This is a genomic window from Paracoccus sp. SCN 68-21 (genome assembly GCF_001724535.1).
In the GTDB taxonomy this organism is placed as follows: domain Bacteria; phylum Pseudomonadota; class Alphaproteobacteria; order Rhodobacterales; family Rhodobacteraceae; genus Paracoccus; species Paracoccus hibiscisoli.
Map to the genome: position 1 here is coordinate 1 of NZ_MEES01000066.1, position 54,708 is coordinate 54,708.

At 69.5% G+C, this 54,708-nt stretch carries 58 protein-coding genes (1 of these 58 only partly in view); 14 read left to right on the forward strand and 44 right to left on the reverse strand.

The window, feature by feature from the left end; all coding sequences use genetic code 11:
* Positions 1 to 214: 214 nt before the first annotated feature.
* Complete coding sequence (bla, locus tag ABS73_RS14430; RefSeq protein WP_277021755.1) at positions 215 to 1,066, reverse strand: class A beta-lactamase; 852 nt, start codon at positions 1,064 to 1,066, stop codon at positions 215 to 217.
* A gap of 177 nt (positions 1,067 to 1,243) precedes the next feature.
* Here bla and ABS73_RS14435 point away from each other — a divergent pair, with 177 nt between their 5' ends.
* Positions 1,244 to 2,119, forward strand: coding sequence for a LysR family transcriptional regulator (locus tag ABS73_RS14435; protein ID WP_277021759.1), 876 nt, complete (start codon positions 1,244 to 1,246; stop codon positions 2,117 to 2,119).
* Here the strand turns inward: ABS73_RS14435 and ABS73_RS14440 are convergent.
* Entirely contained in the window at positions 2,029 to 2,781 is a 753-nt protein-coding gene (locus tag ABS73_RS14440; RefSeq protein ID WP_277021762.1) for an NADPH-dependent FMN reductase, read from the reverse strand. The genes ABS73_RS14435 and ABS73_RS14440 overlap by 91 nt on opposite strands.
* Before the next feature lie 62 nt (positions 2,782 to 2,843).
* Between ABS73_RS14440 and ABS73_RS14445 the strand changes: the two genes are divergently transcribed.
* From ABS73_RS14445 to arsH, 3 genes are read left to right on the forward strand one after another with little or no spacing between them, the layout of a single operon-like run.
* On the forward strand, positions 2,844 to 3,197 hold the full coding sequence (locus ABS73_RS14445) for an ArsR/SmtB family transcription factor (protein ID WP_277021765.1): 354 nt from the start codon (positions 2,844 to 2,846) through the stop codon (positions 3,195 to 3,197).
* Positions 3,194 to 4,246, forward strand: coding sequence for an ACR3 family arsenite efflux transporter (arsB, locus tag ABS73_RS14450; protein ID WP_277021769.1), 1,053 nt, complete (start codon positions 3,194 to 3,196; stop codon positions 4,244 to 4,246). Before ABS73_RS14445 ends, arsB begins: the two co-directional genes overlap by 4 nt.
* Positions 4,246 to 4,950, forward strand: a complete 705-nt coding sequence (gene arsH, locus ABS73_RS14455) for an arsenical resistance protein ArsH (RefSeq protein WP_277021772.1) — start codon at positions 4,246 to 4,248, stop codon at positions 4,948 to 4,950. The genes arsB and arsH overlap by 1 nt, the downstream gene beginning before the upstream one ends.
* Before the next feature lie 7 nt (positions 4,951 to 4,957).
* On the opposite strand, the gene ABS73_RS14460 is transcribed toward arsH, so the two are convergent.
* A complete protein-coding gene (locus ABS73_RS14460; RefSeq protein ID WP_277021775.1) occupies positions 4,958 to 6,097 on the reverse strand; it encodes an alpha-D-ribose 1-methylphosphonate 5-triphosphate diphosphatase in 1,140 nt (379 codons plus the stop codon).
* A gap of 92 nt (positions 6,098 to 6,189) precedes the next feature.
* Here ABS73_RS14460 and ABS73_RS14465 point away from each other — a divergent pair, with 92 nt between their 5' ends.
* Positions 6,190 to 6,873, forward strand: a complete 684-nt coding sequence (locus ABS73_RS14465; protein ID WP_277021777.1) for a DUF1045 domain-containing protein — start codon at positions 6,190 to 6,192, stop codon at positions 6,871 to 6,873.
* On the opposite strand, the gene phnN is transcribed toward ABS73_RS14465, so the two are convergent.
* The 8 genes from phnN to phnG are packed head-to-tail and all read right to left on the reverse strand — an operon-like array spanning position 6,849 to position 12,351.
* Entirely contained in the window at positions 6,849 to 7,379 is a 531-nt protein-coding gene (gene phnN, locus ABS73_RS14470) for a phosphonate metabolism protein/1,5-bisphosphokinase (PRPP-forming) PhnN (RefSeq protein WP_277021780.1), read from the reverse strand. The genes ABS73_RS14465 and phnN overlap by 25 nt on opposite strands.
* Positions 7,376 to 8,059, reverse strand: a complete 684-nt coding sequence (gene phnL / locus ABS73_RS14475; protein ID WP_277021783.1) for a phosphonate C-P lyase system protein PhnL — start codon at positions 8,057 to 8,059, stop codon at positions 7,376 to 7,378. The genes phnN and phnL overlap by 4 nt, the downstream gene beginning before the upstream one ends.
* 4 nt (positions 8,060 to 8,063) lie before the next feature.
* A complete protein-coding gene (phnK, locus tag ABS73_RS14480) occupies positions 8,064 to 8,819 on the reverse strand; it encodes a phosphonate C-P lyase system protein PhnK (protein ID WP_277021785.1) in 756 nt (251 codons plus the stop codon).
* Entirely contained in the window at positions 8,816 to 9,676 is an 861-nt protein-coding gene (locus tag ABS73_RS14485) for an alpha-D-ribose 1-methylphosphonate 5-phosphate C-P-lyase PhnJ (protein WP_277021787.1), read from the reverse strand. The genes phnK and ABS73_RS14485 overlap by 4 nt, the downstream gene beginning before the upstream one ends.
* Positions 9,673 to 10,269 carry an HAD-IA family hydrolase gene (locus ABS73_RS14490; protein WP_277021790.1) on the reverse strand — a complete coding sequence of 199 codons (597 nt, stop codon included), beginning with the start codon at positions 10,267 to 10,269 and terminating at the stop codon, positions 9,673 to 9,675. The genes ABS73_RS14485 and ABS73_RS14490 overlap by 4 nt, the downstream gene beginning before the upstream one ends.
* The gene (locus ABS73_RS14495; protein ID WP_277021793.1) at positions 10,266 to 11,333 is read right to left on the reverse strand and encodes a carbon-phosphorus lyase complex subunit; all 1,068 of its coding nucleotides are present in this window, start codon (positions 11,331 to 11,333) and stop codon (positions 10,266 to 10,268) included. Before ABS73_RS14495 ends, ABS73_RS14490 begins: the two co-directional genes overlap by 4 nt.
* The gene (gene phnH / locus ABS73_RS14500) at positions 11,333 to 11,890 is read right to left on the reverse strand and encodes a phosphonate C-P lyase system protein PhnH (RefSeq protein WP_277021796.1); all 558 of its coding nucleotides are present in this window, start codon (positions 11,888 to 11,890) and stop codon (positions 11,333 to 11,335) included. Before phnH ends, ABS73_RS14495 begins: the two co-directional genes overlap by 1 nt.
* Positions 11,887 to 12,351, reverse strand: coding sequence for a phosphonate C-P lyase system protein PhnG (phnG, locus tag ABS73_RS14505; RefSeq protein WP_286693533.1), 465 nt, complete (start codon positions 12,349 to 12,351; stop codon positions 11,887 to 11,889). The genes phnH and phnG overlap by 4 nt, the downstream gene beginning before the upstream one ends.
* A gap of 69 nt (positions 12,352 to 12,420) precedes the next feature.
* Here phnG and phnF point away from each other — a divergent pair, with 69 nt between their 5' ends.
* Positions 12,421 to 13,131, forward strand: a complete 711-nt coding sequence (phnF, locus tag ABS73_RS14510; RefSeq protein ID WP_277021801.1) for a phosphonate metabolism transcriptional regulator PhnF — start codon at positions 12,421 to 12,423, stop codon at positions 13,129 to 13,131.
* A 10-nt stretch (positions 13,132 to 13,141) separates the two neighbouring features.
* Here the strand turns inward: phnF and phnE (ABS73_RS14515) are convergent, their stop codons facing one another.
* The 7 genes from phnE (ABS73_RS14515) to ABS73_RS14545 form a co-directional block, all read right to left on the reverse strand.
* Positions 13,142 to 14,455 carry a phosphonate ABC transporter, permease protein PhnE gene (gene phnE, locus ABS73_RS14515; RefSeq protein ID WP_277021803.1) on the reverse strand — a complete coding sequence of 438 codons (1,314 nt, stop codon included), beginning with the start codon at positions 14,453 to 14,455 and terminating at the stop codon, positions 13,142 to 13,144.
* Between the two features lie 11 nt (positions 14,456 to 14,466).
* Positions 14,467 to 15,312, reverse strand: a complete 846-nt coding sequence (phnE, locus tag ABS73_RS14520; protein WP_277021806.1) for a phosphonate ABC transporter, permease protein PhnE — start codon at positions 15,310 to 15,312, stop codon at positions 14,467 to 14,469.
* A 63-nt stretch (positions 15,313 to 15,375) separates the two neighbouring features.
* Positions 15,376 to 16,275 carry a phosphonate ABC transporter substrate-binding protein gene (gene phnD, locus ABS73_RS14525; protein WP_277021809.1) on the reverse strand — a complete coding sequence of 300 codons (900 nt, stop codon included), beginning with the start codon at positions 16,273 to 16,275 and terminating at the stop codon, positions 15,376 to 15,378.
* Positions 16,276 to 16,297: 22 nt separating this feature from the next.
* Positions 16,298 to 17,116 (reverse strand): phosphonate ABC transporter ATP-binding protein, encoded by an 819-nt coding sequence (phnC, locus tag ABS73_RS14530; protein WP_277021812.1) that lies wholly within the window; start codon positions 17,114 to 17,116, stop codon positions 16,298 to 16,300.
* Between the two features lie 100 nt (positions 17,117 to 17,216).
* On the reverse strand, positions 17,217 to 18,143 hold the full coding sequence (locus ABS73_RS14535; RefSeq protein WP_277021814.1) for a Brp/Blh family beta-carotene 15,15'-dioxygenase: 927 nt from the start codon (positions 18,141 to 18,143) through the stop codon (positions 17,217 to 17,219).
* Entirely contained in the window at positions 18,140 to 18,937 is a 798-nt protein-coding gene (locus tag ABS73_RS14540) for a bacteriorhodopsin-like (RefSeq protein ID WP_277021817.1), read from the reverse strand. The genes ABS73_RS14535 and ABS73_RS14540 overlap by 4 nt, the downstream gene beginning before the upstream one ends.
* Positions 18,938 to 19,367: 430 nt before the next feature.
* On the reverse strand, positions 19,368 to 20,036 hold the full coding sequence (locus ABS73_RS14545) for a GntR family transcriptional regulator (RefSeq protein ID WP_277021820.1): 669 nt from the start codon (positions 20,034 to 20,036) through the stop codon (positions 19,368 to 19,370).
* A gap of 205 nt (positions 20,037 to 20,241) precedes the next feature.
* Between ABS73_RS14545 and ABS73_RS14550 the strand changes: the two genes are divergently transcribed.
* From ABS73_RS14550 to ABS73_RS14580, 7 genes are all read left to right on the forward strand, one after another.
* Positions 20,242 to 21,468, forward strand: coding sequence for an NRAMP family divalent metal transporter (locus ABS73_RS14550; RefSeq protein ID WP_136856448.1), 1,227 nt, complete (start codon positions 20,242 to 20,244; stop codon positions 21,466 to 21,468).
* 9 nt (positions 21,469 to 21,477) lie between these two features.
* A complete protein-coding gene (locus tag ABS73_RS14555; protein WP_277021824.1) occupies positions 21,478 to 22,245 on the forward strand; it encodes a LamB/YcsF family protein in 768 nt (255 codons plus the stop codon).
* Positions 22,242 to 23,012, forward strand: a complete 771-nt coding sequence (locus ABS73_RS14560; RefSeq protein ID WP_277021826.1) for a putative hydro-lyase — start codon at positions 22,242 to 22,244, stop codon at positions 23,010 to 23,012. The genes ABS73_RS14555 and ABS73_RS14560 overlap by 4 nt, the downstream gene beginning before the upstream one ends.
* Positions 23,009 to 24,562, forward strand: coding sequence for a 5-oxoprolinase subunit B/C family protein (locus ABS73_RS14565; RefSeq protein WP_277021829.1), 1,554 nt, complete (start codon positions 23,009 to 23,011; stop codon positions 24,560 to 24,562). Before ABS73_RS14560 ends, ABS73_RS14565 begins: the two co-directional genes overlap by 4 nt.
* Positions 24,552 to 26,300: an acetyl/propionyl/methylcrotonyl-CoA carboxylase subunit alpha gene (locus ABS73_RS14570; RefSeq protein WP_286693534.1), complete on the forward strand. Its 1,749-nt coding sequence runs from the start codon at positions 24,552 to 24,554 to the stop codon at positions 26,298 to 26,300. Before ABS73_RS14565 ends, ABS73_RS14570 begins: the two co-directional genes overlap by 11 nt.
* A gap of 343 nt (positions 26,301 to 26,643) precedes the next feature.
* Positions 26,644 to 28,005: an NAD-dependent succinate-semialdehyde dehydrogenase gene (locus ABS73_RS14575; RefSeq protein WP_277021835.1), complete on the forward strand. Its 1,362-nt coding sequence runs from the start codon at positions 26,644 to 26,646 to the stop codon at positions 28,003 to 28,005.
* Positions 28,006 to 28,078: 73 nt separating this feature from the next.
* Entirely contained in the window at positions 28,079 to 28,675 is a 597-nt protein-coding gene (locus tag ABS73_RS14580; protein WP_277021838.1) for an SDR family oxidoreductase, read from the forward strand.
* A gap of 14 nt (positions 28,676 to 28,689) precedes the next feature.
* On the opposite strand, the gene ABS73_RS14585 is transcribed toward ABS73_RS14580, so the two are convergent.
* From ABS73_RS14585 to pcaD, 15 genes are all read right to left on the reverse strand, one after another.
* Positions 28,690 to 29,676: a methylenetetrahydrofolate reductase gene (locus tag ABS73_RS14585; RefSeq protein ID WP_277021841.1), complete on the reverse strand. Its 987-nt coding sequence runs from the start codon at positions 29,674 to 29,676 to the stop codon at positions 28,690 to 28,692.
* Positions 29,673 to 30,251, reverse strand: coding sequence for a methylenetetrahydrofolate reductase C-terminal domain-containing protein (locus ABS73_RS14590; RefSeq protein WP_277021844.1), 579 nt, complete (start codon positions 30,249 to 30,251; stop codon positions 29,673 to 29,675). The genes ABS73_RS14585 and ABS73_RS14590 overlap by 4 nt, the downstream gene beginning before the upstream one ends.
* A gap of 3 nt (positions 30,252 to 30,254) precedes the next feature.
* Positions 30,255 to 31,925, reverse strand: coding sequence for an acyl-CoA synthetase (locus tag ABS73_RS14595; RefSeq protein WP_277021846.1), 1,671 nt, complete (start codon positions 31,923 to 31,925; stop codon positions 30,255 to 30,257).
* A 4-nt stretch (positions 31,926 to 31,929) separates the two neighbouring features.
* Positions 31,930 to 32,736, reverse strand: coding sequence for an enoyl-CoA hydratase (locus ABS73_RS14600; RefSeq protein ID WP_277021848.1), 807 nt, complete (start codon positions 32,734 to 32,736; stop codon positions 31,930 to 31,932).
* A 29-nt stretch (positions 32,737 to 32,765) separates the two neighbouring features.
* The gene (locus tag ABS73_RS14605) at positions 32,766 to 33,908 is read right to left on the reverse strand and encodes a glycine cleavage T C-terminal barrel domain-containing protein (RefSeq protein WP_277021850.1); all 1,143 of its coding nucleotides are present in this window, start codon (positions 33,906 to 33,908) and stop codon (positions 32,766 to 32,768) included.
* A 199-nt stretch (positions 33,909 to 34,107) separates the two neighbouring features.
* Positions 34,108 to 34,599 (reverse strand): Lrp/AsnC family transcriptional regulator, encoded by a 492-nt coding sequence (locus tag ABS73_RS14610; protein WP_277021853.1) that lies wholly within the window; start codon positions 34,597 to 34,599, stop codon positions 34,108 to 34,110.
* Positions 34,600 to 34,714: 115 nt separating this feature from the next.
* Positions 34,715 to 36,436: a BCCT family transporter gene (locus ABS73_RS14615; RefSeq protein ID WP_277021854.1), complete on the reverse strand. Its 1,722-nt coding sequence runs from the start codon at positions 36,434 to 36,436 to the stop codon at positions 34,715 to 34,717.
* 292 nt (positions 36,437 to 36,728) lie between these two features.
* On the reverse strand, positions 36,729 to 37,103 hold the full coding sequence (locus ABS73_RS14620) for an NAD-binding protein (protein WP_277021857.1): 375 nt from the start codon (positions 37,101 to 37,103) through the stop codon (positions 36,729 to 36,731).
* A 3-nt stretch (positions 37,104 to 37,106) separates the two neighbouring features.
* Positions 37,107 to 38,426, reverse strand: a complete 1,320-nt coding sequence (locus ABS73_RS14625) for a cation:proton antiporter (RefSeq protein WP_277021860.1) — start codon at positions 38,424 to 38,426, stop codon at positions 37,107 to 37,109.
* A 54-nt stretch (positions 38,427 to 38,480) separates the two neighbouring features.
* Entirely contained in the window at positions 38,481 to 39,863 is a 1,383-nt protein-coding gene (locus ABS73_RS14630; RefSeq protein WP_277021862.1) for a lyase family protein, read from the reverse strand.
* A complete protein-coding gene (locus tag ABS73_RS14635; RefSeq protein ID WP_277021864.1) occupies positions 39,860 to 40,735 on the reverse strand; it encodes a 3-oxoadipate:acetyl-CoA acetyltransferase in 876 nt (291 codons plus the stop codon). Before ABS73_RS14635 ends, ABS73_RS14630 begins: the two co-directional genes overlap by 4 nt.
* The gene (gene pcaG, locus ABS73_RS14640; protein ID WP_277021867.1) at positions 40,728 to 41,336 is read right to left on the reverse strand and encodes a protocatechuate 3,4-dioxygenase subunit alpha; all 609 of its coding nucleotides are present in this window, start codon (positions 41,334 to 41,336) and stop codon (positions 40,728 to 40,730) included. Before pcaG ends, ABS73_RS14635 begins: the two co-directional genes overlap by 8 nt.
* Position 41,337: 1 nt before the next feature.
* A complete protein-coding gene (locus ABS73_RS14645) occupies positions 41,338 to 42,003 on the reverse strand; it encodes a dioxygenase family protein (RefSeq protein ID WP_277021870.1) in 666 nt (221 codons plus the stop codon).
* Entirely contained in the window at positions 42,000 to 42,395 is a 396-nt protein-coding gene (gene pcaC, locus ABS73_RS14650) for a 4-carboxymuconolactone decarboxylase (RefSeq protein WP_277021872.1), read from the reverse strand. The genes ABS73_RS14645 and pcaC overlap by 4 nt, the downstream gene beginning before the upstream one ends.
* Complete coding sequence (gene pcaD / locus ABS73_RS14655) at positions 42,388 to 43,173, reverse strand: 3-oxoadipate enol-lactonase (protein WP_277021874.1); 786 nt, start codon at positions 43,171 to 43,173, stop codon at positions 42,388 to 42,390. Before pcaD ends, pcaC begins: the two co-directional genes overlap by 8 nt.
* Before the next feature lie 83 nt (positions 43,174 to 43,256).
* Between pcaD and ABS73_RS14660 the strand changes: the two genes are divergently transcribed.
* The gene (locus ABS73_RS14660) at positions 43,257 to 44,153 is read left to right on the forward strand and encodes a LysR substrate-binding domain-containing protein (protein ID WP_277021876.1); all 897 of its coding nucleotides are present in this window, start codon (positions 43,257 to 43,259) and stop codon (positions 44,151 to 44,153) included.
* On the opposite strand, the gene ABS73_RS14665 is transcribed toward ABS73_RS14660, so the two are convergent.
* The 11 genes from ABS73_RS14665 to ABS73_RS14715 all read right to left on the reverse strand — a co-directional run.
* A complete protein-coding gene (locus tag ABS73_RS14665) occupies positions 44,150 to 46,027 on the reverse strand; it encodes a bifunctional sugar phosphate isomerase/epimerase/4-hydroxyphenylpyruvate dioxygenase family protein (protein ID WP_277021879.1) in 1,878 nt (625 codons plus the stop codon). The genes ABS73_RS14660 and ABS73_RS14665 overlap by 4 nt on opposite strands.
* On the reverse strand, positions 46,024 to 46,869 hold the full coding sequence (locus ABS73_RS14670; protein ID WP_277021882.1) for a shikimate dehydrogenase family protein: 846 nt from the start codon (positions 46,867 to 46,869) through the stop codon (positions 46,024 to 46,026). The genes ABS73_RS14665 and ABS73_RS14670 overlap by 4 nt, the downstream gene beginning before the upstream one ends.
* Before the next feature lie 11 nt (positions 46,870 to 46,880).
* The gene (locus tag ABS73_RS14675) at positions 46,881 to 48,380 is read right to left on the reverse strand and encodes a tripartite tricarboxylate transporter permease (RefSeq protein WP_277021884.1); all 1,500 of its coding nucleotides are present in this window, start codon (positions 48,378 to 48,380) and stop codon (positions 46,881 to 46,883) included.
* Positions 48,381 to 48,387: 7 nt separating this feature from the next.
* Positions 48,388 to 48,888, reverse strand: a complete 501-nt coding sequence (locus ABS73_RS14680; RefSeq protein ID WP_277021886.1) for a tripartite tricarboxylate transporter TctB family protein — start codon at positions 48,886 to 48,888, stop codon at positions 48,388 to 48,390.
* 88 nt (positions 48,889 to 48,976) lie between these two features.
* A complete protein-coding gene (locus ABS73_RS14685; protein ID WP_277021889.1) occupies positions 48,977 to 49,969 on the reverse strand; it encodes a tripartite tricarboxylate transporter substrate binding protein in 993 nt (330 codons plus the stop codon).
* Between the two features lie 108 nt (positions 49,970 to 50,077).
* Entirely contained in the window at positions 50,078 to 51,004 is a 927-nt protein-coding gene (locus ABS73_RS14690) for a LysR family transcriptional regulator (protein ID WP_277021891.1), read from the reverse strand.
* A 123-nt stretch (positions 51,005 to 51,127) separates the two neighbouring features.
* On the reverse strand, positions 51,128 to 51,697 hold the full coding sequence (locus ABS73_RS14695) for a type 1 glutamine amidotransferase domain-containing protein (RefSeq protein WP_277021893.1): 570 nt from the start codon (positions 51,695 to 51,697) through the stop codon (positions 51,128 to 51,130).
* A gap of 112 nt (positions 51,698 to 51,809) precedes the next feature.
* Positions 51,810 to 52,109: a hypothetical protein gene (locus ABS73_RS14700; protein WP_277021896.1), complete on the reverse strand. Its 300-nt coding sequence runs from the start codon at positions 52,107 to 52,109 to the stop codon at positions 51,810 to 51,812.
* Positions 52,106 to 53,113, reverse strand: coding sequence for a phosphotransferase family protein (locus tag ABS73_RS14705; RefSeq protein ID WP_277021898.1), 1,008 nt, complete (start codon positions 53,111 to 53,113; stop codon positions 52,106 to 52,108). Before ABS73_RS14705 ends, ABS73_RS14700 begins: the two co-directional genes overlap by 4 nt.
* The gene (locus ABS73_RS14710) at positions 53,110 to 54,321 is read right to left on the reverse strand and encodes an acyl-CoA dehydrogenase family protein (protein WP_277021901.1); all 1,212 of its coding nucleotides are present in this window, start codon (positions 54,319 to 54,321) and stop codon (positions 53,110 to 53,112) included. Before ABS73_RS14710 ends, ABS73_RS14705 begins: the two co-directional genes overlap by 4 nt.
* Before the next feature lie 116 nt (positions 54,322 to 54,437).
* Positions 54,438 to 54,708 carry the final stretch of a nitrate reductase gene (locus ABS73_RS14715; RefSeq protein ID WP_277021904.1) on the reverse strand. The gene runs 2,339 nt beyond the window's last position, so the window shows 271 of its 2,610 coding nt (coding positions 2,340-2,610); its start codon lies off the right edge, out of view; the stop codon is at positions 54,438 to 54,440.

Genomic DNA, 54,708 nt, shown 5'->3' on the forward strand with positions numbered 1-54,708 from the left:
CCGGTGGGGATTGTGTCGGTCATGGCAAACCTCTTGGTGCTTCGGCGGCCCCGTTCTTGCCCGTCCCGACCCCGGATGGAAGGGCCGATGGCGCAACGCACGGCTTATCCACAAATTCTGGGGATGGTTTAGGGGATAGGCGGGGCTTTGCAAGCAAGATCAACCCTCTGCGCGGGTTTGCAAGGCCCCTAGCGTCATCGGCGGGCCCTGGCGCCTATTCCCCGCCGATCTCGGACACGATGGCCGCGCCGATGCGGGCGATGGCGCGGTTGCGCGTGGGCATGTCGGCCTTGTTCCCGGTCAGATAGACGGCGGCCAGCCAGGGCCCGCCCTGCGGAGGCCGGATCACCGCCACGATCGAGCGCGACCCGAACCCGCCCGCGCCGGTCTTGTCGCCGATGATCCAGCCCTGCGGCAGGCTGGCGCGCAGCAGGTCGTCGGCCACCTGATCGGCCCGCATCCACGCCTCCAGCTGATCGCGCGACGCCGCGCTCAGGATCGGCCCGAACAGCAGGCGGTCCAGCGTCGCCGTCATCGCCGCCGGAGTCGAGCCGTCGCGCGGATCGCCCGGCGCTGCCTCGTTCAGGGCCGTCTCGCGCCGGTCCAGACGGGTCGTGTCATCGCCGATGGCGCGCAGATAGGCGGTGAAGTCCTCGGGCCCGCCCAACCGGTCCAAAAGCAGGTTGGCGGCGGTATTGTCGCTCAGCGTGATGGTCGCCTCGCACAGCGCGCCCACGGTCATCGCATTGTGCGTCGACGTGACGGGCGAATAGTCCACCAGATCGGCGGAGGTATAGCCGATGGGCCGGTCCAGCTGATCGGCCCCGGCATCGACCAGCGTCAGGATCGCCCCGCAAAGCGGCGCCTTGAACGTGCTGGACAGGGGGAAACGCTCATCGGGGCGGTGGCCGGTGACCTGGGCGTCGCCCTGGCGGCGCAGCGCCACGCCGACGCGGCCCCCCAGCTCGGTCTCGATGGCGCGGGCGGCCTGGGCGATGGTCTCGGCCTGGGCCGGGGCGGACAGGCAGGCCAGCAGCAGGGCGGCGGCGATGGTGGTTCGGTTCATGCAGATCTCCGGTCTGTCCCGGCAGGGGACGGCGGCCCCCCGTGGCGGGGGGCATCGGTTCGTGTTATGGGAACGGCCTGCGCCTGACGCGCCGATGCCGCAGAACCCCTATAAAACATGGGCCGACATGCGCCCAAACGACAAATCCTGACCCGGCGCATAACATGGTGTGATGACATGGACCGCCCGAACCTTCCGCTGAACGGGCTGCGCGCCTTTGTGGTCGCCGCCCGGCAGGGCAGCTTTACCCGCGCCGCGATCGAGCTGCGCGTGACCCAGGCCGCCGTCAGCCAGCAGATCCAGCGGCTGGAGGATCTGCTGGGCCACCGCTTGTTCACCCGCGCCTCGACCGGGTTGATCCTGACCGATATCGGGGCCGCGCTGCACCCGGTGCTGACGCGCAACTTTGACCAGATGGGCGAGGTGCTGGACCGGTTCCAGGGCGGCCGCTATCGCGAGACCCTGAACCTGGGGGTGGTCACGACCTTTGCGACGGGCTGGCTGATCCCGCGGCTGGCGGCGTTCGAGGCGGGCCATCCGGACATCAGCCTGCGCCTGTTCACCCACAACAACCGCATCGATATCGCGCGGGAGGGGCTGCACATGGCGATCCGGTTCGGCGACCGCACCGCCTGGCCCTGGCTGGAGGCCCGGCCCCTGATCGCGGCCCCGCTGACGCCCCTGTGCGCGCCCGACCTGCTGGACCGGCTGCGACGGCCGCATGATCTGGCCGGGCTGCGGCTGCTGCGGTCGTATCGCGCCGACGAATGGGCGGCCTGGTTCGCCGCCGCCGGTGCCGATTGCCCGCCGCTGGAGGGGCCGGTGCTGGACAGCTCGGTCGCGATGGCCGATCTGGCGGCGGCGGGTCACGGCGCAGCACTGCTGCCCGCCGCGATGTTTGCCCGCCAGCTGCAGGCCGGGACACTGGCCCGCCCCTTCGACACCCAGATCGAGGCCGGCCGCTATTGGCTGACCTGGCCGCGCGGCAAGCCGCAGACGGTGGCGATGGCGCATCTGGACGCCTGGCTGCGCGAGACCATCGCGGGCGGATAGGTCGGTTCAGGGCGCGTTGCGCTGCGCGGGGTCGCGGCGAAAGGCGCCGGGCCGGGCCGGGGCGCGCCCGCATCGCGGCGGTCGCGCGCGGCCTGGCCCCACCATTCCAGCTGCTGAAAGCTGCGGTCCAGATAGCCCTGCCAGCGGACGGCATCGACACCGTCCAGATAGGCCCCATCCGCATCCCAGACATCCTGCGCATGAGGCACATGGATCATCGCCGATACCGGCAGGCATCCCAACTCTGACAGGAACCCCCGCATCGTCATTGCGGCCCGCGTGCCGCCCCATTGCCCCGCCGAATAGGTTGCGATGACCGACGGCTTGTAGGAAAACAGCGAGCTGCCGAAGTGGTTGAGCAGATCCGCCAGCGCCGGGCTGAGCGAGTGGTTGTATTCCGGGCTGACCATGACATAGCCGTCCGCCGCCTCGATCCGCGCGGCCAGATCGTCAGGCGCCTTGGGGGCGCGGCCCTTGGCATGGGCGAAATGGGGCGTGAAGGCCGCGTCGCGCGGATAGTCCAGCGGGTCGATCAGGCTGGCCTGCAGGCCCAACGCGGTCAACCGGGCTGTGCAGGCGCGGGCGACCCGTTCTCCCAGACGGGCGGGTCTGGGGGGCGTGCTGGTCCTGACGGACCCCAGAAAGACCAGAATATCCAGCATCGCCACTCCTGCGGTTTGGATGCGCCTTGCATCGCCTGTCGTATCTCTATACTTCCAGAGACATGGAAATGAAAGATGCCATAGCGGCCCTGTCGGCCTTGGCGCAGGATACCCGCCTGTCGGTGTTCCGCCTGCTGGTCGTGGCCGGACCGGACGGCATGCCCGCCGGAGAGATCGCGACCGCCATGGCCGCGCCCGCCAACACCATCTCGACGCACCTGTCGATCCTGGCGGCGGCGGGCCTGGTCCGGTCGCAGCGCGAGGGACGCAGCATCCGCTATTTCGCGCGAATGGAGGGGATGACGGCCCTGCTGACCTTCCTGCTGCGCGATTGCTGCCGGGGCAATCCTGACCTGTGCCTGCCGCTGACCGATCACCTGAGCCAGGTCCTGTGCGGCCCCAAGGATACGCCATGACCGACCCCACCACAGACCGGGCCGGGGGCCTGGGGCCGTTCGAACGCTGGCTGACGCTGTGGGTCGCGCTGGCCATGCTGGCGGGGCTGGTGGTGGGCAACATCGCCCCCGGCCTGGTCAATGCCGTGGCCGCGGCCGAGGTCGCATCCATCAACCTGGTGGTCGCGGTGCTGATCTGGGCGATGGTCTATCCGATGATGATCGCCGTCGATCTGGGCGCCGTCAGCGGCGTCTGGAAACAGCCGCGCGGACTGATCATCACGCTGGCGGTCAACTGGCTGATCAAGCCCTTCACCATGGCCTTTCTGGCCGTGCTGTTCTTTGACCATGTCTTTGCCCCCTGGATCGACCCGCAGGATGCCCAGCAATACATCGCCGGCCTGATCCTGCTGGGGGCCGCGCCCTGCACGGCGATGGTGTTCGTCTGGTCGCAGCTGACGCGCGGGGACGCGACCTATACGCTGGTGCAGGTGTCGGTGAACGACCTGATCATGGTCGTGGCCTTCACCCCCATCGTGGCGCTGCTGCTGGGCGTCACGGACATCACCGTGCCGTGGCAGACGCTGATCATCGCCACGGTGCTTTATGTCGCGCTGCCGCTGGCGGCGGGGCTGCTGACGCGGCGGATGCTGGGGTCGCAGGCGGCCATCGACGCCTTTGGCCGGCGGGTCAAGCCGTGGTCCGTGATGGGGCTGATCGCCACGGTGGCGATCCTGTTCGGGCTGCAGGGGCGGGTCATCCTGGACCGTCCGCTGATCATCGCGCTGATCGCCGTGCCGATCATCATCCAAAGCTATGGCATCTTTGCGCTGGCCTATGGCGCGGCCTATCTGATGAAGGTCCCGCACCGCGTCGCCGCCCCCTGCGCGCTGATCGGCACGTCCAATTTCTTCGAACTGGCCGTCGCGGTGGCGATCAGCCTGTTCGGCCTGAATTCCGGCGCGGCGCTGGCCACGGTCGTGGGCGTGCTGGTCGAGGTGCCGGTGATGCTGACCCTGGTGGCGCTGGCCAACCGCACCCGCGCCCGCTTTCCCGAAAGGCCCGTCTGATGTCCGCCCTGCGCCCCGACCTGCTGCCCCCCATCGACCCCGCAAGCCTGCGCCCGGCGCAGCCCTCGACCCACAGGCCGCGTATCCTGATCCTGTACGGATCGCTGCGCGCGCGCAGCTTTTCCCGCCTGACCGCCGAGGAGGCCGCCCGCATCCTGGAGGCCCTGGGCGCCGAGGCGCGCCTGTTCGATCCGCGCGACCTGCCCTTGCCCGACGCGACCGATGCCGACCACCCCAAGGTCGCGGAACTGCGCGATCTGGTCGGCTGGTGCGAGGGGATGGTCTGGTCCAGTCCCGAACGCCACGGCGCGATGACCGGGGTGATGAAATCGCAGATCGACTGGATCCCGCTGTCCCTGGGGGGCGTGCGCCCCACGCAGGGCGAGACCTTGGCCGTGATGCAGGTCTGCGGCGGCAGCCAAAGCTTCAACACCGTGAACCAGCTGCGCATCCTGGGGCGCTGGATGCGGCTGCTGACAATCCCCAACCAATCCTCGGTCGCCAAGGCCTGGGACGAATTCGGCGATGACGACCGCATGAAGCCCTCGCCCTATTACGACCGCATCGTCGACGTGATGGAGGAGCTGGTCCGCTTCACCCTGCTGACGCGCGACATCCGCGACACGCTGGTCGACCGCTACTCCGAACGGGTCGAGGATCACGCCGCCCTGTCCGCGCGCGTGAACCAGTCCAGCGCGGTCTGAGCGGCCCCTACAGCCGCTGTCCCTGCACCCAGGTGCCGCGCAGCGCGCCCGCGGTTCCCACGCGGTGGATGCGGATCAGGTCGGCGCGCGCGTCCTCGGCGATGCGGCCCCGGTCCTTGAGGCCCACGGCGGCGGCGGGGGCTGCGGTCACCGTGGCCAACCCGCGCGCCATGTCGCCCCACAGATCGCCCAGCATCAGCGCGCCCGACAACAGCGAGGCGGGCACGTAATCCGACGACAGGATGTCCAGCAGCTCCGCCCGCGCCAGTTCCAGCGCCGAGACATTGCCGCTGTGAGAGCCGCCGCGGATCAGGTTCGGCGCGCCCATCATCACCCCGATCGCATGATCGCGACAGGCCTGCGCCGCCTCGACCGTGGTCGGGAATTCGGCAAAGTGACAGCCATGGCCCGCGCTGACGGCGACCTGGGGCGCGGTGGTGTCGTCATGGCTGGCCAGCACGGCGCCATAGCGGCGGGCATGCGCCACGGCTGCGGCCTCATGCGCGTCGCCCACCCGCGCGCGCAGCGCCTGCTGTTCGACAACATGGGCCTGGAACTGATCCTCGGACAGGCCCTTCTTGCCGATGACATAGTCGCGCAGCTTGCTGACATCGCGGAACTGGCGTTCGCCGGGGGTGTGGTCCATCAGGCTGACAATGCCGATGCGGTCAGCGGGGCCGAACTTCTCCAGCTCCTGGGTCAGGGTCTGGGAACAGATCTCGGCGCGCAGATGCAGGAAATGGCTGATCCGCAGCGCGCCCTGCGCGCGCAGCTCCAGGATCTCGTCGGCGACGGCGCGGGCGTATTCGTCATATCCCGCGTTGTTGTCGGTCACCACAGACCCCACGCGCAGCGCGTCAAAGACCGTGGTGATGCCCACGCTGGCCAGTTCGGCGTCATGCGCGATGATCGCCGCCGCATGGGGCCAGTCCACGCCGGGGCGCGGCTCCATGTGGCGTTCCAGGTTGTCGGTGTGCAATTCGATCAGACCGGGCGACAGCAGATCGCCGCCGCAATCGATGGCGCCCGACGGCACAGACCGACCCTGTCCGATCGCCGCGATGCGGCCGTCGCGCAGGACCAGATGGCCGGCCACGACCTCGTCGGGCAGAACCAGCATGGCGTTGGCAAGGATCGTCTCGGTCATCGGAAAGTCCTGTCTTGAAGCGCGGGGTCAAAGCGGGTGATGTGCCATCCGGGTGTCACAGCGGTGTGACAGTTTCCGGTTAGGCGGGTGGCATGGATCAGTTCAGCAGATATGCCGTCTATTACGTGCCGCAAGCGGGACCGTTCGCGGATGCGATGGCCGCATGGCTGGGCTGGGACGCGGCGCAGGGCGCAGGCGTCGCGCAGCCCGACCTGACCGGCCTGCCGCGCCCGGCGGCGGCCCTGACCACCAACCCGCGCGCCTATGGATTTCACGGCACGATCCGCGCGCCGTTCCGGCCTGCCGTCCCGGAGGCCGCGCTGATCGCCGCGCTGGACGACCTGGCCGCGCGGCTGGCCCCGGTGCGCTGCGCCGGGCTGGAGATTCGCGACCTGCACGGGTTCCTGGCGCTGATCCCCACGGGCTGCGACGCGGCGCTGTCGGCGCTGGCCCGGGGGGTGGTGCGGGGCACCGATCCGCTGCGCGCGGCCCTGACACCCGATGACATCGCCCGCCGCCGCCCCGAGACGCTGACCCCGCGCCAGCGCGCGCTGCTGGATCGGTGGGGCTATCCCTTTGTCATGGAGGAGTTCCGGTTCCACCTGACCCTGACCGACCGCCTGCCCCCGGCCGAGGCCCGCACCGTCGCCGCCGTCCTGCAGGATCATCTGGCGCCGGTGCTGCCCGCGCCCTTCGTGATCGCCGATCTGTGCCTGATGGCCGAGGACGCGCAGGGCCGGTTCCACCTGCGTCACCGCGCGACCCTGTCGGGCTGAAGCGCGGCCAGCAGGCGCGCGATGCCCGTGTCGGGCGTGCCGTCGTTCACAACCGTGACATGCGCGATGCCCGCGGGCATGGCCCGGTCGGCCCGCGCCAGCCGGGCCGTGATGTCGGCCTGCGCCTCGCGGCCCCGCGCGGCCAGGCGCCGCGCCAGCAGGGCCGCGGGCGCAGTCACCAGCACCACCCGCAGCCCCGGCAGCTGCGCCACAGCCTGCGGCAGGGCCGCGCGGCTGCCGTTGAAGAGGACCGGCCCCGGACCAGCCAGCTGGTCGCGCGGGATGCCATAGGACAGCCCATGCGCCTGCCAATGCAGGGCGAACCGCCCCTGATCGCGCATCCGGGCAAAGCCTGCGGGCGTGACGCCGTCGAAATCCTCGGCCCCCGCATTCGAGGGTCGGGTGATCACCCGCCGCGCCAGCCGCAGGTCGGGCCGCGCCGCCAGCGCCCCCGCGATCAGCAGATCCTTGCCCGCACCGGACGGGCCGACGATGGCCGCGATCATGATGCCCGCGCCGGGGTGAAACCCGTGACGTCGACCAGCCGGTCGCAGACCGCGTCGCGCGCCTCCGCGTCATGAAAGATGCCCAGGATCGCCGCGCCGCGGGCCTTGGCCTCGTGGATCAGGGACAGGACGACGGCGCGGTTCTGCGCATCCAGGCTGGCCGTCGGCTCGTCCAGCAGCAGGACCGGAAACGGGTGGACAAAGCCGCGGGCGATGTTGACGCGCTGCTGCTCTCCGCCCGAAAAGGTGGTGGGCGACAGCGACCACAGCCGGCGCGGGATGTTTAGCCGCCACAGCAGGCATTCGGCCCGCGCCTGCGCCGCGTCCTGCGCCACGCCCAGGGCACGCAGCGGCTCGGCCACGACCTGCACGGTGGGCACGCGCGGCAGCACGCGCAGGAACTGGCTGACATAGCCAAGCGTGTCGCGGCGCAGGGCCATGACAGCGCGCGGTTCCGCCCCGGCCAGCTCGACCCCCGCGATGCGGATCGAGCCGCCGCCGGCGCGGTAATTGCCGTGGATCATCCGCATCAGCGTCGATTTTCCCGACCCCGACTGGCCCGTCAGGCCGACGCATTCGCCAGGGTCCACATGCAGGGCGGCCCCGGCCATGACCGGGATCACCGCGCCGCCCTGATTGTGCAGCACGAAGGATTTCGACAGGTTTTCGACAGCGATCATGGGTTCAGACCTGCAGGACAGAGGATACTAGAAGCTGCGTATAGGCGTGCTGCGGATCGTCCAGCACCTGATCGGTCAGGCCCTGTTCGACCACCCGGCCGCCGGTCATCACCATCAGCCGGTCGGCCAGCAGCCGCACCACCGCCAGATCATGGGTGACGATGATCACCGACAGGCCCATGTCGCGCACCAGCCCGCGCAAGAGGTCCAGCAGGCGCGCCTGAACGCTGACATCCAGACCCCCGGTCGGCTCGTCCATGAAGACCAGCCGCGGCCCGGTGACCAGGTTGCGGGCAATCTGCAGCCGCTGCTGCATGCCGCCCGAAAAGGCCGAGGGGCGGTCGTCGATGCGGTCGCCCGCGATCTCGACCCGGCGCAGCCAGTCCAGTGCCGCGGCGCGGATGTCGCCGTAATGGCGGTGCCCGGTGGCCATAAGGCGTTCGCCCACATTGGCGCCCGCGCTGACCCCCATGCGCAGCCCGTCGCGGGCGTGCTGGTGGACATGCGCCCATTCGGTGCGCGCCAGCCGACGGCGGTCGGATTCCGCCATCGCCAGCACGTCGCGCCCGTCATAGGTGACGGTGCCCGCATCGGGCCGCTGCTGGCCCGCCAGACAGGACAGCAGCGTGGATTTGCCCGACCCGCTTTCGCCGACGATGCCCAGCACCTCTCCGGGCCACAGATCGAAACTGACGCCGGTGCAGCCGATGCGCGGGCCATAGCGACGCTCCAGGTCGCGGACGGACAGCAGGGGCGTCATGCCGCCACCTCGGCCAGGCGGCCCGCATGGCCCGCATCACGGCGGGTGGTGCAATGGTCGGTATCCGAACAGACGAACATGCGGCTGCCCGCGTTATCGGTCACGACCTCGTCCAGATAGCTGTCCCGCGCGCCGCACAGATCGCAGGCGTGATCGGCCTTGCTGGCGACAAAGGGGTGGTCGTCGAAATCCAGGCTGACGACCTGCGTCCAGGGCGGCAGCGCATAGATGCGCTGTTCGCGCCCCGCCCCGAACAGCTGGATCGCCGGGTTGTCCGACAGCTTGGGGTTGTCGAATTTCGGGATGGGCGAGGGGTCCATGACATAGCGCCCCTCGACCCGGACCGGATAGGCATAGGAGGTCGCGATCTGGCCGTGCCGGGCGATATCCTCATACAGCTTGACATGCATCAGGCCGTATTCCTCCAGCGCGTGCATGCGGCGTGTCTCGGTCTCTCGGGGTTCCAGAAAGCGCAGGGGTTCGGGGATGGGCACCTGATAGATCAGGATCTGACCGTCGGTCAGCGGGGTTTCTGGAATGCGGTGGCGGGTCTGGATCACGGTGGCCTGCGTGGTCGCGGTGGTCACGGCCACACCGGCGGTGCGCTGAAAGAACGCGCGGATGCTGACCGCGTTGGTGGTGTCGTCGGCGCCCTGGTCGATGACCTTCAGCCGGTCGTCGGGGGTCAGACAGGCGGCGGTCAGTTGCACCCCGCCGGTGCCCCAACCGTAAGGCATGGGCATTTCCCGGCTGGCGAAGGGCACCTGATATCCCGGGATTGCCAGTGCCTTGAGGATCGCGCGGCGGATCATCCGTTTGGTCTGTTCGTCCAGATAGGCAAAGTTGTAATCGCTCATATCAGCCCCCGCCCGGTCAGATCACGCTCCAGCGCTGCGGGATCGGTGAAATGGTGCGCGGCCATCCCCGCCGCCCGCGCGCCCGCGACGTTGGCCGCGCTGTCGTCGATGAACAGGCAGTCCTGCGGCAGGACGCCGGCCCGGTCGCACAGACGTGCGAACAGGCGCGGGTCGGGCTTGGTGATGCCCTCCTGGCCCGAAACGATGGTGACGCCAAAGGCGTGGGCCAGGCGCGGATGGGTGGCCAGACCGATGGACCAGGTCTCGGCCGACCAGTTGGTGATGGCGTGGACCGGGTGCCCGCGCGCGCGCAGGCGGTCCAGCAGCGCCCAGCTGCCCTCGATGGGGTCGGCGATCGAGGCGGCGTGCCCGGTCAGATAGGACAGGAACAGCGCCCGGTCGTCCGGATCAGCGATCAGGCGCGCCAGATCGGCAAAGCTCTCTCCGCCATCCGCGCGCAGGTTCAGCGCGGCGAAATCGATGCGCGCCAGAAAGGCGTCCACCGAGGCGCGGTCGCCAAGCGTGGGCAGAAAGGCCTGATGCGCGTCCCACCGGACCAGCACGTTGCCGATGTCAAAGACGATGGTGGTCATGATGCGCCCTCGGCTGCTTCCTGCCTCAGGCGGCGGACCAGTTCCAGCTCGGCCTGGAAATCCACGTAATGGGGCAGCTTGATATGCTCTAGGAACCCGGTGGCCTGGATGTTGTCGCAATGCGACAGCACGAATTCGGCGTCCTGCGCGGGGGCGCCGCTGTCATCCTCGCCCAGCTCCCGCCAGCGCAGGGCGCGGTCGACCAGCGACATCGCGATGGCCTTGCGTTCGGACTGGCCCAGGACCAGGCCATAACCGCGGGTGAATTGCGCCGGTTCGGTGCGCGAGCCCTTGAACTGGTTCACGGTCTCGCATTCGCTCAGCTCGATCTCTCCGATCTGGATGGCAAAACCCAGCTCGGGGATCTCCATTTCGACCGGGACGCGGCCGATGCGCAATTCGCCGACAAAGGCGTGGGTGCGCCCGTATCCGCGCTGCGTCGAATAGGCCAGCGACAGCAGGAACCCCTCATCCCCGCGTGCCAGGGCCTGCAGGCGCAGGGCGCGGGACGCGGGCAACTCCAACGGTTCGCGCGTCAGGTCGGGGGCGGGGGTGTCGTCCGGGGCCACAGGCTCGATCAGCCCGTCGCGGTCCAGGATGGCGGTGACATGGGGCACCCGCGCCGGGCCGGGCGTGCCCAGGGGCGCGGGGTCCACGGCGGCAGCCTCCGCGAAATCCAGCAGGCGGTGGGTGTAATCGAAGGTCGGCCCCAGCACCTGCCCCCCCGGCAGGTCCTTGAACGTGGCCGAGACGCGCCGGTCCACCGCCATCGCACCCGTATCGACCGGCACCGACGACCCAAGGCGCGGCAGCGTGGTGCGATAGGCGCGGATCAGGAACACCGCCTCGATCAGGTCGCCCCGCGCCTGCCTTATCGCCAGCGCCGCCAGATCGGGGTCGTAGAGCGACCCTTCGGCCATGACCCGGTTCACGGCCAGCGCCATCTGTTCGCGGATCTGCGCCACCGACATCAGCGGTTCCCTGGGATCGCCGCGCCGTTCCTCGGCCAGCCAGGTATGGGCATTGGCGATGGCGCGTTCGCCCCCCTTGACGGCAACATACATCAGGCGTCCTCCACGACGGTGCTGCGCGGCAGGCAGGCGGTGCGGTCGCCGCAGGTCAGGATGAAATCCAGCCCCATCGGGAACAGCGCCCGGTTGGCGCGGAACGGCGCGATGTCGGGCAGCGACAGGCGGGCCTGATCGCGGATGCCGGGACCGGTCAGGCGGGCGCCCTGCGCCTCCAGCCGGTCCACCTCGACGATCAGCGTGGCCGAGCGGTCGGGGTAATCCGGCAGCCCGATCGCAAATCGGTCCAGCGGCAGCAGGTCGTCCCACCGCCCCAAGGCCAGCGCCGCGCGATCGGGGGCGACCAGCGGACAACCCGCGTGAAACGCCAGCCAGTCGCGCATGGCATCGTGACCCTGCGCCAGATGCAACGGCGTGGTCGGGTCGGCCAGCAGCAAGGCCACCGTCCCCGCCGCCCGGCCCAAGGGCGCGGGCGGCACCGCCAACGCCAGGTCATGGATCGTGCCGGGCCGGGCCATCGCCTGCATCAGCACGCGGAACCCTTGCGCAGATTGGATGGCGGGGTCGGCAAAGCCTCCGGTCAGGGCGGTCATGCGTCCTCTCCGCGTTGCAGGGTAAAGAACTCGACCCGGGTGGCTGCGGCCTTGGCGGCGCGTTCCGCGGCGGCGGCCTGCGCCTCGGCCTGCATGGCGCGCAGCTGGGGGGTCAGCGTGGCTGCGGCCCCGGTCTGCATCAGCGCGTCGATCACTGCCGCGCGGCGGGCATGGCTGCGGGATCGGCCCTGCACATGGCCATGCCCCACCGTCCCGCAGGACAGCGCGACCGAACAGCGCGTCACCGTCATCTCGGCGATGTTGAAAGGCGCGCCGGTGGCGCTGACCCGGCCCTGCACCATCACGGTGCCGGTTTCCGGCGCGCGCAGCAGGTCGTGGTCGGGCAGGTCGGGCAGCACGCGCGCCAGTCGACCAGGGGCCGAGCGCGCCATCAGCGACAGCCAGTCGCGGCGTTCATTGGGGGGCGGGGCTTTGGCGGGCATCTTGCGGCGCGGGTCCATGTTCTATACAACTAGACAAGTGATAGGACGAACCCGTCCCCGGCTCAACAGAAACTGCGTGAATTTTCCATGACACACCCGCCCGCCGCCCTGTGGCAGGACATCGCCGCTACCCTGCGATCCGAGATCGGCGGCGGCCATTACGCCCCCGGTGACCGCCTGCCGTCAGAGGCGCAGCTGGCTGCGCGCTTTGGCGTGAACCGCCATACGGTGCGGCACGCGCTGGCCGATCTGGCGCAGGCGGGGCTGGTTCAGGCGCGGCGTGGCGCGGGGGTGTTCGTGACCGCGCGACCGGCCGATTACGCCCTGGGGCGGCGGGTGCGGTTCACCCAGAACCTGGCGGCGCAGGGGCGCCTTGGCTCGCACCGCTTCACCCGGCTGGAGACCCGCCCCTGCGACGCGGTCGAGGCCCGGGGGCTGTCCCTGCCCCCCGGCGATCCGGTCCATGTGATCGAAGGGGTGTCGCTGGCCGACGGGCAGCCGATGGCCCTGTTCCGGTCCGTCCTGCCGGGCTGGCTGGCCGGGTTGCCGGACCATGCGGCGGAACATCAGTCGATCACCGCCGCCCTGGCCGCCTGCGGCATCGCCGATTACACGCGCGGCAGCACCCGCATCACCGCGGTTCTGGCAAGCCCGGTGCAGGCCGCCACCCTGCGCATCGCGGCGGGCGCGCCGCTCTTGCGGTCGGACGCGCTGAACCACGCCCCCGACGGTCGCCCGGTCGAGATGGGGCGCACCTGGTTCGCGGGCGACCGGGTGGCGCTGGTTCTGGCGGATTAGGCGCCCCGGATCAGCCCCCCCGGATAAGCTTGCGGCGCAGCCAGCCCGACAGGCTGTCCATGGCAATCACCATCACGATGACCAGCAGGATGTAATAGGCCACCTTTTCCCAATCCTGCGTCGTCTGGATCGCCTGCGTCAGCAACAGCCCGATGCCGCCGCCGGTGATCGCGCCGATGATCGTGGCGCTGCGGGTGTTGCTCTCCAGGAAATACAGCATCTGCGACAGCAGGACCGGCAGCACCTGCGGGATCACCCCGAAGCGATACCGCTGCACCGCATTGGCCCCGGTCGAGCGGATGCCCTCGATGGGCTTGTCGTCGACGTTCTCCAGCGCCTCCGAGAACAGCTTGCCAAAGCTGCCGGTGTCGGTCAGCAGGATCGCCAGCGCCCCGGTCAACGGGCCGGGACCAAAGGCGCGCGACAGGATGATGGTAAAGATCAGCGCATCCACGCCGCGCACGAAATCGAACACACGCCGCACGGGGAAGCGCAGCCAGCGCGACGGAGTAAAGTTCTGCGCCGCTAGAAAGGCCAGCGGCAACGCGACAAAGGCCGCGCCGAACGTGCCCAGGAACGCCATCAGCACCGTCTCGAAGATGGCCCAGGCCACGGCGCCGTGCTGCCAGATGTCGTTCGTCCAGAACTCGGACAGGGCCAGGGACAGGTTGCTGACACCCTCGACCAGGGGCGCGCCGCCGATGACGGTGCCCAGCACCTGCCCCGCCGTCATGCCCGAGAACGGGCTGGAGAGGTCAAAGAAGAACATCTCCCACCCCCAGAAATAGCGCAGCGTCTCGGTCCGCGACGCGGTGGCGGTCACGCGGCCCTGATCGGTGGTGATGGTCGCGCGCGTCGGCGAGGCATTGATGAAATCGGGCAGCGTGCCGCCCGGCACCTGCACCGAGACGCCGTCCGACGTGTCCAGCGTGACCGGCCCATAGCCCGGAATGTCATAGACCACCCGCGGCCCGTCATAGGTGACGACATGCCCCGCCCCCAGGTCGATCCGTGCGCCGTCGCCCTGCGCCTGCACCCAGTCCGGGATCTGGCTTTCGGAAAAGACGGCGCGGTTCGACCCTTCGACGCTGACCTGCAGCGTTTCGCGGCGGTTGTCGCGGGTGACGTGGACCTTGTGGCTGACCGCATCGGCCAGCAAGATGGCGGCATTGTCCAGCCGCGCGCGCTGCGCCAGCCCGCCCAGATCAAAGGCCACCGCGACATAGGCCAGATAGACCAGGATCAGCGCAGGCACGGCCAGCGCGATGCGCCGCTTGCGGGTCATCAGGCGGATGGTGCTGTCGCGCAGATCGTCCGCAGGCATGGGAATGGCGGTCACAGGGGCGCTCCGTGCGTCAGGCGGTTGCGGGCCAGGCCCGAGATCTGGTCGACGACCACGATGGCGGCGAACAGCATCAGAAAGATCGCCGCAGCCTGGTCGAACTTGCCCTGTCCGAAGGTCATGGCGTTGCGCAATTCGTATCCGATGCCGCCCGCGCCGACGAAACCCAGGATCGCGGAGGCGCGGATGTTCACCTCCAGCCGCAGCAGGGCATAGGATAGATAGTTCGGCGCCACCTGCGGGATCACGCCCAGCCAGATGCGCTGCGACCAGGTGGCGCCCACGGAGGCCAGCCCGTCCAGGGGCTTCAGGTCGACATTCTCGTTCACTTCCGAGAACAGCTTGCCCATCGCGCCGGCGGTGTGGATGGCGATGGCGATGACCGCGGGCACCGGCCCGCCGCCCAGAATGAAGATCAGCACCAGGGCGATCACGATCTCGGGCACCGCACGGAACACGTCCGAGATGCGCCGCATCAGCGGCACCAGGCGCGGCCAGCGCGCCAGCCCCCGCGTGGCCCCCATCGCCAGCGCCGTGCCCGCCATGCAGCCCAGCAAGGTGGCGACCACGGCGATGTTCAGCGTCTCGACCACGGCGGGCAGGGCGCGGACCATGTGACCCGGCAGGTTGGCGAATTTTGCCACCGCCTCGGACACGACATCGGCGGGGAAATCGCCCACGCTGGACAGGCCGACCCAGAAACCGCCCGCATTGCGCGCATCGGCCACGCGAAAGCCGGACACCATCATCGCCACGAAGATCACGACCAGCAGGCCGCCATAGATCCGCTTGCGCCGCGTCTGCGCCAGATAGTCGTCGCGGATGTCGATCAGTGCCATCGCGGCCCCCCGGAAAATGCAAAGGCCGGACCCGCGCGGGGTCCGGCCATGGTTGGGAAAGGATCAGTTCATCTCGGCGCGGCGGATGTCGATGATGGTCTGATATTCCTCATGGGTGACGGGGGTGAAGCCCGCGGTCTCTCCGGCGGCGACGCCATAGGCGCAGGTCGGGTCAGAGTCGTGCAGGCCCGCGACCAGGTCGATCATCGTCTGCTTGACGTCATCGGGCAGGGCCTGACGCAGCACCACCGGACCCTCGGGGATGGGCGAGGATTTCCAGATCTCGACGATGTCGTTCATGTCGACGATGCCGCTGTCGGCGGCCTTGCGCAGCGCGCCCGAATTATAGCCGTCCTCCCACGCGCCCTGACCGTCCGCCCAGGTCACGCCCGCGTCGTAATCGCCGTTCACGACCGCGATGATCGACTGTTCATGGCCGCCCGAGAACCCGATGCGGCTGAGATATTCGCCCTCGGTCATCGAATAGCCCTCGGCGGGCAGCTCCACGTTCGGGATCAGGAACCCCGAGGTCGAGTTGGGGTCGGCAAAGGCAAAGCTCTTGCCCTCCATGTCGTCCAGCGAGGTGATGCCGCTGTCGGCGCGGGCAAAGCCGATCGAGTGATAGGTATAGCTGCCGTCCAGGTTGGTCTTGACCAGAACCGGCTCGATCTTGTCCTCATCGGCCACATAGACGGCGGCATAGGCAGACGCGCCCAGCCAGGCCATGTCCAGCGCGTCGCCCAGCAGGCCCTGGATCACGCCGTTGTAATCGGCGGGGGTGAACAGGCGGACGGGCACGCCCAGGGCCTCTTCGGCATAGGCGCGCAGGCATTCGTTCGACGCCATGCGGTCCTGGGCGTTCTCTCCGCCCAGCAGGCCGATGCGGAATTCGGTGATCTCCTGCGCATGCAGGGGGGTGGCCAGCGCGGCGGTGGTGGCCAGCAGGGTCATCAGTCGGGTCATGGATCTTCTCCGATGGGGTGGGTCAGGCCAGCATGCGGGCGGCGTATTCGGCATCCGCGCTGGTGTCGGTGGGAATGGCGGTCGAGGTCGCGCTTTCGTTGAAATCCGCGTCGGCGCCATAGATGTCGCGGGCCACGCCCGTGGTCAGCTGGGCGGGCACGCCGTCGAACACCACGCGCCCGTCGCGCATGCCGATCACCCGGTCGCAATAGCGCCGCGCGGTGTCCAGCGTGTGCAGGTTGGCGATGACCATGCGGCCATCCTCGACATTGATGCGTTTCAGCGTGTCCATCACGATCTGGGCGTTCATCGGGTCCAGGCTGGCGATGGGCTCATCCGCCAGGATGATGCGCGGGTCCTGCATCAGGGCCCGGGCGATGGCCACGCGCTGCTGCTGGCCGCCCGACAGGGCCTCGGCGCGTTTGGGGGCCTGTTCGGCGATGCCCAAGCGGTCCAGGATCTCCAGCGCGCGGATGATGTCGGCACGGGGCCACAGGTTCAGCACCGTCTGCCAGGTCACGCGGCGGTTCAGGATGCCGTGCAGCACGTTCGACACCACGTCCATGCGCGGCACCAGGTTGAACTGCTGAAAGATCATCGCGCATTGGCTTTGCCAGGCGCGCATCTCGGCGCCGCGCAGGGCCAGGATGTCGCGTCCGTCGACCAGGATCTGGCCGCCGCTGGCCGGGGTCAGCCCGTTCATCATCCGCAGAAAGGTCGACTTCCCGGCGCCGGACCGGCCGATGATGCCGACGAAGGCCGGGCCGTCCACGGTCATGCTGACATGATCAACGGCGGCCTTTTGGCCAAACAGCTTGGTGGCAGAGCGAACGTCCAGCATGGGGCCTCTCGGGTTGCTGAGGCCCCGGTTAACGATCTTGCGTGACGGTCCCCTGTCCCGCCGGTGACATGTCCGTGACAACGCCCGGCATGCGGGGCGCCTATCGCTCCGCCGGTCCGAACCCCTGCCGCTCCAGATAGGACGAGACGACCAGATGCGGAATCGTCAGCGCCGCCAGCAGCTGGAACGCCTGCGCGGTCACGTCGGGGGTGATCGCGCCGCCCGTGACGCGCGTGGCCGCCAGCCAGAGCGCCGCCGCCGCGACCGGCAGGGCGACCGCCGTCGCGGCCCGCCAGCGCCAGGGCAGGTCGCCCAGCCTCAGCTGCGCGCTGGCCAGGTGGCGCGGCGAATGCAGGCAGACGAAATACAGCGCAAACCCGATCACCGGCGGAAACAGCAGCAGCGCCCCCAGGGCCCCGGCCATGGCCAGCGCGGTCATGCGGCCCCCCTGCTGCCAGACGATCAGGCAGCAGACCGCGGTGACCACCAGCACCACCGGCGCGATCAGGAACAGCCCGGTCGCGACCGCCGCACCGCCCTGCCCCGCCGTCATGTCGGAAAAGATCGCCGCCACCTGATCCGGATGGGCCAGCGCGGGCGCCGCCGCCACCGAGGCGCCGCAGATCAGGCGCAGCAGCGGGTCGTCGATCCCCTCCCAGTCCTCACCGAAGTGATAGGCGGCGGCGATCAGGAAGAACACCAGCGTGGCCCCCGGCCACAGCCGCCAGGCGAGGACCATGGCGACCACGATGGCGATATAGATGGCGGTCGCGGCCACCAGCCGCGCCCGCCTGCCCCGCGACACCCGCCCCAGAAGGCTGATGTCATAGGCCCCATGCGGCAGCCCCCCTCCCAGCACGATGGCCGTGGCGGCCAGCGTGCCCAGCTGCCCATCCAGGTCCAGGCCCAGGGCCCTGGCCGCCATCAGCAACGGGATGGCGGCCCAGAAGACCGTCAGGGCGGCCCCTCCGGGATGGGCGCCGGGCAGATCGATGCGCGATGCGCCTGTCCCGGACGGGCGGGTCATGCCTTGGCGGTCTTTTGGGCTTGGTCCATCTCGATCCCCGATTTGCGGACCGCGATGATGTAGATCAGGATGCCCAGGCCGACCTTGGCCACCAGGTCTGCGACGGTATAGCCGATCTGGATGACGGTGTTGGCCGTCGGACCCTCCAGCCCGACAAAGGGCGCCATGTAGACGATGGGGTAAAAGCCCCAGGACGCAAAGGTCAGCAGCCGCGCCTGCTTGATCAGCGACCGCACCTGCGGCGGCTGCGTTTCGATGGCGCGACCCAGGCCGCTGAACAGCTCATAGACGATATAGGCGAAGGGGATCGTGGACAGGAAACCCCACAGCGCGCGGGTGCCGTTGCTCTCCGCGATCTCGCCGGGATAGCCCAGGATGACCATCAGCGCGGCGGCGACGCCCAGCCTGGTGGCCTTGCTGATCGTCTCGTCACACGACAGGCGCATGACCAGCACCAGCTCGATCAGCAGCAGCGGCACCGTCAGCAGCCAGTCGACATAGCGATAGGCGTCGTTGAAGGCGTATCCGGCGGCCGAGACGGTGCCGTTCTCGAACAGGAAGGCGGCCTCCCAGCTCTGGAAGATGCGAAAATAGTGATAGGCCGCGATGGCCGTCACCAACCCCGAGATGACCAGGGCGGTGCGATAGGCGGGGGCGACTTCGGACCGCCCGAACCACAGAAAGATCGTGGCCGCGGCCATGGCCGCGAATGTGAACGAGATCGAGTTGTAGACCAGCAGGTACTGAAAGGCGCTCATGGCCTCGGGTACCGATTCGACAGCGACAGCTTCCATCACGTTGTTCCTCCGATTGGGGCAGGCGGGCGCGGCGCGATGGCGACGGGCCCGACCGTGCGGCCCTCAGTTGCTGCCGATCAGGGCCGTGAAACAAATGATAACTTGCCGAAGGCTGACTGCGCGCGCATGCCGCATCCTGGGGCTGAACGCGCGGGTGAAACCGGCCCTGCGCAGGGCCGCGTGCCGCATGCGGCACGGCGCGCGCGATGTGTGATTTCACGGCATTCACACCGGTTCGTGACCCGAATCAGGCGGGCGGCAAGGCGGGCCGCGCTGTGACGATGCGTAGCATCACGAACCGCGCGCAGCTGCGACACAGCCCCTGTCGCGGTCCCTGTGGCATAGTGTCCATTGCGCCCCTGCAGGTACGGCGCGGGCCGTTCCGACACCGCCGGGATTGGGCATCGACGGTAGCGGGGCCCCGCCCCTAGCCCGGCGTGACGCCGTTCTCCAGCCGGGCAAAGGCCGACATCACGACCCGTTCCGACCGGTCCAGATAATCGGCCAGACGCGCCGCGGCCGCCGCCGTGTCCCCCGCCACCAGCAACTCCAGGATCGCACCGTTTTCCTGCAGGAACGGCGCGTGCAGCTGTTCGGGGCTGTCCAGCAGGCCAAAGGCCAGGCGCAGCTCTGCCATCGCCTGCGCAAAGAACGCCGTCAGGCGCGGGCTGTCGGTCAGCGCGACGATAGCCGCGTGAAAGCCCATATTGGCGCTGCCCACGCCGCGCCAGTCGCCCGCCTCGCGCGCCGCCCGGGCCTGGGCCACGCATTCGGCCATGCGCAGGGCCGCTGCGTGGCGGGGCCAGGCCTGGGCCAGGGCCTGAACCTCGATCAGGCGGCGCACACGATAGATGTCCAGCACCCCCGCCATCGACGGCACCGCCACCGACACGCCGCGATTGGGCGCGTGGGTCAGCAGCCCCTCGCGCGTCAGCAGGCGGAACACCTCGCGCAGCGTGTTGCGCGACACCGACAGATCGGCCGCCAGGCGCGTCTCGGACAGGCGCTGGCCGGGGCGCAGATGCCCCGCGATCACCTGCGTGCGCAGGCGGGCGGCGGTCTCTTCGGCCAGGCCGGCGGGATTCGGATCGGTCATGGGTCGTCCTGTGATGCAGGGTCGATCATGGCGGCAGGGCAGAGGCAGGGCAAGCAGGCTGTTGCCTTGATTCCGGGCAGATTGCCGCGCAGGTCATTCCCGATTGTTCAACAAAACTGTCACGACTGTCAGATAATCGTTGACGGATCACGGAATCGTGGCAGGCTGGTGACAATCAACAACAGTCCGACACGGGGAAACATCCATGACCACCGACCGCAGCGTTGCGGCCGCCAGCCTTCGCGGAGGCCTTCTGGCGGCGATTTTCCTGATGGCGACTTCGGCCATCGGGCCGGGCTTCATCACCCAGACCGCGACCTTCACCGCGCGGATGGGATCGGCCTTCGCTTTCGCGATCCTGGCGTCGATCCTGATCGATTTCGTGGTCCAGCTGAACATCTGGCGCATCACCGCCCTGACCGGCAAGCGCGCGTCGGAAACCGCGAACGCGGCCATTCCCGGCGCGGGCTATCTGCTGACGGCGCTGGTGGTGATCGGCGGGCTGGCCTTCAACGTGGGCAACATCGCGGGCGGCGGGTTGGGCCTGAACGCCATGCTGGGCCTGGACCCCAAGATCGGCGGCGCGATCACCGCGGTGCTGGCCATCGCGATCTTTCTGTCGCGGCAGGCCGGGCTGCTGCTGGACCGGGCGATCATCGGGCTGGGCATCGTGATGATCCTGCTGGTGCTGTTCGTGGCGGTGCAGTCCAACCCCCCGGTGGGCGAGGCGCTGCGCCAGACGATCTGGCCCGACACCATCGACTTCGCCACCATCACCACCATCGTGGGCGGCACGGTCGGCGGATACATCACCTATTCCGGCGCGCACCGTCTGCTGGACAAGGGCCTGACCGGCCCGCACAACCTGACCGCCGTCACCCGCGCGGCGCTGACCGGGATCGCGGTCACGGGCGTCATGCGCTTTGTGCTGTTCCTGGCGATCCTGGGCGTTGTCGCGTCGGGCGTGACGCTGGATCTGTCGTCGCAGGCGGCGAACCCGGCGGCGCAGGCCTTTCAGGCGGCGGCGGGCGATTGGGGGATGCGCGTCTTTGGCGTGGTGTTGTGGGCGGCGGCGCTGACCTCGGTCATCGGGGCGGCCTATACCTCGGTCAGCTTCCTCGACGTGGTGGGCGTACGCAGCGACGCGGCCCGGTCCAAGGCCACGGTGGGTTTCATCGCCTTTTCGCTGGCGGTGTATCTGGCGCTTGGGACGGCACCGGCGGCGATCCTGGTGTTTGTCGGCGGCTTCAACGGGTTGATCCTGCCCATCGGCCTGACGATCTTTACCTATATCGGCTATGCGCGGTCCGACCTGATGGGCGGGCACCGCTACAACCGGGTGCTGCTGGCGCTTGGGGCCATCGTCTGCGCGCTGACCTGGTACATGGGCGCGCGGTCGGTCACCACGATCTTCGCCTTTCTGGGCGTGTAAGGAGGAGCCATGCCAATCGACCTCAACAGCGACCTGGGCGAGGGCTACGGCCCCTGGCCGATGGGGGACGACGCCGCGATGCTGGACATCGTCAGTTCCGCCAACATCGCCTGCGGCTTTCACGCCGGCGACCCGGCGGGGCTGCTGGCGGTGCTGCGACAGGCGGCGGCGCGGGGCGTCGCGGTGGGGGCGCATGTCAGCTATCCCGACCGCGTAGGGTTCGGGCGGCGCACCATGGACGTGGCGCCGGACGACCTGACCGCCGACGTGATCTATCAGATCGGCGCGTTGCAGGGTCTGGCGCGGGCGGCGGGCACGCGGGTCACTTACGTGAAACCGCATGGAGCGCTGTACAACACCATCGCGGATGACGCGCGCCAGGCCGATGCGGTCATCGCGGGCGTCAAGGCGGTCGACCCGTCGCTGGTGCTGATGGGTCTGGCCGGGGCGCCCGTGCTGGACCGCGCGCGCGCCGCGGGCCTGTCGGTGGTGGCCGAGGCCTTCGCCGACCGCGCCTATACCGCCGCGGGCGCGCTGGTGTCGCGCAAGCATACGGGCGCGGTCCTGCATGACGCGGACCTGATCGCGGCCCGCATGCTGCGCCTGGCGACTGAGGGCGTGCTGGAGGCCGAGGATGGCAGCATCCTGCGCCTTGAGGCCGACAGCATCTGCGTGCATGGCGACAGCCCCGGCGCGGTGGCCATCGCCGCCCGGGTCCGCGACGCGCTGATCGCGGGCGGGGTCACCATCGCGCCCTTTGCCAGGGGTGGGGCATGACCCCGGCCGAGGCGCGGCTGGCCGCGCGGCATGGGCCCGCGCGCCCGACCTCGGGTCAGGCGCCGGGGTTTACCCAGTGCAACATGATCTCGCTGCCGCGTGATTGGGCGTGGGATTTCCTGCTGTTTGCGCAGAGGAACCCCAAGCCCTGCCCGGTGCTGGACGTGACCGATCCCGGCAGCCACCGTACCGTCATGGCGCCCGATGCCGACCTGCGCACCGACATTCCGCTGTACCGCATCTGGCGCGACGGCGTGCTGACCGAGGAGGTAACCGACGCCACATCCCACTGGGCCGAACATCCCGACCTGGTGACCTTTCTGATCGGCTGTTCCTTCACCTTCGAAGGGGCGCTGATGGCGGCGGGCATCCCGGTCGCGCATGTCGACCGGGGCTGCAACGTGCCGATGTTTCTGACCGACCGCGACTGTCGCCCCGCGGGGCGGATGTCGGGGCGGCTGGTCGTGTCGATGCGACCGATCCCGGCAGATCGGGTAGCCGAGGCCGCGATGATTTCGGGCCGCACCCCCGCCGTTCACGGCGCCCCGGTGCATGTGGGCCTGCCCGAGGCCCTTGGCATCGCCGACCTACAAAAGCCCGATTTCGGCGACCCGGTGCCGGTGGGTTCGGGTCAGGTGCCGGTCTTCTGGGCCTGCGGGGTGACGCCTCAGGCAGCGGTCATGGCGTCCAAGCCGCCTTTCGCCATCACCCATGCACCGGGGCACATGTTCGTCACGGATGTGCCGGAAACCCGGTGGCAGACATGACCCGCGTCCTGCCCATCGGCCCGCGCGCCTTTCTGGTCGAGTTGGCCGATCTGGACGCGACGCTGGCGCTGTTCGACGCGCTGGCGGCCGATCCGGTCGCGGGCGTGGCCGAGATCGTGCCCGCCGCCCGCACGCTGATGGTCACCACGGGTCCCGGCGTGGCCGCCGATGCCGCCCTGGCCCGCGCCGTGCTGGCCCGCCAGCCCGCCCCCGGCACCATGCCTGCGACGCGGGCAACCGAGACGGTCGAGATCCCCGTGACCTATGACGGCGAGGATCTGGCCGAGGTCGCATCCCTGATGCGCCTGACCACGGATGAGGTCATCGCCGCCCATCAGGCCGCGACCTGGCAGGTGGCCTTTTGCGGCTTTGCACCCGGGTTCGCCTACATGACCTGCGCCGATGCGCGGTTCGACCTGCCGCGCCGCTCCGCCCCGCGCACGAAGATCCCGGCGGGGTCGGTCGCGCTGGCGGGGCGGTTCTGTGGCATCTATCCGCAGGCCAGCCCCGGCGGCTGGCAGCTGATCGGCCGGACCGAGGTGCCGATGTTCGACCTGACCCGCGACGTCCCCGCCCTGCTGCGCCCCGGCGTCAGGGCGCGCTTTGTCACCGGCCATGCGCGCGTCCATGCCGTGACCGTCCCCGACCCCGCACCGGTGACCGGCCTGCGCGTGGTCCAGACCGCCTTTCCGATCCTGGTGCAGGATGCCGGGCGCATGGGTCAGGCGGGCCAGGGGGTCAGCGCATCCGGCGCGCTGGACTTGGCCGCACTGCGCCGCGCGAACCGTGCGGTGGGCAACCCGGCGGGGGAGGCCGCGCTGGAGATCACGCTTGGCCCCGTCCGCCTGCGGGCGGAGGTGGCGATGACCCTGGCTCTGACCGGTGCCGCGACCGCCTGCGTCAGCGGGCGGGCCCAACCCGTGGCCTTTGCGCTGGATGCGGGCGACGAGGTGACCATCGACCCGCCGGCCCGTGGCATGCGCAGCTATCTGGCGATGCGTGGGGGGTTCGACGTGGCCCCCGTGCTGGGCTCCTGCGCCACCGACACGCTGGCGCAGATCGGCCCGACCCCGCTGGTGGCGGGCGATGCGCTGGCCCCGGCGGGCCGCGCGGCGGGGGCGGTGACCGACCCCGGCCCTGGACCGACGCTGCCGCAGGCCGGCGATGTCGTGACACTGCCCGTGACACTGGGGCCGCGCACCGATTGGTTTGATGCGGCCACCGTGGCGCGGTTCCTGAGCCAGCAGTGGTCGGTGACGCCGCAATCGTCGCGCGTGGGCATCCGCCTGTCGGGCGAGGCGCTGACCCGCGACGACGCCCGCGAACTGCCAAGCGAGGGCACGGCGACCGGCGCGATCCAGGTGCCTCATTCCGGCCAGCCGGTGCTGTTTCTGGCCGACCACCCGCTGACCGGCGGCTATCCGGTCATCGCGACGCTGCACCCCTCGGCGCTGGATCTGGCGGGACAGCTGCCGCCCGGCACGCGCATCCGCTTTGCTGCCGACACGCCCTTTACCGATATCGACCCGGAGGCACATGATGTTTCGTGACACCCCCCTGACCCCCATCCGCCGCATCCTGATCGCCAATCGCGGAGAGATCGCCCTGCGCGTCATCCGCGCCTGCGCCGATGAAGGCATCGAATCGGTGGCGATCTATGCCGATCCCGACCGCGACGCGCCCTTTGTCCGCGCCGCCGATCAGGCCTGGGCGCTGGAGGGGCACCGCCCCGCCGACACCTATCTGGACGCGGCCAAAGTCCTGGCCATCGCCGCCCGCGCGCAGGTCGACACGATCCATCCGGGATATGGGTTCCTGTCGGAGAATGCCGATTTCGCCCGCGCGGTGCAGGCGGCAGGCATCCTGTGGATCGGGCCTGATCCCGACGTGATCGACGCGCTTGGCGACAAGATCCGCGCGCGAGAGATCGCGCAGGCCGTGGGCGCGCCCTTGGTCGCGGGCAGCCCCGGTCCCATCGCCAGCGGGGCTGAGGCGCTGGCATTCGCCCGCGAGCACGGCCTGCCGCTGGCCATCAAGGCGGCCTTCGGCGGCGGCGGGCGCGGCATGCGCGTCGCCCGCGATTTGGACGAGGTCGAGGAGCTGTTCGACGCCGCCACGCGCGAGGCAGTCACCGCCTTCGGACGCGGCGAATGCTATGTCGAGCAGTTCCTGGACCGCCCCCGCCATATCGAGGCGCAGGTGCTGGCCGACCGGCACGGCACGGTCAAGGTGCTGGGCACCCGCGACTGTTCGCTGCAGCGGCGCAACCAGAAGCTGGTCGAGGAGGCGCCCGCGCCCTTTCTTTCCGACGACCAGCGCACGCGCATCCATGACAGCGCCCGCGCCATCTGCGCCCATGCGGGCTACAGCGGCGCGGGCACGGTCGAATTTCTGCTGTCCGCCAATGGCACCATCAGCTTTCTGGAGGTGAACACCCGACTGCAGGTCGAACACCCCGTGACCGAGGAGACGACCGGCATCGACATCGTCCGCGCGATGATCCGCGTGGCGCAAGGCGCGCGCCTGACCGATGACAGCGTGCCCGAACTCACCGGCCACGCGATCGAGTTCCGCATCAATGCGGAGGACCCCGGCCGCGGCTTTCTGCCCACGCCCGGCCCGATCACGCTGTGGTCGGCGCCCGGCGGCATCGGCATCCGGCTGGACAGCGGCGTCGAACAGGGCGGCCAGGTCGCGGGCCAGTTCGATTCGATGATGGCCAAGCTGATCGTGACCGGCCCCGACCGCGCCACCGCTATCGCCCGCGCCCGCCGCGCCCTGCGCGAGTTCCGCATCGAAGGCGTGGCCTCGGTCCTGCCGTTCCACCGCGCGGTGCTGGAGGCGCCGGAGTTCACCGACGCGTTCGCCGTCCACACCCGCTGGATCGAGACCGATTTCGCCGACCGACTGGCCGCCGCCGTCCAGCCCGCAGGCCGCGTGACGCCCGCCCCGGACCAGCCGATGCTGCGCCTGTCGATCGAGATCGACGGCAGGCGCCATGATCTGGCCCTGCCCCAGGGCCTGCTGGCGGCCGGCACCCCCGCGGCCCCCGCGCCCGAGGAGGCGGCCGTCGATGCCGATGCCGTCACCGCCCCCGTCGCGGGCACGCTGTCGCTGTGGCAGGCCCCGGACGGCGCGCAGGTCGAGGCGGGCCAGGTCATCGCCGTGATCGAGGCGATGAAGATGGAGACGCGCATCGAGGCACCCCATGCCGGCACCCTGACCCGCATCGCGCCCGAAGGCGCGACCTTGGCCCACGGCGCGCCCCTCTGCCGCATTACGCGCTGAGCGGTCCCTTCGGGGCGGCCGCCTGCCCCGAAGGAACCACTGCTGGCGCTTCGCCCACGAACGGACCCCGGCCTTGGGCGTTGACCCGCGGCGGGCGGGGGTCTGCTTTCCGGCCCATGCCCGGCGGTGATCCGGCAACCCCGGCCCGCACGCCACGGACGGCAGGTCCCCCACCCTTATCCGCGCCGAAAGGCCCGCCGCCGTGGACAGGGCGGCACCGTCAGCGCCCGGTTTCCGGGGTGGAAATACGCCCTCCGCGGGTCGGGTGCGACGTGATGTGACCCTGCGGAGGATGGAACCGGACGCAGTCCCGCCGGTTGCCCCCGCGAACAAAGGAGACGTCATGTCCACGATCACCACCACCAATCCCGCGACCGGCGAGACCGTCGAGACCTATCCGATGATGTCCGAGGCGCAGGCCACCGCCAAGCTGGAGGCCGCGCATGCCGCCTTTCTACAGTGGCGCAGCGTCCCCCATGCCGAACGGGCACCCTATCTGACCAAAATCGCCCAGACCCTGCGCGACAACGCCGATGATCTGGCCGCGCTGATGACCCGCGAGACTGGCAAGCTGCTGAAGGACGGCCTGCGTGAGGTCGAGCTGTGCGCGGCGCTGTTCGACCATGCCGCCAGCACCGGCCCCGACCTGCTTGCCGTTGAGGAACGCACCCATGGCAAGGGCTCTCGCGGTGTCGTCACCTATCAGCCGGTCGGCGTGATCTATTCGATCCAGCCGTGGAACTTCCCGCTGTATCAGCCGGTCCGCGTGCTGGCCGACAATCTCATGGCGGGCAATGCCTGCGTGCTGAAACATGCCAGCATCTGCACCGGCACAGGCCTGCGCCTGCGCGAACTGTGCATTGAGGCCGGCCTACCCAAGGATCTGTTCCAGGTCATCCTGATCGACCACGACGTCAGCGACGCGCTGATCGCCCATCCGCTGGTGCGCGGCGTGACGATGACGGGCAGCGACGGGGCCGGGCGCCATGTCGGCGCGACCGCCGCCAAGGCGCTGAAAAAGACCGTGCTGGAGCTGGGCTCCAACGACGCCTATCTGGTGCTGTCGGATGCCGATATCGAGACGGCGGTGAAGTTCTCGGTCATGGGGCGTCTGTACAATAACGGGCAGACCTGCGTGTCGGCCAAGCGGTTCATCGTCACCGATGCGGTCTATGACGCCTATGTCGCGGCGATGGAGAAGATCGCGATGGGCGATCCGACGCAGGACGGCACCGAACTGGGCCCGCTGTCCAGCACCGATCAGCGCGACACCGTGGCCGAACAGGTCCGCGACAGCGTCGCCAAGGGCGCCACGGTGCTGTGCGGCGGCACGGTGCCGGACCGCACGGGCGCCTATTACCCCGCCACGGTGCTGGCCGATGTCGCGCCCGGCATGCCCGCCCACGACGACGAGATCTTCGGCCCCGTCGCTGCCGTCATTCGCGCCAAGGACGACGAGGACGCGATGCGCATTGCCAATGCCAGCCGCTATGGCCTGGGCGGCGGCATCTTCTGCCGGGACGAAGAACGCGCGCTGCGCCTGGCGCGCGATCATTTCGACACCGGCATGGTCCGCATCAACTCGTTCGGGGCGGCCGATCCGAACATGCCCTTCGGCGGGGTCAAGGATTCCGGCTATGGCCGCGAACATGGCGGCTTCGGCATGAAGGAATTCGTCAACATCAAGGCGATCTTCCTGCCCTGACGCGCCGATACGACAGCGTCGCGCCCGGGGTCACCCCCGGGCCGCGCAACCACGGAAAGGACAGACCATGCCCATGACCATCCTCATCGCCGGCGCGACCGGCAAGACCGGCCTGCTGCTGACGCGGGATCTGCTGGATCAGGGGCACCGCGTCGTGGCGCTGGTGCGAGAGACATCGGACACCGCAAGCCTGCCGCAGGGGGTGACCCTGCGCCACGGCGATCTGACCGACCTACCACCCGGCATCTGCGACGGCGCCGATGCGGTGATCTTTGCCGCCGGGTCGGGCGGCGCGACCGGCCCCGAAATGACGGACAGGGTCGATCGCGACGGCGCGATGCGCCTGATCGACCGGGCACGGGAGGCGGGCGTCGGCCGCTTTGTCATGCTCAGTTCGGTGGGGGCGGATCAGGCCAATCCGACCGGCGATCTGGCCCATTACCTCAAGGCCAAGCATGACGCCGACGCCCATCTGCGCGGCGCGGGCCTGACCTACGCCATCCTGCGCCCCGTCGCGCTGACCGATGCGGGTCGCAGCGCAGATGTCATCCTGGGCGACGCCGTGGACCGCACGGCTTCGGCCAGCTGCGCCGATGTGGCCGCCCTGCTGGCGGAGGCCGCGACAACGGGCCGGTTCGACGGGCAATCGCTGGACATGCAGTCGGCCTGACCACCGCGCGGTGGTCAGGCGCGCGCGCGATCCCGGCAGACCCCGGATTGCGCGATGATCTCCCGGACCAGGTGTTCGCGGCGATAGGCCATCACATGCACGCCGCTGACGCCGGCGATCTGGCGGATCTGCTGGATCAGCTCGATGCACAGGCGCTTGCCCTCCTCTCCGGGGTCGGCGGCGCGGTCCAGACGGTCGATCACCGCATCGGGGATGTGGATGCCCGGCACGTTGCTGCGCATCCACCGCGCCGCCCTGCCCGAGGCCAGCGGCCCCACCCCCGCCAGGATGAACACCCGCCGATCCAGGCCCAGATCGCGCACCCGCGCCATGAACCGTTCGAACACCGGGATGTCGAAGATATAGTTGGTCTGAATGAAATCCGCCCCCGCCTCGACCTTTTTCGCCAGGCGGTCGGGGCGCCAGTCCAGCGGCGCGATGCAGGGGTTCTCTGCCGCGCCCAGGAACATGCGCGGCGGGCTGGTGATGCGGCGGCCCGACAGGAACACGCCATCGTCGCGCATCGTGCGGATCGTGCGCAGCAGAGAGATGGAATCCAGGTCGAACACTGGCCGCGCGCCGGGCTGATCGCCCACGCCCACCCCGTCGCCGGTCAGGCACAGCACGTTGCGCACCCCCATCGCCGCCGCCCCCAGCACGTCGCCCTGAATGGCGATGCGGTTCCGGTCCCGGCACGATATCTGATAGACGGTCCCATAGCCCGCCCGCGTCAGCAGGGCCGAAATTCCGATGGACGACATGTGGCAATTGGCGCCCGAGGCGTCGGTCGCGTTGATCGCGTCGGCCACCTCGGCCAGGGGGCGTGCGGCGGTGAACACATCGGCGGGATCGGCGCTGTCGGGCGGGTTCAGCTCGGCCGTGACGGCGAAATGGCCCTGGCGCAGCACCCGCTCCAATCGGCTGCTCGAGACGTGGCCGGGCGGCGGCGTGTCATAGCTGGGCTGCCAGCGGGCAAAGTCGGGGGGCGTGGCGTCGGTCATCGCCCGACCCCACGGTCGCTGGCGCGGGGCGGTTCGGGGGCCAGGGGGGCCGCGGCGGGCTCATGGGCGCGGGCGCGGGGAAAGGCGCGGGCGATGGTGTCGCGCGGCGCGTCGGTCGGCCCGCCGGGCATGGCGGCCTTTTCGCGCGCGACCCGCAGCCAGGAGGACGACCCCTCCAGGCTGCGGTTCACCGGCGGCTGGACATCGCTGATCTGGCCGCCGCCGCGCATTCGGGCCGCCCCCTCCCAGGCCATGACCCAGACACAGCGCATCTGCGGCTTGACCTCGCAGAACCCGCCGGGTCGCACGCCGCCGCAGGGGCCGTTGCGCAAGGTCTTGGGGCAGTTCATCGGGCACGACATGCCGGTCGATGACAGCACGCATTGCCCGCACATCCGGCAATCGAACAGCAGGCCCTTGGTCAGCCTTTCAACCGCCGCGACCGGGCGTTCCAGCCGGTCATAGCCGATGCGCCGGAACAGCGGGTCCATCGCCACCAGCGCCCGTTCGAACCGGACATAGACCCATTCAAAGGCCCGGGCGTGGCGCACAGCGAAACTGCGGATGCGCTCCATCGCTCAGGCCCGATCCGTGGCCGGGCGCGGCGCGGTTGCGTCCGCCGCCATCCTCCGCGCCTCGTCGCGCAGCACGAATTTCTGGATCTTGCCGGTCGATGTGCGCGGGACCGGGGCAAAGACCACCCGCGCCGGGATCTTGTAGGGGGCCAGATGCGCCCGGCACCAAGCCAGCAGGGCCGCGGCGTCAGCCTGCGCGTCGGGGGCCAGCTCGACAAAGGCGCAGGGGCGTTCGCCCCACTTGTCGCAGGGCATCGCCACCACCGCGCAGACGGCGACGGCGGGGTGGCGATACAGCGCCTCCTCGACCTCGATGGACGAGATGTTCTCGCCGCCCGAGATGATGATGTCCTTGGACCGGTCTTTGAGCTGGACATAGCCGTCGGGATGGATCACCCCCAGATCGCCCGAATGGAACCACCCACCCCGGAACGCCTCCGCCGTGGCGGCAGGGTTGCGGAAATAGCCCTTCATCACGACATTGCCTCGGAACATCACCTCTCCGATGGTCCGGCCGTCGCGGGGAACGGGCTGCATCGTGTCGGGGTCCAGCACGTCCAGCCCTTCCAGCGGCAGATAGCGCACGCCTTGGCGCGCCTTGAGCGCCGCCTGACGGTCCGGGGGCAGGTCCGACCAATCGGCATGCCAGTCGTTGACCACCGCCGGGCCATAGGTTTCGGTCAGCCCATAAAGATGCGTCACCTCGAACCCCGCATCGCGCATGTCGGCCAGCACCTTTTCCGGCGGGGGCGCGGCGGCGGTCATGAACTGCACCGGACAACCCAGGTCGCGGCGGATGCCCGGCCCGGCGCCGATCAGCAGCGACATGACGATGGGCGCCCCGCACAGATGCGTCACCCCCAGATCGGCCAGCGCCGCCCAGATCGGCTCGGCCCGCACCTGCCGAAGGCAGACTTGGGTGCCGATCACCGCCGACAGCGTCCAGGGAAAGCACCAGCCGTTGCAGTGAAACATCGGCAGGGTCCACAGATAGACCGCGTGCTTGCCCATCGCCGTGGTCAGCACATTGCCCTGCGCCAGCAGATACGCGCCCCGATGATGCGACACGACCCCCTTTGGATCTCCCGTCGTCCCCGAGGTATAGTTGATCGAGATGGCGTCCCATTCGTCCAGCGGCATCAGCCAGGCGAATGCCGGATCGCCGCCGTCCAGAAAGCGGTCGTAATCCATGTCGCAGGCCCCGACGGGCGGGCCCGGACTTTCCGGATCAACGCTGACGACGACCAGCGGCGTCCCCTGCGCCAGATCCAGCGCCTGACGCAGCAGGGGCAGGAATTCGGCATCGACGATCACCACGCGCGACCCGGCATGGTCCAGCTGAAAGGCGATGATCGCCGCATCCAGCCGCGTGTTGATCGAATGCAGGACCGCGCCGCTCATCGGGACGCCGTAATGCGCCTCCAGCATGGCGGGCACGTTGGGCAGCAGCACCGACACCGTGTCGCCGCGCCCCACCCCGACCCCCGCCAGCGCCGAGGCCAGCCGCCGCGCCCGCGCATAGAAATCGCGATAGCTGCGGCGGGTGGCGCCATGCACGATCGCCACATGGTCCGGAAAGACGCTGGCGGCGCGTTCCAGAAAGGTCAGGGGCGTCAGCGGCTGGTGATTGGCCGGGTTGCGGTCCAGCCCGATATCATAGGGGTTGGGGCCCATGGCGTCAGCGGTCCTGCCATTCGGGGCTGCGCTTTTCGATGAAGGCGCCGATGCCCTCCTGCGCGTCGCGGGCCAGCATGTTGCGGACCATCACCTGGGATGCGTGGTCATAGGCCTGCGCCAGCGGCATCTCGCGCTGTTCATAAAAGGCGCGCTTGCCCACGGCCAGGGTCATGCCCGATTTCGACGCGATGCGGGCGGCCATCTCCATCACGGCGCCGCGCAGGTCGGCGGGGGGCACGGCGCGGTTGATCAGCCCGATCTCGGCCGCGCGCGCTGCGGGCGTCATGTCGCCGGTCAGCAGCATCTCCATCGCGTGCTTGGGGGCGACGTTGCGCGACAGGGCGACCATCGGCGTGGAGCAGAACAGCCCGATATGCACCCCCGGCGTGCTGAAGCGGGCATCATCGGCCGCAATGGCCAGATCGCAGCTGGCCACCAGCTGGCATCCGGCGGCGGTGGCGACGCCCGTGACCTCGGCGATGACGGGTCTGGGATAGGCCACGATGGCCTGCATGACGCCCGAACACAGCGCCATGATCCGCGCGAAATAGGCGCGTCCGCCATCGGGCGCGTCCCGCGCCGCGGTCAGCTGCTTCAGGTCGTGGCCCGCGCAGAAGGCGGGCCCCATCGCGGCCACCACGATCACCCGCACCGCCGGATCGGTGCCTGCCTGCGCCAGCGCCGTGGCCAGCGCCTCCAGCATCTCCTCGGACAGGGCGTTGCGACGGGGCACGTCGTTCAGGGTCAGGCGCAGGATGCCCGCCCGGTCCAGGTCGTGTAGCAGGATGGGGTCTCCCGGATGTGACATGTCCCGTGCTCCTTGGTCGGGGTGGCGGTTCAGGCGGCGGCGATGGTCTTTTTCGGATCGTAGAAGGGCCGTTCGACGATGGTGGCGTCCAGCAGGCCGGTCCGGGTCCGAACCTGGACCCGCGCGCCGATCTGCGCCGCATCGGCCGACAGCATCGCCAGCGCGATGTTCTGGCCAAGCCGCGGCGAATGGATGGCCGAGGTGACCTTGCCCACGGTCCGGTCCCCGTTCGTGACGGGCCAGAAGGTGGTGTTCGGCCCCTTCAGCGGCGCGCCCTCGATCACCAGACCGACCTGCCGGCGGGTCGGACCCATGGCCCTGATCTGGCGCAGCGCGTCCTTGCCGATGAAATCGGCCTCGATCTCCAGGTTGACCAGGCGGTCCAGCCCCAGCTCATAGGGGTTGGTGTCGATATCCGCATCGGCGTGATAGGACAGCATCCCCCCCTCGATCCGGCGGATGGAGGAGGTATGCCCAGGCTTCAGCCCCAGGGGCGCGCCCGCGGCCATGATCTTTTCCCACAGGTCGTCGCCGCGGCTGCCGTCCTGCAGATACAGCTCGTATCCCAGCTCGCTGGACCAGCCGGTGCGCGACACGATCAGCGGGATGCCGTCCAACTCGACCCGGCGCAGCCAGTAATAGCGCAGGTCCATGATACCGTCGCCGAACAGTGCGCGCATCACCTCGCCCGATTTCGGCCCCTGCAACTGCAGCGGCGACACGTCCGGCTCTCTGATCGTGACGTCCATGCCTGAATGCACCGCAACCCGCTGCGCCCATAGCAGGATGTCACTGTCCGCCAGCGATATCCAGAAATGGTTTTCCGCCAGCCGCAACAGGATCGGGTCGTTCAGGATGCCACCCTGGGCATTGGTGATCAGCACGTATTTGCACTGTCCCACCGCCATCTTCGACAGGTCGCGCGGCGTCAGCATTTGCACGAACCGCGCGGCGTCGGGGCCGGTGATCTCGACCTGGCGTTCGACGGCCACGTCACACAGGATCGCGTCATTGATCAGGTTCCAGAAGTTCTGCACCGGATCGCCGAAATCGCGCGGGATATACATGTGGTTATAGACCGAGAACCCCGTGGCCCCCCACCGCACCGTCGCGTCGAAATAGGGGGATTTGCGGATCTGCGTGCCAAAGCCGAAATCATCTGTCTGCGTCATCTGTCGTTGTCCTGCGCGGAATGTGGGGCCGGAGCAGCCCGGCGATGCCCAGGGCGCTGCGTCGATCTAAGCGCGGATCGGGGGTCCGTGCGGACTGAAAACGCCCCTCGATGCGTCCTGTTGGACTGTTCTTGCGGGGGCGTGCGGACCGTTCGGCCGGCCGTTTCCCCAGACTGCGCCCGACAGGGGCCGCGCCCGTTCAGCCCGTGGCCGGGCGGGACAGCGCCCCCAGATCGGGCCGCGTCGATTTCACCTGCCGCGTGACGATATAGGTCATGTAGCGTTGAATCCCCAGCTCTGCCTCCAGCAGGGTCTCCATCAGCGCCTGAAAGGCCGCCAGGCTGGGGGTGATGACCGTCAGGACATAGTCCATGCCGCCGCCGGTCGCGATGCAGTCGGTCACCTCGGCCAGGCTGCGGATATGGCTTTCGAACCGGTCGAAATCGACCTTGCGGTGCTGCGACAGCGATACCGTCACGATCACCTGCGAGAAGCTGACGATGCGGTCCAGCGCCAGATCCGCGTGATAGCCGCGAATCAGCCCGGCCGATTTCAGCCTGCTCAGCCGCGCCCAGCAGGGGGTGGGCGACAGGTTCACGATCTCGGCCAGGCGGGCCTTGCTCAGCTGTCCATGCGCCTGGACGGCCGCCAGGATGCGGATATCCGTCGCATCAAGACCTGGTCTGCTCATCCCTTGCCCCCGCATCAGCCATGCCCGACGCAGGCATTCTCAACACGGTGGGCGCGGATTGTGCAACCCGCCTCGGTGCCGGGGCACGGCCTGCGCCGCACCCAGGAAAGGGCGGTCACTGAGCGGGCATGCCCAAGCCAGAGGGCGCGCCGTTGGCCGTCGCGCCCTCGATCTTGTCATGGGTCGAGGGGACGCCCGCCCGCGCGCGGCGCGTATCGTTATAGATGGCCTTGAGCAGGGCGACGGCCATCAGCACCATCACCACCGAGAACGGCAGCGCCCCGATGACCATCGCGGTCTGGATCGCCGTCGTCCCGCCCGAGATAAGCAGCCCCGCCACCACCATCGCCAGCGCCGCGCCCCAGAACAGGATATGCGGTCGCGATTTCGGCCCCTCGTCCTCGGCGGCGTTGATGGTGTTCACGATCAGCACCGCGGAATCGGCCGAGGTGACCAGGAAGGTCAGCAGCACCACCACGATCAGCACCGCCATGCCCCAGGCCAGCCAGGTGGCGATGGGCGCCAGCATGAACTCGGTCATGGCAAAGATCTTGTCGCCGTTGGCCGCGTCGAAGATGACACCGTTCGCGCCGCCGTTCAGCTCCAGGTCGATGGCCGTGCCGCCCGTCCAGGAGAACCAGACAAAGCACATCAGCGCCGGCACGATCAGCGCGCCCAGCACGAATTCCCGCACCGTCCGCCCGCGCGAGATGCGCGCCAGGAACAGCCCCACGAAGGGCGCGAATGCGATCCACCACGCCCAGTAGAAGACCGGCCACCAGCCCTGCCACTGCGCCAGCAGAAAGGCCTCGGACCCCTCGACCCCGTCGGAGCGGAAGACGGCGACGCTCATCTGCGGCAGGCTGATGACATAGTGCCACAGCCCCGTGACCATCGCGTTCAGCCCGAACCATGTCGCGCCAAAGATCATCAGAAAGCCCAGCAGCAGGATGGACAGGCCCATGTTCAGGTTCGACAGCCACTTGATACCGCGACCCACGCCCGACAGCGCCGACAGCGTGGACAGGCCCATGATGACCGCCAGCGCCACGATGATGCCGGTCGTGGTTGCCCCCCCATCGGTGTCGACCAGGCCGCCAAAGCCGATCCGCGTCAGGCCCGCCACCAGCTGATCGACCCCAAAGCCAAGCGTCTGCGCCACGCCCAGGATGGTGGCCACCACCGCCACGATGTCGATGACATGGCCCAAGGGCCCCGCCAGCCTTTGGCCGAACAGCGGCGTCAGCCCCGACCGGATGGTCAGCGGCAGCCCCCGGCGATAGCTGAAATAGGCCAGCGACAGCCCGCAGATCGCATAGCAGGCCCATGCGCTGAACCCCCAATGCAGGAACGACCACTTAAAGGCCATCGCCACGTTGTCGGCGCCGCCCCCGGTGGTCAGGCCCATGATCGTCTCGGGGCTGGTGCCCAGATGCGTGACGGGTTCGGCCACGGCCCAGGTCAGCATGCCCACGCCGATCCCCGCCCCGAACATCATCGAGAACCAGGAAAACCGCGTGAATTCGGGCTGTTCGCCCTCCACCCCCAGGTTCAGCCGCGCCGATGCGGGCCAGACCGCCAGCACAAAGCACACGACGATGAAGAACGCGACCACCCAGATGTACCAGGCGGCAAAGTTCTGCAGGATCAGCCCGTTCAGCCCGTTCAGGATCGCGCCCGACTGGATCGGCCAGAAGATCGCCCAGACCACGATGACCGAGATGATGATCTTGGCCGGGACGGTCACGGCGATCGAGAACCCGTCATAGAACCCGCCCGTGGTGGTATTGATGTCCAGTTCCGTCAGGGGAGGACCGATTTTATCATCACTTGGCACCATGTGCTCCTTTGCGCCTCCGCGGTCGCGCCCGTCATCCGGCCTCGCCTGCGCGGGCCGGTCTGCTGTGGCGACGACAGGAAAGGTCCTGACGGACGCCCGGTTCCCTTTTGTCAGCGCCTATCTTGGCATTGCAGGGGGATGGGCGGTATCTCTTTTGCGACCGGTTCGCGCGTCGGGACGCCACCGCGCGCGCAACGCGGCGATCGGAGAGCCTGCGGGGGCAGCAGGCCCGCCCGCAGCAGTGGCCCCTTGGCGACAGGGGCATCGGCAAGATCCGCCCGGGGGGCCGTCAACCGGCAGCAGGCTCCTCTCCGCGGAGGGGCGGCACGGGCAGGCGCTGGCGCTGGCCGCCGCCGCACAGCAGATCGACCGCCTGGTCGGCGGCATCCTGGAACGGCTCCAGCACCAGATCGGCACCGGCGGCCAGGATCAGGCGCGTCTCGGAGGCGTCATGCGCGGTCGCCGCGATCCGCCCCGTGAAGCCCGCCGCCTGCGCCAGCTGGATGACGGTCGTGCGGATATCCTCGTGGCTCAGACCGGTGGGGTGAACCGGGATGGTCGCGACGATCCAGCGCGTTCCCGCCAGATCAAGGCCCGCCATGTATTCGGGGTCGCTGGCATCGCCGAACTCGGCCCGCAGGCCCAGATCCTGCCAGCGGCGCACGGCCTAGGGGTTGAAATCGACGCCCAGCACGGACAGGCCGCGCCGCTGCAGGCGCATCCCCAAAGCGGTGCCAAAGCGGCCCAGGCCCAGGATGACCACGTCGACGGCGGGCGCCCGACGGTCATCGCCGCGGGTGGCCTCGCGCGGGGTTCCGCGACGCTCGAACACGCCCAGCAGCGGCTCGCACAGTGCATAGAGGTGGTGCGAAAAGGTGATCATGTAGGTCGAGGCCGCGATGGTCACGATGCCGACCATGGTGACCAGCCCCAGGGCATCGGGGCCGACATGCCCCAGGCTGACCCCCATCGCGACGAAGATCAGAGAGAACTCGCTGATCTGGGCGACGGTCAGCCCGGCCAGAAACCCCGTCCGCTTGCGATAGCCAAGCGCGCCCATGATGATCAGCACGATCAGGGGGTTGCCGATCAGCACGAACAGCGACAGGACCGCCGCGCCCAGCAGATGCCCACCCAGCAGCGACAGATCCAGCGTCGCCCCAAGCGCGATGAAGAAGAACAGCAGCAGAAAGTCCCGCAGCGGCACCAGCCGCGCCGAGATGGTCTCGCGGAAGGGGGTCGATGCCAGCGCGATGCCCGCCATCAGGCCGCCGACCTCCTTGCCCAGGCCCACCGCGTCGCCCAGTGCCGCAAACATCGCCGCCAGGGCGATCGAGCAGATGACCAGCAGTTCGGGCGTCCGCGCCAGGCGGGCCGTCAGCGGATCGGCCAGATAGCGCACGAACAGGATGACGACCAGCAGCAGCCCCACCCCCGATGCCAGGACCGTCAGCACGGTTCCGCCCCCGCCGCCCGCACCGATGCCGATGGCGGACAGCACGATCATCGCCAGAACGACCACCAGATCCTGCACGATCAGGAATCCCAGGGCGATCTGGCCGTGCAGCGAGTCGATCTCGCGCTTGTCCGACAGCAGCTTGACGATGATGATCGTCGACGAAAACGTCAGCGCCACCGCGACATACAGGCTGGTGACATGGTCCAGCCCCAGGCCCAGCCCGATCAGATAGCCGAAGAAGGCCGTGAACGCGACCTGTCCCAGACCGGTCACCACGGCCACCGCCCCAAGCGACCGGATCAGCGTCACGTCCAGCTTGATGCCGACCAGAAACAGCAGCACCGCGATGCCCAGTTCGGCCAAGAGCTCGATCTGGGCCTCGGAATGCACCAGATCCAGGGCCGAGGGACCGGCCAGCAGCCCGACCGCGATGAAGCCCACAATCAGCGGCTGGCGCAGCAGCACCCCCAGCAGACCCACCCCCGAGGCCAGGACCAGCAACAGCGCGATTTGGGTGAAAGGGGTCATGGGCCATACCTTGTGTCGTGCGGCCCGCGACGATGCGGGCAGGGTCACCCCCCGTCATAAGGGCGCGGGCACGGCGCCGACATGACCTGCATCAAGAACTGCCGCCCCCGATGCGGCACGGACCGCACTGTCAAATGCGCGGGCCTCCAGCGGGGCCTGGCCCAGGCTGCGCGCACGGATCAGCGCGGGCCAGTCGGGGCCGGGCCATGCCCCGCGCGCCAGTTCGGTCAGGTCGCGCCCCTCCCGCAGGGCCTGCGCGCAGAGGTCGGCGACCCGTGCTGCCGCCGTGGCCCGGTCCAGCGCCGTGTGTTCGGTCAGGGCAAAGGTCAGCGCCTCGGCATGGATGGTGCCGTGGCCGGTCTGCAGGTCGCGCGCCATCGCGGTGGCATCGGGGGTCAGCCGCGCCAGCACATCGTCTGCGGTTCGCAGCAAGGTGCCCCCCGCCACGCAGAGCGGCGGCAGGGTCAGCCATTCGGTGAACCAGGCGGCTCCGTCGCGCTGCTGGCGGTGCAGGCCCGCGGCGCGGAACGTCGCCGCCAGCCCCATCGCGTGCCGCGCCAGCGCCACCATCGCCGACGGCCCGACCGGGTTCCGCTTTTGCGGCATGGTGGACGAAGCCCCGCCCCCCGCGATCACCACGGTGCCGATGCCCGATTGGGTCATCATCAGCAGATCCTCGGCCAGCTTGCCTAAGGCCGCCGCCAGACCCGCGATCCAGTCGGCCAGATGCCCCGGGCCCGACCGGTCGCTGTGCCAGCTGCGCCCCGGATCACACAGGTGCAGCGCCCGGGCCATCGCCTGCCGCACCGCCGGACCCTGAGGCCCCATCGCCGACAGGGTGCCTGCAGCGCCCGACAGCGACACCCGCAGCACACGGTCGCGCAGGGCGGGCATGGCCTGCTCCTGATCCAGCAGCCGCCAGCCCCAGCCTGCGACGACCGCGCCAAAGCCGGTGGGCGTCGCCGCCTGGCCATAGGTCCGCGCGGCCATCAGCAGATCGGCATGATCGGCCGCAAGTCCCGCCAACCGCGTCAGGACGGCGTGCAGCCGCCCCTCCCACAGGGCCAGCATCGGCCCGATCCGCAGAGCCAGCGCGCTGTCCATGATGTCCTGGCTGGTCGCGCCCCAGTGCAGATGGGCGGCGTGCGGCGTGCGGCCCATCTGGTCGCGGATCGCGGCGATCAGGCCGGGCACCGGCACGCCGTTCCGCGCCGTGGCCTGCGCCAGATCCTGCGGGTCAATCCGCAGCGCGGTGCAGGCCGCCGCGATGGCCGGACCCGCATCGGCGGGAATGACGCCCAGCTGCGATTGCGCGATGGCCAGGGCGGCCTCGACCCGGGCCATGGCGGCCAGCTCTGCCTCGGCCGAGAACAGCGCCTCGGTCTGAGGGTCGCCGAACAGCGCGGCATAGAGGGCGTTCTGCGCCGGGCCGGTCATCGGGCCACCCCCTGAGCGGCCACGCCGGTGCCGGGGGCCTTTTGCGGCAGGCCCAGGATGGCGCGGGCCTGCTGCCATGTGGCGACGGGCCGCCCGTGACGGTCGCACAGCGCCGCCGCGCGCCGCACCAGCGCCGCGTTCGAGGGCGCCAGCCGGTCGCGGTCCAGCCGCACGTTGTCCTCCAGCCCGGTCCGTGCGTGACCCCCCGCAGCGATCGCCCATTCGTTCAGCACGATCTGGTTCGGGCCGATCCCGGCCGCGCACCAGGGCGCATCTTCCCCGAACAGCCGCCGCACGGTATGGACATAGTAATCGAACACGTCGCGATCGACCGGCATCGCGTTGCGCACCCCCATCACGAATTGCATATAGGGGCGGGTCGTCAGGCGCCCGTCGCGCCACATCGCATGGGCCTGCAGGATATGGGACAGATCAAAGGCCTCGATCTCGGGCATGACGCCATGGGCGGCCATTTCGGCGGCCAGCCAGTCAACCAGATCGGGGCTGTTCTCATAAACGCGGGTCGGAAAGTTGTTCGACCCGACGGCCAGGCTGGCCATGTCGGGCGACAGGCGCAGCATGCCGCCCCGGTCGCGGCCCGCCCCCGACCGGCCGCCGGTCGACAGCTGCACGATCATGCCGGGACAGTGGCGGCGGATGCCCTCCAGCAGGCGGGCAAAGCGGTCCGAGTCGCTGGTCGGGCGGCCCTGGTCGTCGCGGACATGGGCATGCACGATGCTGGCCCCGGCCTCGAAGGCCTCATGGGTGGATTCCACCTGCTCGGCGATGGTGATGGGCACGGCGGGGTTGTTGGCCTTGGTCGGCAGGCTGCCGGTGATGGCCACGCAGAGGATGCAGGGATTGTCAGACATCGATGAACACCGTTTCCCTGTTGCCCTGAAGGTGGATGTCAAAGCGATAGATCGCGCCCTCGCACCGCGCGATCAGGGTGTCGCGGCGGTCGGGCTGTTCGATCAGCGCCAGCAGCGGATCGGCGGCATTGTCCAGGTTGTCGAAATACATCCGCGTCTGCAGCCCGGTATTGATGCCCCGCGCCACCAGCCACAGCGACAGATGCGGCGCCTGCGGGCGGCCGTTCGGGCCGGGGACGGAACCGGGGCGGATGGTGTCGATGACGAACAGGCCGGTGTCGAAATCGGGCACGATCCGCGCCCATCCGCGAAAGCCGGGCGCGCAATCGGCATGGCGTGGGTCTTCGGGATGGGGGTGGATGCCCTGCCCGTCGGCCTGCCACAGCTCGATCAGCACGTCGCGGACGGGGGCGCCGGTGCCATCGAAGACGCAGCCCTCGATGCGGATGCGCTCGCCGGGGGTGTCGAGGGCGATGATGCGGTGGCCCAGCTCCTCGCGATAGATGTCGAACCCCGCGGCGCCGGGGGCCAGGCCGATATGGACATAGGGTCCGGCGGTCTGCGAGGGCGTCTCCCTCAGATAGGGCAAGGCTTGCGGCATGTCAGTTCCCCTCGGGCCGGTTCTCGAAAAAGGTTGACCGGCGCCCCCGCAGGACGATGTCGAAGCGATAGGCCAGGCGGTCCAGCGGCAGCGTGGCGTTCAGGTCCAGCGGCGCGATCAGCGGGTCGCCCTCGAAATACATCTGGGTGATCAGGCCCTGCGAAAAGGCCCGGCCAAAGACCGACAGGTGGATATGCGCGGGCCGCCAGTTGTTGACCCAGTTGCGCCCGGGATAGGCCCCCGGCTTGATCGTGCGGAAGGCATAGCGCCCCTGATCGTCGGTCAATACCCGCCCGCAGCCGCTGAAATTCGGGTCAATCGGCGCCAGATAGCTGTCCTTTTTATGGCGATAGCGGCCGCCGACATTGGCCTGCCAGATCTCGACCAGGGTGCCGGGCACGGGGCGGGCGTTCTCGTCCAGGACGCGGCCATGGACGATGATGCGCTCTCCCACCGGATCGCCGGTGCGGGCGTGGTTGCGGATCAGGTCGGCGTCGATCGGGTCGATGTCGGAATGGCCAAAGGTCGGGCCGGTGATCTCGGACAGGGTGCCCTCCAGCGACAGCATAGGCAGGCGCGGGCTGCGCGCGACCGAGGTCTTGTAATCGGGCGTCAGCGCCGGGGGATGCCAGCGGCGGTCGCGCTGGTAATAGGGGGCGGGGGTCATGCGGGGCCTCCTGCGGTGGGGGCGTCGGCCTCCGAAAATATCTCCTTGGCCAGGCGGATGGCGTGATTGGCGCGGGGCACGCCCGCATAGATGGCGACATGCAGCAGCGCCTCGATCACGTCGTCGCGGCTGGTGCCCGTATTGGGGATGGCGCGCAGATGCAGGGCCAGTTCGCCGTCATTGCCCAGACCCGCCAGCAGGGCGATGGTCATCATCGACCGCTCGCGTAGGGTGATCGTGTCGCGCGACCAGACACGGCCCCAGGCCGCGTCGGTGATCAGCGCCTGGAACGGCGCGTCAAAGGGGGTGGTCTGCGCCTCGGCGCGGGCGACATGGGCGGTGCCCAGAACCCGCCTGCGGGTCGCCAGGCCGGTGTCGGACAGCTCAGTCATGGGCGTGCCTCTCAATGAAGGGAGCCAGGATCGCCGCATGGGCGGCGGGGGTCTCGACGCAGGGCAGATGCCCGGCGTCGGGGATCAGGTGAAATGCCGCACCCGGGATTAGCCGCGCCGTCGCCTGCACCAGATCGGGGGGCGAGGCACCGTCCGCACCCCCCGCCACGACCAGCGCGGACAGGCGCAGCGCGGCGGTGGCCTGCGTCTGGTCGGCCCCGGCCAGCGCGCGGCAGGCGGCGACATATCCGGGCGTGCCGGTCCGGGCCAGCATGGCGCGCCACAGCGCCCGTTCGGGCGTGGCGCGGAAGGGGGCGGCGAACCACCGCTCCATCACCGCATCCGCGATGGCATCCGTGCCGCCCGCCTGGACCGCCGCGATGCGATCCTGCCAACCGGCGGGCGTGCCCAGCCTGGCGGCGGTGTTCGACAGGACCAGCGCGCGCACCAGATCGGGTCGCGTGCTGGCCAGGCGCTGCGCGATCAGCCCGCCGATGGACAGGCCCACCATCACCACCGGGCCGCGCACCACCTGTTCGATCAGGGCCACCACGTCATCGACGTGATCCTGCAACCGCTCGCCCCGGCCCAGGTCGGACAGCCCGTGGCCCTGCTTGTCATAGCGCAGATACCGCAGCCCCGCGGGCAGCAACGGCACGACTGCATCCCACAGCCGCAGATCGGTCCCAAGCGAATTGGCCATCACCACAACCGGCGCGTCCGCAGGCCCGTTCAGACGGTAATGCAGCACGCCATAGGGGCGGGTCAAAGCCTGCATTGAATGTCCTCCTATCCATAACGTAACATGCCGAAAACAGCCGCGATAATGCAAAACGGGACAGCGTTGATGCCGATATGATCATGCATCCGGGGATCAAGCTGCGCCACATCCGGGTATTCCTGGATATCGCCGCGCGCGGGAACCTGTCGGCGGCGGCCCGCGCGCAGGGCATCACCCAGCCCGCCCTGAGCCGCACCCTGGCCGAGCTGGAGACCCTGTTGGACGCCCAGCTGTTTCGCCGCGAACGCCGCCGCCTGATCCTGACCGAGGCCGGGGCCCTGCTGCGCGCCCATGCCGCGACCGCGCTGCAGATGCTGGAGGCCGGGGTCGCGGCGCTGCATCCCGACCGGGCGGCGGGCCGCATCGGCGTGGGCGTCCTGCCGACTGCGGCCACGCGCCTCTTCCCGCGCGTCGCGCTGCGGTTCCACGAGGCCGCGCCCCACATGACCCTGGCGGTCGAGACCGGCCCCCATTCCCATCTTGTCCGCCTGCTGCGCGAGGGGCGGATCGACCTGATGATCGGGCGGATGCCCGTCGCTGCGGATATGGCCGGGCTGCGGTTCGACCACCTGTACGAGGACCCCGTGGCGCTGGTATCGCGGGCGGGCCACCCGATGCAGGGCGGCGCCACGGAGGCCGCGCTGGCGGCCTGTCCGCTGATCCTGCCGCCGCGCGACGCACTGATCCGCCCGGGGGTCGAGGCCTATCTGCTGGCGCGCAACCTGTCGCCCCGCCAGCCCGCCTTCGAGACAGCGGCCCTGGCGGTCGGGCGCGGCATTGTGGCGGGGTCGGACGCGCTGTGGTTCATTTCCCAGGGTGTCGTCGCGGATGAGGTTGACCAGGGGCGCATGACCCTCTGGCCCACGGGCAGCGCGGCGCTGGCCGGAGCGGTGGGGCTGACCCGCCGCCAGGGCGCGGCACCCGACCGGATGCTGGATCTGCTGGCCCGGCTGACGCTGGACCAGGCCCACCCCTAGCGCCGCGGCATGCCGGAGGGGCGGGCGGCACGCTTTTGCGCGGCGATGCGGAAGGGGGCGTTGGGCGCGCCGTATCCGGCATAGCCGCCCTGGCGCTGCACGATCTCGAAGAAGAACCCGTCGGCGCGGGGCTCGCTGTAAAGCTGAAAGAACTGGCCCTGCGCATCCTCGTCATACATCACGTTGGCCGCCTGCATCCGCGCGACCAGCCCGCCGTCCAGGCCAAAGCGCGCCTGCACGTCCTGATAATAGTTCGCCCCGATCCGCAGCGGCGCAAAGCCCAGGGCCGCCAGCGCCGCCGCCGTGGCAAAGATGTCGGCGCAGGCAAAGGCCACATGCTGGACGGATGCCCCAAAGCTGTCCTCGATGAAGCGCCCGGCCAGGGTGTGGCGCGCCTCGGCCCCGTTCAGCGTGACGCGCAGGCCGCCCAGGTCGATCGCCTGGCTGCGCACCAGCCCGTCGGGATCGACCACGTCGATCATCGGTGCCTTTTGCCCGTCCAGGATCGACGTGTAGAACAGCGTCCAGCTGAGCATCTCGTCATAGGCCATGGTCTGGCCGATATGGTCGATGCCGGTGATGCCCGCCCCCGCCGGTGCCGGGTCCGCACTGAAATCGACGCTCCAGATGTCGGCCAGGTCCGAGGCGCTGTCCAGAAACCGCAGCACGCTGCCGCCGACGCCGCGGATGGCGGGAATGGCCAGCTGGCCGGTGGGGGCCTCCTGCCGGTGGGGCTGCGCCAAAAGCGCGCGGGCCCGCGCAAAGGCCGCGCGCGCGTCCGCCACCAGCAGCCCCACCTCGGCCACCGTGGTGCCGTGGGTCAGGTATGTGGTATGGGCGAAGCCCGAGGGATCGGTGTTGACCAGCAAGTTCGTGCCCCCCTGACGCCACAGGGTCACCGGTTTCGACACGTGCTGGCCCGACTGGACAAAGCCCGCGCTGGCCAGCAGCGCCTCCAGCGCCGGGGCCTCGGCGGTGCTGGTGGCGAATTCGATGAACTCGACCCGGTCGACGGGCTGGGGGGGCGGGAAATCGGGCAGATCCGGCACCGCCAGGGGGCCCGCGCGCCGGATGCCGTCCATCAGCGCGATCAGGCTGCGATGGCCGTCCTGCGCCACCAGGCGCGGCAGGCCCGCGCGGAACTGGTCGTTGAAGATCTCCAGGCTCAGCGGGCCGTCATAGCCCGTCGCGCTGACCGCGCGCATGAAGCCCGCGACGTCCAGATCGCCCTCTCCGGGCATGTTGCGGAAATGGCGCGACCAGTACAGCAGGTCCATGTCGATGGCGGGCGCATCCGCCAGCTGCACGAAAAAGATTCGGTCGCCCGGAATGGCCCGGATCGAGGCCGGGTCGATCCGGCGCGCCAGGGTGTGAAAGCTGTCCAGGATCAGGCCTACGCGGGGGTGATCGGCGCGGCGCACGACCTCCCAGGCATCGCGATGGTCGTTGACCAGGCGGCCCCAGCACAGCGCCTCGAACCCCACGCGGACGCCGTGGCGCGCGGCCAGATCGCCCAGGTCGCGGAAATCCTGCGCCATGCGGTCGATGCCGCCGATGACCGCCGGATGCACGGTCGAACAGACCAGCATCAGGTCGGTGCCCAGCTGGTTCATCAGCTCGAACTTGCGCTCGGCGCGGGCGAAGGCGCGGCTGCGATGCGGTTCGGGCAGGCCCTCGAAATCGCGGAAGGGCTGGAACAGCGTGATCTCCAACCCATGGTCGCGGACCATGCGGCCCACCTCCTCGGGGGCGAAATCCGAGGCCAGGAAATCCTGCTCGAAGATCTCGATGCCGTCGAAACCGGCGGCGGCGATGGCCGCCAGCTTGGTCGTCAGGCTGCCCGACAGCGATACGGTGGCGATCGAGGTCTTCATGACGCGTCCCGCCCCGCCGCCAGATCGGCGCGCAGACGGTCCTGATCCAGGGGCAGGCCGGTAAAGATTGCCCAGGCATCCACGCCCTGCCCGATGAACAGCTCATACCCCGAGATGATGTCCAGCCCCGCCACCTGCGCGTCGCGCAGGAACTGCGTGTCAACCGGCGTATAGACCGCGTCAAAGGCCCAGTCCGCCCCAGCCATCAGCGCACCGTCCAGCGGCGTGCCGTCATGGCCGACCATGCCGACGGGGGTGCAGTTGATCATGCCCGCCACCCCGACCGCCAGCGCCGCCGCGTCCGTGCCGGTGACGACCGACAATCCGGGGCGCGCGGCGCGCAGCGCCATGGCCAGCGCATCGGCGCGGGCCGGGTCGCGGTCGGCCAGACGGATCTGGGTGGCGCCAAGCGCGATCAGCCCAAAGGCCACCGCGCGTCCCACGCCGCCCGCCCCGATCATCAGGACCGGCCCCGGCGCGGCATCGCCCCGCACCCGGCGATAGGCGGCGACGAAGCCCGAATAATCGGTGTTGAACCCGCGCGGCGGACCGTCCCGGAACAGAACCGTGTTGCAGGCCCCGATGGCCGCGACCAGCGGATCGTCGATGCGCAGCCGGCCCGCCACGACCTCCTTGTAGGGATAGGTGACGTTGATGCCCCGGTATCCGCCCGCGGCGCAGCGCGCGAAAAGCGCGTCGAAGTCCAACCCCTCAAGCCGCGGGATCAGGCTGTCATAGCGCACGCGGCGCCCGTTCTGCGCCCCCGCCAGCCGATGCAGGCGCGGGGATTGCGAGGCCGCGATATTGTCGCCGATCAGGCCCAGCAGGATCGTGTCGGTCATGGTCTGGTCCCTCATTGCCCGGCCTTGCGCGCGCGCCAGCGCGTCCACCAGGGGGTGTTCGTGACAAGGATGCCCACCACCGCCAGGAACAGGCACAGCGACAGCGGGCTGGTCAGCACGCCCATCATCATGGCGCCGAAATCCTCGCGTTCGCTGATGATGGCGCGGCGCCAGTTGTCATCCAGCAGCCGCGACAGGATCACCCCCAGGATCACCGGCGCCAGCGGATAGCCGTAAAGCCGCATGAAATAGCCCAGCACCCCGAACCCCAGCATCCAGTAGACATCCGTCAGGCTGTTGTTGATGGCATAGGCGCCGACGATGGACAGGACCATGATCACGGGCAGCAGGACCGTGCGCGGCAGCTCGACGATCTTGACGAACAGGCGGATGCCGGTCAGCCCGAAGATCAGCATGAAGCAGTTGGCCAGCGCCAGCGACCCGACGATGAACCAGAACATGTTGGGCTGTTCGATCATCAGCATCGGACCGGGGTTCAGCCCGTGGATGAACAGTGCGCCGATCATGATGGCGGTCACCGCATCGCCCGGAATCCCAAGCGTCATCATGGGGATGAAGGCCCCGCCGACGGCGGCGTTGTTGGCGGTCTCGGGCGCGACCAGCCCCTCGATCGCGCCCTGGCCAAAGGGGGTTTCCGGGTTGCGGGTCACGCGTTTGGCGTGGTCATAGGCCATCAGCGCCGCGATATCGCCGCCGGTCCCGGGCAGCGCGCCCACCACCGTGCCGATGGTCGATGTCTGCAGGCCAAGCGGCAGATGCTTGCGCACCTTGGACCAGCTGGGAATGATGCCGGTAACGCGCTGGCGCACGGCGGGGGTGTTGATGTTGTGCATCTGGGTCAGCGCCTCGGACACGCCGAACAGGCCGATCATCACCGCCACGAACGAGATTCCGCCGCGCAATTCGTCGATGCCAAAGACAAAGCGGTCCTGGATGGTCAGCGGGTCCATGCCCACCGCGCCGATGCCGATGCCGAAGGCCCCGGCAAAGACGCCCTTGACCAGGCTGTCGCCCGACAGCGATCCGACCAGCAGGATGCCCATGATCGCCAGCAGCATGAAGTCACGCGGCTGGAACCCGAGGGCGAAATCGGACAGCACCGGCGCAAAGGCGCCAAGCGCGAAGATGCCGATGAAGCCGCCGATGAAGGACACCACCGTGACGATGCCGATCGCCTCTCCGGCGCGGCCCTGCTGGGCCAGGGGAAAGCCGTCCAGCGCGGTGGCGATGGCCGATGGCGCGCCGGGGATGTTCAGCAGGATCGCCGTGCGCGACCCGCCATAGACCCCGCCCATATAGATGCCGATCATCAGCGCCAGCGCCGGATAGACCTCCCATGAAAAGGTGAACGAGATCAGGATCGACACCGCCATGGTGACCGACAGCCCCGGAATGGCGCCCACATAGATACCGGCAAAGGTGCCCGCCCCGATCAGGAACAGCAGCTCCAGGTTCATCAGCGGCATCAGCAGGTTCGGCAGGATGTCCATGGCGCCCTCAGAACAGCGAGGTGATGAAGGCGACGATGCGCCCTTCGGGAACGATCCCCTGCGGCATCAGCACCGAGAAGATCAGGCGGAAGATGGCCCAGATGACGATCACCGTGCCCACCGACACCGCCAGGCAGAACGCCCAGGATCGCCGCGACAGGAACCGCACCATCACCACCAGGAACAGCGCCGATGTCGGCAGAAACCCCAGGGGCCGCAGCAGCAGCGCATAGCCCGCGATCATTGCGATGGGCACCACCACGACCGCGGGCAGCACGTTGCGGCGCAGGGTCTGGGTGGTGCCGCGCTCCTTGCGCAGGGTGTCGCGCAGGATGACCAGACCGGTGATGACCATCACCGCCGTGGTGGCCATCGGCACCGCCCCCGGCGCGGACAGCGCCTCGAACCCCGAGATGCCATAGGCCGAATAGAGCAGGAACAGGCTGGCCGACAGCAGCGCCAGGGTAAAGACCAGCTCTCCCGGCTGGCGCTTGGGCTTGAGGTCCATGGGGGGTCCTTCCTTGCGGTCGCGCGCGGCCCGCAGGCGCGCGCAGGTGTGGCGCCGCCCCCGGTCCTGCGGGGGGCGGCGGCCGGCGTCAGGGACGCGCGATGCCGAAATCCTCGGGGGAGTTCTTGGCGATCTCGCTGTCCCACAGGGTCCAGGCGGTCTGGCGCTGCCAGGTGTCCAGGAACTCCTGCGCCTCAGTTCCGGTCAGCGACAGCATGCGGAAACCGCGGCCGTCCATCATCGACAGGAAATCGGCGTTCTGCACGGCTTGGCCATAGGCGTCGGTCAGCGTGGCCACGACGTCGTCGGGCGTGCCCTGACGGACGAAGATGCCGAAGAACGGCCCCCAGGGCAGCAGGTCGGCAAATTCCGGGTTGGTGTCGGTGATGGCCGGGGTGTCGGGCAGCTGTTCGACCCCCTCGACGTCAAAGGCCGCGATGGCCTTGAGGTTGCCCGCGCGGACCGGCTCCAGCGCGGCGCCCAGCACGGCGGGCAGCACGTCGATGGCGCCCCCCTGCAGCGCGGTCAGCGCCGGGCCGTCGCCGTCATAGGGCACCGCCGTCACGTCGATGGGGGTCTTGGTGTTGATCATCGCCGTCACGACCGAGGGCAGGCCACCCGGCCCGGTCGAGCCAAAGCGGATCTCGCCGGGATTCTCGCCGATATAGGAGACCATCTCCGGGAAGGTGTCAAAGGGCGCATCGGCGCGCGCCACGATCACCGGCACGCCGCGGGCGATGATGTTGATGGGCACGAAATCGGCGTAATCCTTGTCGCCCAGGCCCATCACCTTGTACAGCAGCGGGTTCTCGGCCCCGAACAGCAGGGTATAGCCGTCGGCTGCCGCACGCGCGGCCTGGTTCAGGCCGATGGCGCCCACGCCGCCGGTGACGTTCTGCAGGATGACCTTGGCGCCCAGCACCGCCTCGGCATGGGGGGTGACCGACCGGCTGACCGTGTCGGTCGAACCGCCGGCGCCCCATTGGATGATGCCCTGGATATCACGTTCGGGGTATTCGGCCAGTGCGGGCGCGGCCGCCAGGCCAAGCGCGACGATCGCGCCGCAAACCAGATTGCGCATTCGGTTCCTCCCTTGGGTTCGCCCCGTCCTCCCGGGGCTTGTGGCCAGACTTTCGCCCAATCCACCGTTAACGGCAAATACTGTTTTCGCAGTCAACGTAACATGATGTTATACGGGCGGCCGGTCCCAGGTCTCGCGTGCCCGGGCGCGGGCCAGTTCGCGCCGGAACAGGCTGACGGTCTGTTCGGCAAAGCTGGACAGCTGCCGCCCGCGCTTCTGGACCGACCAGGCGGTGATGGTGGCGGGTTCGACCAGGGGTCGGCGCACCAGGCCGGGCATATAGACCTCGGCCACTGAGAATTCGTCGATCACCGCGACCCCCAGCCCGTGGCGGACCAGGCTGACGATGGTCTGGGCAAAGCGGCCCCGCATGGCGTGGCGCGGGCTCAGCCCGGCATCGGTGAAGGGCCGCGCCAGGGTCCGGCCATAGGGGTCGTCGGGGTCCACGCCGATGAAGGGATACTGGATCAGGTCGCGGATCGACACGGCGGATTTCCGTGCCAGATCATGGCCCTCGGGCATGATCGCCACGATCCGCCCCTCGCAGATCGGGATGTTCTCGACCGCGGGGTTGTCAAGGGAGGAGGACATGATCACCACCTCTCCCTGCTCCAGCAGCAGATAGTCCAGCGTCTCCTCGATCTTGAGGATGTTCAGGTCGATATCCAGGTCGGGAAAGCGCTGGCGCAGGCCGCCGATCACCCGCGCCGCCATGAACTGCGCGATGGACGGCGCCGAGGCAAAGGACAGCGTAAACGCCTGGCCCTTCTGCAGCGACCCCACCGCCGCGTTCAGGTTGTCCATCTGGCGATGTACCTGCTCCAGCATGGCAAAGATGGAATGGGCCTCGGGGGCGGGGACGAACACGCCGGCGCGCCGTTCGAACAGGCGGATGCCCAGCCCGTCCTCGGTATGCCGGATCAGGCGGCTGATGCCGGGGGCCGACACGTTCAGCAGATTGGCCGCACCCTGGATCGTGCCGGTGATCATCACGGCACGGACCACCTCGATCTGGCGCAGGGTCAGCTCTCTCATGCGGGGATGATAGGCGCGCCGTGGGAACGTGCAACGGCGAAGACACGGGGCGGTGGCGATTTGCGCCCCCTGCCGGAATGGCCCCTCCCCACGACGCGCGGGGGAAGGGCCTGCATTGATCAATCAGACGCTGCGGGCCTGCGCCTTGTGGCGGCCTTCGGCGAATTCCTCGATCAGCTTGGCGCAAAAGGCCGGCAGGTCGTGGGGGTTGCGGCTGGTGACCAGGCCGCTGTCGGTCATCACCTCCTTGTCGACCCAGGAGGCGCCGGCATTGGTGATGTCGGTTTTCAGGCTGGGATAGGAGGTGATGGTCCGGCCCTTCAGCACGCCCGCCTCGATCAGCACCCAAGGGGCGTGGCAGATGGCACCCACCGGCTTTCCAGCGGCAAAGAAGTCGCGCACGAAGGCAACGACGCCCTCATCCGCACGCAGAGTATCGGCGCCCACCGTCCCGCCGGGAATGATCAGCCCGTCGAACTGGTCGGCCTTGACCGATCTGATCGCACTGTCGATCTGATGCTCGGACCCAGGGTCCAGGTCACCGTTCACGCTGCGCGCGGTGCCGGTCTGGGTGCTGATGACACGGACCGTCGCCCCGGCCTCGCGCAGGGCGGTCAGAGGTTGGGTAAACTCCGGCTCCTCGGTCCCGCGGGGCGAAATCAGCAGGGCAATCGTCTTTCCGTCCAGGGTCATGGGACGTTCCTTTCAGCATCGGGCCTTTCGGCCCTTGTCATGGCGCGGGGCGAACCCCCGGCCTTGGCGGATGCAACGCGGACCCCCGGGGGGCCGGTTCCGGGGCAGCCGATCACCCCTGCGGCACGCCTTGGTCGGCGGGGTCCAGACTGCCGGGGTCCGCGACCCAGGCCCGGCCGCGCGCCGCGGCCAGCAGCGCCGCGTGCAGGCCCGCATCACCGTCATGCGCCCCCGCCCGGATGGCGGCGATATCGGCGGTCGCGTCCTGCGGCGGTCGCGCCAGCTCGCGCCGCGCCATGGCCAGCGCATTGGCCGCCAGCAGCGCGTGATAGCGCGCGTCAGGCCCGCCCGGCGCGACATCCTCGCGCAGCGCCTGTTCGGCGGCGGCGATCAGGTCCAGCGCGTCGGTCATGCGGCCTCCGGTGCGGTCATCCGCAGCAACTGATATTCCAGCGTGTCGGCAATGCGCCCGGTCAGCGCCAGATGCAGCGACCGCTCGGCCCCGCTGGCATGGCGGTCGCCCTGCTGCAGCGCGATCACGGCCCATCGGGCATGGGCCATCACCTCCCACCAGCGCACGCGGGCGGGGTCCGGGGCAACGCCCCCGGCATCGGCATAGCCCGCCAGCACATCGGCGCGCGCGGCGATGCCTCCCCCCTCCAGATCGGGGCGCGAGAACCGCCAGCAACGCGCGCAGAACCACCCCAGATCGCAGGCCGGGTCCGACCAGGCGGCGAATTCCCAATCCAGCACGGCGGTCAGGCCCTGGGCATCGACCAGCACGTTGCCGGTGCGGAAATCCTGATGCGTCAGGGTCACCCGGTCGGGCACCGGCGCATGGCGTTCGGCCCATCGCAGCGCCCATTCCAGGCCCGGACGCGGGGCCGGCCGCGCATCCAGCCAGCCGCGCAACCCCGCCACCGCCGCCAGCGCCGGGTCCGCCGGGCGCGGCCCCAGGATCGCCGCCAGCGCCGGGTCCGGGTCGATCGCATGGATCAGCGCCATCTGGCGGCCCAACTCACGGCCCAACGCCGCGCGGTCGCCGCCCAGGGACGTGTCGCGCACGACCTTGGGGCCGTAGCCGGTGCCGCCCACCCAGGCCATCGCCGCAAAGGGCGCGCCGATGACCGAAGGGTCATCGCAGAACCCCAGGGGCTGCGGCACCCGGACGCCCGCGCGATGGGCGGCGGCGATCAGGGCGTATTCCTCGGCGCGCGAGCGGCTGGCGGCGATGGTCGCGGGCGCGTCACGGCGGATCACCACGCGGCGCGTGGTCGCGCCCGCCGCGACCGTCACCGCCCAGTTCTCCTGGATCGCGCCGCCCGACAGCTTGTCGGCGGCGGTCACCCGCGCGCCCGGCAGGTCCAGCACGCCCGCCAGCCAGGCGTCCAGCGCGGGGTTGTCCCGGAGGCTCATGCGCGCCATCCCCAGAAATCGTCCCCCTCGCGCGCATAGGCGTCGGCCAGCACCATCCGGTGCACCTCGGAGGCGCCATCGACCAGCCGCGCCTGGCGGGCATAGCGATAGATCCATTCCAGCACCGTGTCGCGGGAATACCCGCGCGCGCCGTTCAGCTGGATCGCCACGTCCGCGGCCTGATGCAGCGTGTCGGCCACATGCAGCTTGGCCATCGACACCTCCTTGCGGGCATGGCTGCCCTGGTCCAGCGCCCAGGCCGCGTTCATCGTCAGCAGCCGCCCGATCTGGATGTTCAGCGCCACGCCGCCCAGCATCAGCCGCACGGATTCGCGGTCGGCCAGGCGGATGCCGAACCCCTCGCGCGCGTCGACATAGGCCTGCGCCTCGGCCATGCAGCGCTTGGCCAGGGCCAGCCAGCGCATGCAATGCGTCAGACGCGCGGTGCCAAGGCGGATCTGGGTGACCTTCAGCCCGTCGCCCACGCCCATCAGGCGGTTCTCATCGGGGATCTCCAGCCCGTCGAATTCCAGCTCGCAATGGCCGCCATGCTCCTCGGGGCCCATGATCGCAATCCGGCGCAGGATCTTCCAGCCGGGCTGGTCGCGGTGGAACAGAAAGGCCGTCAGATGGCGGCGGCGTTCGTCAGGGTTCGGGTCGGTGCGCGCGATCAGGATGAAATGCGCCGCGCCCTCGGCCCCGGTGATGAACCATTTGCGGCCCGTGACGCGCCAGACATCGCCGTGGCGCACGGCGGTCGTGCCGATCATGCCGGGGTCGGACCCGCCGCCGGGCGCGGGTTCGGTCATCACGAAGGACGACCGAACCTCGCCCGCCACCAGCGGCGCCAGCCAGCGCGCCTGCTGGTCCGGCGTGCCCACGCGGGCCAGGATGTCCATGTTCCCGTCATCGGGCGCCGCGCAGTTGAAGACGGCGGGCCCGAAGATCGAGCGGTTCGCCTCCTCATACATCACCGCGCGACCGGTGACCGGCAGGCCCATCCCGCCAAGCGCCTGTGGCACCTGCGGGCACCACAGCCCCGCCGCGCGCGCGCGGGCCCGCAGCACCTGCAGCGGGCCGTCGGCGATGTTGTCATGCGCGTCCCAGTTGGCGCGGTCGGCCTCGACGGGCAGGATTTCGGCCTCGACGAAATCGCGGGTGCGGCGGCGTATCTCCTCCAGCCGGGGGTCCAGGGCGAAATCGATCATGGCAGTCCTCTCCTTGCGTCTCCCGCAAGGGCCACCATCCACCAGCGCCCGCGCCTTGTCGATACGACAGCGCGGCAATCGCCTGGTCCCGCCAAGAGGCGGACCGCCCTGACCAGCTAGCCAAGCGCCGGTTGCGCGATTGCCAGGACAGGCGCAGGCGGCGTCTCTGCCGCGGCTAGCAGGGCCGACAGCGCGGGCCGGCAGGAGCCGCAGGACGTGCCCGCCCCCACCGCCGCGCCGATTTCGCCCACCGTGCGGCACCCGCCCGCCACCGCGCGCAGGATCGTGTTGCGCCCCACGCCCAGGCAGGCGCAGACCTCGGGGCCCGCATCGGGCATCCCCGCTGCGGGCCAGCCCCCCAGACAGCCGCGCGGGTCGGCGCCCAGC

Bases quoted from the DNA above. Each gene is read 5' to 3' on its own strand.
- arsH (WP_277021772.1), top strand. From the start codon at position 4,246: ATGTCCGCCCTGCGCCCCGACCTGCTGCCCCCCATCGACCCCGCAAGC.
- ABS73_RS14685 (WP_277021889.1), bottom strand. From the start codon at position 49,969: ATGCGCAATCTGGTTTGCGGCGCGATCGTCGCGCTTGGCCTGGCGGCC.
- bla (WP_277021755.1), bottom strand. From the start codon at position 1,066: ATGAACCGAACCACCATCGCCGCCGCCCTGCTGCTGGCCTGCCTGTCC.
- ABS73_RS14625 (WP_277021860.1), bottom strand. From the start codon at position 38,426: ATGACCCCTTTCACCCAAATCGCGCTGTTGCTGGTCCTGGCCTCGGGG.
- phnK (WP_277021785.1), bottom strand. From the start codon at position 8,819: ATGACGCCCCTGCTGTCCGTCCGCGACCTGGAGCGTCGCTATGGCCCG.
- ABS73_RS14590 (WP_277021844.1), bottom strand. From the start codon at position 30,251: ATGGAGCGCATCCGCAGTTTCGCTGTGCGCCACGCCCGGGCCTTTGAA.
- arsB (WP_277021769.1), top strand. From the start codon at position 3,194: ATGACCGACCCCACCACAGACCGGGCCGGGGGCCTGGGGCCGTTCGAA.
- ABS73_RS14630 (WP_277021862.1), bottom strand. From the start codon at position 39,863: ATGACCGGCCCGGCGCAGAACGCCCTCTATGCCGCGCTGTTCGGCGAC.
- ABS73_RS14710 (WP_277021901.1), bottom strand. From the start codon at position 54,321: ATGATCGATTTCGCCCTGGACCCCCGGCTGGAGGAGATACGCCGCCGC.
- pcaC (WP_277021872.1), bottom strand. From the start codon at position 42,395: ATGACTGAGCTGTCCGACACCGGCCTGGCGACCCGCAGGCGGGTTCTG.
- ABS73_RS14605 (WP_277021850.1), bottom strand. From the start codon at position 33,908: ATGACGCAGACAGATGATTTCGGCTTTGGCACGCAGATCCGCAAATCC.
- ABS73_RS14565 (WP_277021829.1), top strand. From the start codon at position 23,009: ATGACCCGCGTCCTGCCCATCGGCCCGCGCGCCTTTCTGGTCGAGTTG.
- ABS73_RS14465 (WP_277021777.1), top strand. From the start codon at position 6,190: ATGGATCAGTTCAGCAGATATGCCGTCTATTACGTGCCGCAAGCGGGA.
- ABS73_RS14435 (WP_277021759.1), top strand. From the start codon at position 1,244: ATGGACCGCCCGAACCTTCCGCTGAACGGGCTGCGCGCCTTTGTGGTC.
- ABS73_RS14585 (WP_277021841.1), bottom strand. From the start codon at position 29,676: ATGACCGACGCCACGCCCCCCGACTTTGCCCGCTGGCAGCCCAGCTAT.
- ABS73_RS14490 (WP_277021790.1), bottom strand. From the start codon at position 10,269: ATGACCACCATCGTCTTTGACATCGGCAACGTGCTGGTCCGGTGGGAC.
- ABS73_RS14695 (WP_277021893.1), bottom strand. From the start codon at position 51,697: ATGACCCTGGACGGAAAGACGATTGCCCTGCTGATTTCGCCCCGCGGG.
- ABS73_RS14485 (WP_277021787.1), bottom strand. From the start codon at position 9,676: ATGAGCGATTACAACTTTGCCTATCTGGACGAACAGACCAAACGGATG.
- ABS73_RS14555 (WP_277021824.1), top strand. From the start codon at position 21,478: ATGCCAATCGACCTCAACAGCGACCTGGGCGAGGGCTACGGCCCCTGG.
- ABS73_RS14690 (WP_277021891.1), bottom strand. From the start codon at position 51,004: ATGAGAGAGCTGACCCTGCGCCAGATCGAGGTGGTCCGTGCCGTGATG.
- phnL (WP_277021783.1), bottom strand. From the start codon at position 8,059: ATGATCGCTGTCGAAAACCTGTCGAAATCCTTCGTGCTGCACAATCAG.
- ABS73_RS14540 (WP_277021817.1), bottom strand. From the start codon at position 18,937: ATGGAAGCTGTCGCTGTCGAATCGGTACCCGAGGCCATGAGCGCCTTT.
- ABS73_RS14440 (WP_277021762.1), bottom strand. From the start codon at position 2,781: ATGCTGGATATTCTGGTCTTTCTGGGGTCCGTCAGGACCAGCACGCCC.
- ABS73_RS14705 (WP_277021898.1), bottom strand. From the start codon at position 53,113: ATGAGCCTCCGGGACAACCCCGCGCTGGACGCCTGGCTGGCGGGCGTG.
- ABS73_RS14445 (WP_277021765.1), top strand. From the start codon at position 2,844: ATGGAAATGAAAGATGCCATAGCGGCCCTGTCGGCCTTGGCGCAGGAT.
- ABS73_RS14665 (WP_277021879.1), bottom strand. From the start codon at position 46,027: ATGAAGACCTCGATCGCCACCGTATCGCTGTCGGGCAGCCTGACGACC.
- ABS73_RS14635 (WP_277021864.1), bottom strand. From the start codon at position 40,735: ATGTCTGACAATCCCTGCATCCTCTGCGTGGCCATCACCGGCAGCCTG.
- ABS73_RS14575 (WP_277021835.1), top strand. From the start codon at position 26,644: ATGTCCACGATCACCACCACCAATCCCGCGACCGGCGAGACCGTCGAG.
- ABS73_RS14660 (WP_277021876.1), top strand. From the start codon at position 43,257: ATGCATCCGGGGATCAAGCTGCGCCACATCCGGGTATTCCTGGATATC.
- ABS73_RS14595 (WP_277021846.1), bottom strand. From the start codon at position 31,925: ATGGGCCCCAACCCCTATGATATCGGGCTGGACCGCAACCCGGCCAAT.
- ABS73_RS14545 (WP_277021820.1), bottom strand. From the start codon at position 20,036: ATGACCGATCCGAATCCCGCCGGCCTGGCCGAAGAGACCGCCGCCCGC.
- ABS73_RS14600 (WP_277021848.1), bottom strand. From the start codon at position 32,736: ATGTCACATCCGGGAGACCCCATCCTGCTACACGACCTGGACCGGGCG.
- ABS73_RS14560 (WP_277021826.1), top strand. From the start codon at position 22,242: ATGACCCCGGCCGAGGCGCGGCTGGCCGCGCGGCATGGGCCCGCGCGC.
- ABS73_RS14495 (WP_277021793.1), bottom strand. From the start codon at position 11,333: ATGTATGTTGCCGTCAAGGGGGGCGAACGCGCCATCGCCAATGCCCAT.
- ABS73_RS14670 (WP_277021882.1), bottom strand. From the start codon at position 46,869: ATGACCGACACGATCCTGCTGGGCCTGATCGGCGACAATATCGCGGCC.
- ABS73_RS14610 (WP_277021853.1), bottom strand. From the start codon at position 34,599: ATGAGCAGACCAGGTCTTGATGCGACGGATATCCGCATCCTGGCGGCC.
- ABS73_RS14550 (WP_136856448.1), top strand. From the start codon at position 20,242: ATGACCACCGACCGCAGCGTTGCGGCCGCCAGCCTTCGCGGAGGCCTT.
- pcaG (WP_277021867.1), bottom strand. From the start codon at position 41,336: ATGCCGCAAGCCTTGCCCTATCTGAGGGAGACGCCCTCGCAGACCGCC.
- phnE (WP_277021803.1), bottom strand. From the start codon at position 14,455: ATGCCTGCGGACGATCTGCGCGACAGCACCATCCGCCTGATGACCCGC.
- phnC (WP_277021812.1), bottom strand. From the start codon at position 17,116: ATGCTGGACGTTCGCTCTGCCACCAAGCTGTTTGGCCAAAAGGCCGCC.
- ABS73_RS14680 (WP_277021886.1), bottom strand. From the start codon at position 48,888: ATGGACCTCAAGCCCAAGCGCCAGCCGGGAGAGCTGGTCTTTACCCTG.
- pcaD (WP_277021874.1), bottom strand. From the start codon at position 43,173: ATGCAGGCTTTGACCCGCCCCTATGGCGTGCTGCATTACCGTCTGAAC.
- ABS73_RS14675 (WP_277021884.1), bottom strand. From the start codon at position 48,380: ATGGACATCCTGCCGAACCTGCTGATGCCGCTGATGAACCTGGAGCTG.
- ABS73_RS14535 (WP_277021814.1), bottom strand. From the start codon at position 18,143: ATGACCCGCCCGTCCGGGACAGGCGCATCGCGCATCGATCTGCCCGGC.
- ABS73_RS14460 (WP_277021775.1), bottom strand. From the start codon at position 6,097: ATGACCGAGACGATCCTTGCCAACGCCATGCTGGTTCTGCCCGACGAG.
- phnH (WP_277021796.1), bottom strand. From the start codon at position 11,890: ATGACCGCCCTGACCGGAGGCTTTGCCGACCCCGCCATCCAATCTGCG.
- ABS73_RS14580 (WP_277021838.1), top strand. From the start codon at position 28,079: ATGACCATCCTCATCGCCGGCGCGACCGGCAAGACCGGCCTGCTGCTG.
- ABS73_RS14645 (WP_277021870.1), bottom strand. From the start codon at position 42,003: ATGACCCCCGCCCCCTATTACCAGCGCGACCGCCGCTGGCATCCCCCG.
- phnN (WP_277021780.1), bottom strand. From the start codon at position 7,379: ATGATCGCGGCCATCGTCGGCCCGTCCGGTGCGGGCAAGGATCTGCTG.
- phnE (WP_277021806.1), bottom strand. From the start codon at position 15,312: ATGGCACTGATCGACATCCGCGACGACTATCTGGCGCAGACGCGGCGC.
- phnD (WP_277021809.1), bottom strand. From the start codon at position 16,275: ATGACCCGACTGATGACCCTGCTGGCCACCACCGCCGCGCTGGCCACC.
- phnG (WP_286693533.1), bottom strand. From the start codon at position 12,351: ATGGACCCGCGCCGCAAGATGCCCGCCAAAGCCCCGCCCCCCAATGAA.
- phnF (WP_277021801.1), top strand. From the start codon at position 12,421: ATGACACACCCGCCCGCCGCCCTGTGGCAGGACATCGCCGCTACCCTG.
- ABS73_RS14570 (WP_286693534.1), top strand. From the start codon at position 24,552: ATGTTTCGTGACACCCCCCTGACCCCCATCCGCCGCATCCTGATCGCC.
- ABS73_RS14700 (WP_277021896.1), bottom strand. From the start codon at position 52,109: ATGACCGACGCGCTGGACCTGATCGCCGCCGCCGAACAGGCGCTGCGC.